Origin of the sequence: uncultured Pedobacter sp. (assembly GCF_913776295.1) — a bacterium.
GTDB lineage: Bacteria > Bacteroidota > Bacteroidia > Sphingobacteriales > Sphingobacteriaceae > Pedobacter.
Genome location: NZ_CAJYOJ010000052.1, coordinates 1 through 57,671, shown reverse-complemented (window position 1 = coordinate 57,671; position 57,671 = coordinate 1). Strand labels below are relative to the sequence as shown.

The 57,671-nt window shown below is 39.6% G+C and carries 32 protein-coding genes (1 of these 32 running past the window's edge); 6 read left to right on the top strand and 26 right to left on the bottom strand.

Going from position 1 to position 57,671, the window contains the following annotated elements; genetic code table 11:
• Positions 1-383 carry the beginning of a sialate O-acetylesterase gene (locus tag QZ738_RS10635; RefSeq protein ID WP_293787320.1) on the bottom strand. Its footprint begins 1,600 nt before the window's first position, so 383 of the gene's 1,983 nt are visible here — the first part of the coding sequence; its start codon is at positions 381-383; its stop codon lies off the left edge, out of view.
• Positions 384-601: 218 nt separating this feature from the next.
• Between QZ738_RS10635 and QZ738_RS10630 the strand changes: the two genes are divergently transcribed.
• Both QZ738_RS10630 and QZ738_RS10625 read left to right on the top strand, forming a co-directional pair.
• Positions 602-922 carry an RNA-binding protein gene (locus tag QZ738_RS10630; protein ID WP_293787318.1) on the top strand — a complete coding sequence of 107 codons (321 nt, stop codon included), beginning with the start codon at positions 602-604 and terminating at the stop codon, positions 920-922.
• 219 nt (positions 923-1,141) lie between these two features.
• Positions 1,142-2,392 (top strand): Na+/H+ antiporter, encoded by a 1,251-nt coding sequence (locus QZ738_RS10625; protein WP_293787316.1) that lies wholly within the window; start codon positions 1,142-1,144, stop codon positions 2,390-2,392.
• A gap of 210 nt (positions 2,393-2,602) precedes the next feature.
• Here QZ738_RS10625 and QZ738_RS10620 read toward each other — a convergent pair whose 3' ends face one another.
• Genes QZ738_RS10620 through QZ738_RS10610 form a run of 3 tightly spaced genes read right to left on the bottom strand, consistent with a single transcriptional unit; the run spans position 2,603 to position 6,534 of the window.
• The gene (locus QZ738_RS10620; RefSeq protein WP_293787314.1) at positions 2,603-4,279 is read right to left on the bottom strand and encodes a sodium/sugar symporter; all 1,677 of its coding nucleotides are present in this window, start codon (positions 4,277-4,279) and stop codon (positions 2,603-2,605) included.
• A 31-nt stretch (positions 4,280-4,310) separates the two neighbouring features.
• Positions 4,311-5,462: a galactokinase gene (locus QZ738_RS10615; RefSeq protein WP_293787313.1), complete on the bottom strand. Its 1,152-nt coding sequence runs from the start codon at positions 5,460-5,462 to the stop codon at positions 4,311-4,313.
• 10 nt (positions 5,463-5,472) lie between these two features.
• A complete protein-coding gene (locus QZ738_RS10610) occupies positions 5,473-6,534 on the bottom strand; it encodes a UDP-glucose--hexose-1-phosphate uridylyltransferase (RefSeq protein WP_293787312.1) in 1,062 nt (353 codons plus the stop codon).
• 159 nt (positions 6,535-6,693) lie between these two features.
• On the opposite strand from QZ738_RS10610, the gene QZ738_RS10605 reads away from it, so the two are divergent.
• Together QZ738_RS10605 and QZ738_RS10600 are read left to right on the top strand one after the other, a co-directional pair.
• Positions 6,694-7,392 carry an NUDIX domain-containing protein gene (locus QZ738_RS10605; RefSeq protein ID WP_293787311.1) on the top strand — a complete coding sequence of 233 codons (699 nt, stop codon included), beginning with the start codon at positions 6,694-6,696 and terminating at the stop codon, positions 7,390-7,392.
• Between the two features lie 91 nt (positions 7,393-7,483).
• Positions 7,484-9,295 carry a glycoside hydrolase family 15 protein gene (locus tag QZ738_RS10600; RefSeq protein ID WP_293787310.1) on the top strand — a complete coding sequence of 604 codons (1,812 nt, stop codon included), beginning with the start codon at positions 7,484-7,486 and terminating at the stop codon, positions 9,293-9,295.
• Between the two features lies 1 nt (position 9,296).
• On the opposite strand, the gene QZ738_RS10595 is transcribed toward QZ738_RS10600, so the two are convergent.
• Positions 9,297-10,067, bottom strand: a complete 771-nt coding sequence (locus QZ738_RS10595) for an SDR family NAD(P)-dependent oxidoreductase (protein ID WP_293787309.1) — start codon at positions 10,065-10,067, stop codon at positions 9,297-9,299.
• A gap of 179 nt (positions 10,068-10,246) precedes the next feature.
• Here QZ738_RS10595 and QZ738_RS10590 point away from each other — a divergent pair, with 179 nt between their 5' ends.
• Positions 10,247-10,777, top strand: coding sequence for an OmpA family protein (locus QZ738_RS10590; protein ID WP_293787307.1), 531 nt, complete (start codon positions 10,247-10,249; stop codon positions 10,775-10,777).
• A 277-nt stretch (positions 10,778-11,054) separates the two neighbouring features.
• Here the strand turns inward: QZ738_RS10590 and QZ738_RS10585 are convergent, their stop codons facing one another.
• The 20 genes from QZ738_RS10585 to QZ738_RS10490 form a co-directional block, all read right to left on the bottom strand.
• On the bottom strand, positions 11,055-11,912 hold the full coding sequence (locus QZ738_RS10585; RefSeq protein WP_293787305.1) for a glycoside hydrolase family 16 protein: 858 nt from the start codon (positions 11,910-11,912) through the stop codon (positions 11,055-11,057).
• A gap of 99 nt (positions 11,913-12,011) precedes the next feature.
• Positions 12,012-13,754: a RagB/SusD family nutrient uptake outer membrane protein gene (locus QZ738_RS10580; RefSeq protein ID WP_293787303.1), complete on the bottom strand. Its 1,743-nt coding sequence runs from the start codon at positions 13,752-13,754 to the stop codon at positions 12,012-12,014.
• Between the two features lie 9 nt (positions 13,755-13,763).
• Positions 13,764-16,844, bottom strand: a complete 3,081-nt coding sequence (locus QZ738_RS10575) for a TonB-dependent receptor (protein WP_293787301.1) — start codon at positions 16,842-16,844, stop codon at positions 13,764-13,766.
• Between the two features lie 32 nt (positions 16,845-16,876).
• Positions 16,877-18,583 carry a RagB/SusD family nutrient uptake outer membrane protein gene (locus QZ738_RS10570; RefSeq protein WP_293787299.1) on the bottom strand — a complete coding sequence of 569 codons (1,707 nt, stop codon included), beginning with the start codon at positions 18,581-18,583 and terminating at the stop codon, positions 16,877-16,879.
• An 11-nt stretch (positions 18,584-18,594) separates the two neighbouring features.
• Positions 18,595-21,474 (bottom strand): SusC/RagA family TonB-linked outer membrane protein, encoded by a 2,880-nt coding sequence (locus tag QZ738_RS10565; RefSeq protein ID WP_293787297.1) that lies wholly within the window; start codon positions 21,472-21,474, stop codon positions 18,595-18,597.
• A 586-nt stretch (positions 21,475-22,060) separates the two neighbouring features.
• A complete protein-coding gene (locus tag QZ738_RS10560; RefSeq protein ID WP_293787295.1) occupies positions 22,061-23,884 on the bottom strand; it encodes a beta-galactosidase in 1,824 nt (607 codons plus the stop codon).
• Between the two features lie 110 nt (positions 23,885-23,994).
• Positions 23,995-25,116 (bottom strand): glycoside hydrolase family 43 protein, encoded by a 1,122-nt coding sequence (locus QZ738_RS10555; RefSeq protein ID WP_293787293.1) that lies wholly within the window; start codon positions 25,114-25,116, stop codon positions 23,995-23,997.
• Positions 25,117-25,187: 71 nt separating this feature from the next.
• Complete coding sequence (locus tag QZ738_RS10550) at positions 25,188-26,435, bottom strand: DUF2264 domain-containing protein (RefSeq protein ID WP_293787291.1); 1,248 nt, start codon at positions 26,433-26,435, stop codon at positions 25,188-25,190.
• A gap of 19 nt (positions 26,436-26,454) precedes the next feature.
• Complete coding sequence (locus QZ738_RS10545; protein WP_293787289.1) at positions 26,455-27,585, bottom strand: glycoside hydrolase family 88 protein; 1,131 nt, start codon at positions 27,583-27,585, stop codon at positions 26,455-26,457.
• A complete protein-coding gene (locus QZ738_RS10540) occupies positions 27,585-29,753 on the bottom strand; it encodes a family 43 glycosylhydrolase (protein ID WP_293787287.1) in 2,169 nt (722 codons plus the stop codon). Before QZ738_RS10540 ends, QZ738_RS10545 begins: the two co-directional genes overlap by 1 nt.
• 10 nt (positions 29,754-29,763) lie before the next feature.
• Positions 29,764-31,065 (bottom strand): BNR repeat-containing protein, encoded by a 1,302-nt coding sequence (locus tag QZ738_RS10535; protein WP_293787285.1) that lies wholly within the window; start codon positions 31,063-31,065, stop codon positions 29,764-29,766.
• 165 nt (positions 31,066-31,230) lie between these two features.
• On the bottom strand, positions 31,231-35,226 hold the full coding sequence (locus tag QZ738_RS10530) for a hybrid sensor histidine kinase/response regulator transcription factor (RefSeq protein WP_293787283.1): 3,996 nt from the start codon (positions 35,224-35,226) through the stop codon (positions 31,231-31,233).
• Positions 35,227-35,480: 254 nt separating this feature from the next.
• Positions 35,481-35,762, bottom strand: a complete 282-nt coding sequence (locus QZ738_RS10525) for a SelT/SelW/SelH family protein (RefSeq protein WP_293787281.1) — start codon at positions 35,760-35,762, stop codon at positions 35,481-35,483.
• Positions 35,763-35,804: 42 nt separating this feature from the next.
• On the bottom strand, positions 35,805-38,216 hold the full coding sequence (locus QZ738_RS10520) for a patatin-like phospholipase family protein (protein WP_293787279.1): 2,412 nt from the start codon (positions 38,214-38,216) through the stop codon (positions 35,805-35,807).
• Between the two features lie 124 nt (positions 38,217-38,340).
• Entirely contained in the window at positions 38,341-41,457 is a 3,117-nt protein-coding gene (locus QZ738_RS10515; protein WP_293787277.1) for a hypothetical protein, read from the bottom strand.
• Between the two features lie 19 nt (positions 41,458-41,476).
• Positions 41,477-46,471, bottom strand: a complete 4,995-nt coding sequence (locus QZ738_RS10510) for a hypothetical protein (protein ID WP_293787275.1) — start codon at positions 46,469-46,471, stop codon at positions 41,477-41,479.
• 43 nt (positions 46,472-46,514) lie between these two features.
• Entirely contained in the window at positions 46,515-52,892 is a 6,378-nt protein-coding gene (locus QZ738_RS10505; RefSeq protein WP_293787273.1) for a hypothetical protein, read from the bottom strand.
• Between the two features lie 415 nt (positions 52,893-53,307).
• Positions 53,308-54,588 (bottom strand): hypothetical protein, encoded by a 1,281-nt coding sequence (locus QZ738_RS10500; protein ID WP_293787271.1) that lies wholly within the window; start codon positions 54,586-54,588, stop codon positions 53,308-53,310.
• Between the two features lie 5 nt (positions 54,589-54,593).
• Complete coding sequence (locus QZ738_RS10495; RefSeq protein WP_293787269.1) at positions 54,594-54,956, bottom strand: hypothetical protein; 363 nt, start codon at positions 54,954-54,956, stop codon at positions 54,594-54,596.
• 256 nt (positions 54,957-55,212) lie between these two features.
• On the bottom strand, positions 55,213-55,653 hold the full coding sequence (locus QZ738_RS10490) for a hypothetical protein (protein ID WP_293787267.1): 441 nt from the start codon (positions 55,651-55,653) through the stop codon (positions 55,213-55,215).
• Between the two features lie 302 nt (positions 55,654-55,955).
• Between QZ738_RS10490 and QZ738_RS10485 the strand changes: the two genes are divergently transcribed.
• Positions 55,956-56,285 (top strand): hypothetical protein, encoded by a 330-nt coding sequence (locus QZ738_RS10485; RefSeq protein ID WP_293787265.1) that lies wholly within the window; start codon positions 55,956-55,958, stop codon positions 56,283-56,285.
• A gap of 170 nt (positions 56,286-56,455) precedes the next feature.
• Here QZ738_RS10485 and QZ738_RS10480 read toward each other — a convergent pair whose 3' ends face one another.
• Entirely contained in the window at positions 56,456-56,779 is a 324-nt protein-coding gene (locus QZ738_RS10480; protein ID WP_293787263.1) for a hypothetical protein, read from the bottom strand.
• Positions 56,780-57,671: the final 892 nt, after the last annotated feature.

Below are 57,671 nucleotides of genomic sequence, written 5' to 3'. Positions count from 1 at the left end.
TTGCCCCACCCTGCCAGGGGCATTTCCATGTTCGACTGCCCTGAACAGATCCAAACATCGCCAATGAGTACATTATTTAGTACCAATGATTCTCCATCTGATATGGTAATGGTATAAGGACCTCCATAACCTGGCGTTGCCACTTTAAGTTTCCAGTTACCATTGGCATCGGCAATAGCACCGTAATTAATTTTATTCCAGGATACCATCACTTTCACCGCCTTGCCTGCATCTGCTTTGCCCCAAATTGCTGCATTTGTTTTCTGCTGTAGCACCATATTATTACTAAATACCGAAGGCAATAAAATTTTAGCCTGGGCAAATGGTGATATGAAAAGTAATAATGCGAAAAGAAGTATGGCGTTTAGCCTGAGGGTACTCATAATCCTGACGTGTTTTTAATGATTAGAAAAACGAATGTACGTTTTATACCAGTCAACATCAATATATTTTAACCCCTTCATTAAAAAATTATCATAAAACGGCGCAAAATTGATAAAATTTAGTTTGGGTAAGAATATCATTTTGCTTATTTTGCAAGACTAAAAGAACAAAGCAGCTTTTTATAGTCGCCCTCAATGTTCTCTCAAATAAAAAAATAATGGTTAAGATTTTCATAGGCGGCCTTCCTGACAATATCCAAGAAATGGATCTGGCAATATGGGTTAGCCTTCATGGCAGGGTTGAAACAATTAAAGTAGTTCGCGACAGGGCTACGGGGAAATGTAAAGGCTATGCATTTATGGAAATTTACAGCCTTCCAGATGCCAAAAACATCGTATCTACCTTAAATGGCGAAACTTTTAAGGGTAATGTGATTACCGTAAAAATATCTGATGAAGAAAGCGGTACAAAAACAGCAAAGCCGAAACCCAATTCCAGCCCAGCTTTCAAAAGTAAAAGACCCAGGTTGCAACGCTAGGTTTCGCACCAGAAGCGACCTGCCAGGTTAGCATAGCTTTCGATAACACCAAAGGGCTACCTATCCATTTTGGCAAAATAAGTTTATCCTTTATGGTATTGGGGTGATCTATCCTTTTACTTCATATCATTTATTTCCATCGAAAAATTTTTAAATCAGTTCTAAACCTATATTTGCAGGCAAGTGTTCCGACACTGATTAATCGCTACATTTGCAGATATGGAAAATTACGCCATCGTAATATTTATTTTAGTTGTGATGATTGGTCTTTCTGCTTTAGCGGACCGGATTGAAATCCCCTATCCTATTCTGTTGATTATCGCCGGAATTGTAGTAGGTTTTATACCTGCTTTGCCACCAGTTGATATTAACCCCGAAATTATATTCCTGATATTTTTACCGCCATTACTTTACGATGCCGCCTTCAATATCTCGTTCCGGGAATTTAAAACCAATATCAATACCATATTTACCCTTGCTATCAGCCTTGTTTTCATTACGGCTATTGGCATTGCTATCGTTGCACACTACATGATTCCGGAAATGGGCTGGCCAGTATCTTTTGTGCTAGGCGCAATTCTTTCCGCCACGGATGCTGTGGCTGCCATGAGTATTACCAAGGGATTGGGCTTATCGAACAAAACCAATACTATTCTGGAAGGAGAAAGTTTAGTCAATGATGCTTCCGCATTGGTGGCTTATCGTTTTGCGGTTGCCGCAGTTACCGGAACAGCCTTTGTATTCTGGAAAGCATCCCTGGAGTTTGCTTTTTTGATGGCTGGTGGATTCCTGATAGGCATGGTAATGTCGAAAATTTTGGCTTTTATCCTTAAACGAACCCACAGCAACCGCATGGTAACCATAAGCTTTATGCTATTGATGCCTTTTGTTACTTATTTAATAGCCGAACAAATACACGTTTCGGGGGTTATTGCTGTAGTTATATTAGGGTTAGGCATTTCGAGGTTTAGCAACAAGGTATTTCCGGAACAGCTTAAAAACCAGTCAAAAAATATCTGGGACATAATTATCTTCTTATTAAATGGGCTAATTTTTATATTGATTGGCCTGCAACTCCCTTATGTATATAAAAACATCAGCAGTGCAGATATTTTACCTTACATTGGCTATTCGCTGATCATTACTGTTGTGGCCTTGTTGTTGCGGATGGCACGGGTTTTTATACAAAAGGTTAATCTTCAAAAAGCTTTTCAAAAAGGGAAACACCGTATCACAGCAGACGCATTGCTTGATTTCAAAAATAGTCTGATTATCAGCTGGTCGGGTATGAGAGGCATCGTTTCGCTGGCTATTGCCATTGGACTACCGGCTACTTTATCAGATGGCCGCGCATTTCCGCAGCGGAATGCGGTTATATTTATATCAGTCGTGGTGGTTCTGTTTACCTTAATCGGGCAAGGGCTCACTTTACCATGGCTGGTTAAGAAACTGGCAAAGAAGGATAAATAACTGATTATTAACATCAATCATAAACAGCCATTGCTTTTAATTTTTTTACCGGGAGGATGCTGGAATAAATCTGATAGCTATCGGATCAGCATAAAGACTGCGGGAAAAAAAGCGTTCCTGAACCTGTTTCAGGATCTTTCAAAAAGCCCTTTTATACAAAAAGGGATAAAATCCAATGATTTTATCCCTTTCGTTTTTATAAGTTATGCTTTACCAATACACAGTGTAAAGCGCAACCAATAATCCAATAATGATTAAAGCGCCTACGGCAAAACTGGTAGAGGTTTTAAACATTTTTGCATCGATTTCCAATCCTTTGGCTTCAGCTTCAGCTTTATTGCTGAATATACTGATGATGTACATTCCAACAATGCAGAATACAAATACAAAGCCCATACGATCGAGGAATGGAATTTCATAAATTCCAGCAGCATTCTTAACCGAGAAGCCTATGCCCGACAACCATGAAAGATCTGTCCATTTAGGTAAAAATTTAAGTAAAATGGATAAGCCAAAACCTCCAATTGTGGCAAAAAGTGCTGCGCCTGAGGTGGATCTTTTCCAAAAGAAACCTAAAATAAACATGGCAAAAATACCCGGAGATACAAAACCGGTATACTCCTGGATGTATTGAAAACCTCCTTTTTTATCAATACCCAAAAATGGTGCAATTATTACTCCAAGCAACATGGCTACACCAATAGAAATTTTACCAGTCATTACCAGGTTTTTCTCTGATGCGTCAACATTTAATACTTTTTTATAAATATCTAAAGTAAAAATCGTAGCAATACTATTTGCTTTACCTGCTAAAGAGGCTACAACTGCAGCGGTTAAGGCGGCAAATGAAAGACCTTTTAATCCGGCAGGAAGTAAATTTAACAATACAGGATAGGCACGATCGGGATTTACGGATCCATCCTGCAACATTTCCGTTTGGAAGGCACCATCTTTATATAATACATAAGCGGCAATACCGGGCAATACCACAATAATAGGCATTAATAGTTTCAGGAAAGCGGCAAAAAGTATACCCCCACGGGCAGTTTCTAAATTGGCACCTAAGGCACGTTGGGTAATATACTGGTTGCAGCCCCAATAATTTAGGTTTACGATCCACATGCCACCAATTAATACGCTCAAACCTGGTAAATCGATGTAATTTTCATTATCAGGTTTAAGGATCATATGGAAATGCTCTGACGCTTTGGTCGTCATTAAGCTATAACCTTCAAGTACACCGCTTGTACCATAGTGTGTAGAAACCAGGTTCAAAGCCAGATAAGTAGTTGCCAGCCCCCCTAAAATCAGGAAGAATACCTGAATTACATCTGTATAGCCAATTACTTTCATTCCGCCAAGGGTGATGACGATGGCAAAAAATGCAATAGCATACATACAGAATCTCAAATCGAAACCGGAAATACTGCTTACGGCCAATGCACCTAAGTAAAGAATAGACGTTAAGTTAACCACCACATACAACAATAACCAGAAAACAGCCATAATCATCGCAACGGTACCGTTATAACGCTGATGTAAAAACTGGGGCATGGTGGCTATTTTATTTTTCAGATAAACCGGGATGAAAAATACGGCCACAACGACTAAGGTTAGTGCACCCATCCATTCATAGGTGGCAATGGCCAATCCCATTTTAAAACCTGAACCACTCATCCCGATAAACTGCTCTGCAGAAATGTTTGATGCGATTAATGAGGCACCAATAGCCCACCAGGTTAAAGAACCTTCAGCAAGAAAATAATCTTTAGAGCCTGTAGATTCTGATTTTTTTTTATTGTATATGTACAGCCCATAAGCAGCCACAATAACGAAGTAAATTGCAAAGACAATGTAATCCTTCGTGTCTAATAAATTGTTTTTCATTGATTTATTTTGGTTGGTATCCCTTTAGATTTTAATTAAATAAACTGGTTCCATTATCGGTTTGAACGGTATAGGAATCTAGCTTAAGGCCAAATTGCAATAAATATTTAGAAGACAGCTCTTCGATTAAATCCGCAATTTTTTCTTCTTTAACAACATTAATGGTACAACCACCAAAGCCGCCCCCCATCATTCTGGCACCAAGTACACCATCTAAAGGTTTAACCGCTTCAACTAAAAAGTCCAATTCTTTACAGCTTACTTGATAATCTTTGCTTAAACCTTCGTGCGTTTCGAACATCAGATTTCCTAAACCCTGCAAGTTGCCATTTTCAAGTTGTTCAGCCGCTGTAAGTAAACGACCGATTTCTTTCACTACAAAGCTGCATTTTGTAAATACTTCTTCATCTTTTGGCTTAACATGCGCTTCCAACATGTCAAGATTTACATCGCGTAGTGTATTGACGTTAGGGTAATGCTCTTTTATCCAGGCTACGCCTTGCTCACATTGAGCCCTTCTTTTATTATAGGCAGAATCGGCAAGGGCATGTTTTACATTGGTATTTAAAAGTAAAAGTTTATACCCGTCTAATTTTAACGGGATATAAATATGTTTCATCGATCGGCAATCGAGCATAATAGCCTGATCTTTTTTACCAAATACAGAAGCAAACTGATCCATAATTCCACAATTAACACCGGCAAATGTCTGTTCTGCCTTTTGTGCAATTAAAGCAATGTCCATTTTTGGAACCTCAAGCGAAAAAAGCTGATCTAGTGCAAAACCCGTTGCACACTCTACTGCCGCCGATGATGATAAGCCTGCGCCCAACGGCACATCGCCATCAATATAAAAATTAAAACCGCCTAACTGGTAACCTCGTTCTTTTAGCTGATCGGCTACACCTAAAATGTAGTTTGCCCAGCTATTTTCTGATTTCTGCAAGTTTTTTACAGAGGAGATATCAAACTGCTGATAACTTTCTGAAAATAAATGAATTTCATCATCTTCTCTTTTTGATATAGCGACATAAATAGCTTTATCAATAGCAGCAGGCATTACAAAACCACCATTATAATCGGTATGTTCGCCAATAATGTTAATCCTTCCCGGCGAACGAACCAAAATCGGTTCGGAATTGAAAAGTCTTTTAAATGTATTTTTTAAATGTTGTGCATTCATTATTTGATATTTAGTCTTCAGCCTTGCTGGTTTTATAGTGTACGGTAGACATTTCTTTCAATCGGGTTGCCGCAAATTCAGGCGTAATATCGCGTTGAGGATTGGCGAGCATTTCATAACCTACCATAAATTTTTTCACAGATGCCGAGCGAAGCAATGGTGGATAAAAATGCATATGCCAATGCCATTCCGGATAATCACCATCGTTTACAGGCGCCTGGTGCATACCTGCCGAATAAGGAAATGACGTTTCGAACAGATTATCGTATTTGGTAGTCAGGACTTTAATGGCCTCTGCCAGTGATTTCTTTTCGGCAGCAGTAAAAAGTTTAATGCTGTTTACATGCCGTTTGCTGATGATCATGGTTTCATAAGGCCAAACAGCCCAAAAAGGTACCAATACTGAAAAATGCTCATTTTCAAACACAATGCGCTCATTTTTCTTTTGCTCCAGCCTTAAATAATCGGCAAGTAAACTTCTTCTATGAATGGCATAGTAAGTTTTCTGACGCGCTGTTTCTTTGGCAATTTCTAAAGGGACATCGCCCTGCGACCAGATCTGACCATGTGGGTGCGGATTACTACATCCCATTATTTCACCTTTATTTTCAAAAATCTGAATATATTTTATCCAATCGTTCCCTGCCAAACTGTTAAACTCGTTCTGCCAAACATTAACCACAGCTGTTATTGCCTCTAAACTCATTTCGGGAAGTGTAAGATTATGTTTAGGGCTAAAGCTGATTACCCTACATAACCCACGCTGGTTGTTCGCCACCAACAAGTCACTTTCATTCATTTCACCAGCCGGCGTATCTTGCAGCAGCGCGGCGAAATCATTGTTGAAAACAAAACTTTCTGTATACGCAGGGTTGGTATCACCATCTGCTCTGCCATTTCCAGGGCATAAATAACATTTTGGATCATATTCGGAGCGGTTATCCGGGCTGATGTCTTCAACTTTACCCTGCCAGGGCCGTTTTGTACGGTGGGGGGATACTAAAACCCACTCACCGGTTAATATATTCAGCCGGGTATGCGGATTACTGTCTAGTTCGAATGTCTGGTTCATTTTTTATTGATCAACTGTTAGAAAAAAGAAGGGCGCACAGCCCTGCCATCTAATCGGCCAAATTATAAAATTATTATTAATTGTCAAAACGACAATTAATAATAATTTTTATTTTCGTGAAAATTTAAACATATTAAGCCCTTTAAACCTTGATAAGAAATGATTGAATATTCCAGGCAGCCGCATTATCTAGTTGCTGTTGATTGCATTGTGTTTGGATTTGATGGCGAACATCTAAAAATTCTATTGGTGAAGCGGGGTTTAGAACCCGAAATAAACAAATGGAGTTTAATGGGCGGTTTCGTAGGCCCGGATGAAAGTCCGGATGATGCAGCAAACAGGGTTCTCAAAAAAATGACGGGTTTAGAAGGGGTTTACCTGGAACAGATGCAGATTTATGGGGAACCTCATCGCGATCCGATTGAAAGAACGCTTTCTGTGGGTTATTTTGCCCTTATTGATATCCATAAATATGAGGCACAATTGAATGACGATTATGAGGCGGAATGGTTTTTGATTAACGAGAGGCCTAAACTTATTTTCGATCATAATCAAATGGTTATTGATGCCCGAAAAAAATTAAGGTATAAAGCGGCCCTCCACCCCATATTGTTTGAAATGCTGCCTAAAAAATTTACGATTCCGCAATTGCATATCCTTTTCGAAGAGGTAAACGATACTAAAATCGATACCAGAAATTTCAGCCGTAAAATTACCTCAACCGGATTATTGATTAAACTGGCCGAAAAAGATAGAACAGGCTCTAAAAAAGGGGCATTTTATTTCAAACTCGATAAAAAGAAGTATGCGGCCAATGCACAGGCTTTTTTAAACCTGGTGCCAAACTTAAAAGTGTAGCTTATTTTCGTATTTTACAACGCTTAGTGTTATTAAAGGCAAAACAAAAGCAAAGCATTATTCCTTTGCTTAAGTAAATTGTACCTTAAATATGGCAAAGCACAAAAAACGACCTTTCCAGCCGATAGAAAACTATGGCGTGATCGGCAACCTTAAAACTGTAGCGTTGGTTTCGCTAGAAGGCTCGATAGATTTTTTGTGCGTACCAAAATTTGATTCGCCCACCGTTTTTGCCTCGATGCTCGATTCGGAAAAGGGAGGTTATTTCTCGGTAGAACCACAGCTTGACAACTTCACCAGCAAGCAACTTTACCTACCGGGAACAGCAGTTCTCCTGACGAGGTTTTTCGCCGAACATGGCATCGCAGAGCTTAGCGATTACATGCCATTATCGAAAGAAACAGATTTCCCGAGTGCCATTGTGCGGCAGATCAAATCCATCAGGGGCAATATTACTTTTAAAGTTTTCTGCGTACCAGCTTTCGGCTACACGAAAAGTAAACATACGGTTGAGCATGAAAATGACGAACTGGTATTTTTCTCCAAAACAGAAAAACTAACCTTAAAACTAAAAGCAGATGTACCGTTACATATTGAAAAAGGTACTGGCTATGCTGAATTTACGCTCAAGGAGTCGGAAACAGCTCACATCATCATGGAAATTATTGAAAATGATGAGGTTGCAGCTGATTTAGCCCATTACAAAGAACATGGCTACCGCAAAACCGTCGATTACTGGCGGGAATGGATCAACCAGACTACTTATAGAGGCCGTTATGATGAAATTATCAGGAGATCGGCAATTACCTTAAAGTTGCTTACTTCAGCAGAATTTGGTTCGGTAGTGGCTGCGCCTACCTTTGGTTTGCCCGAAACGATCGGTGGAAACCGTAACTGGGATTACCGTTTTACCTGGATCAGGGATGCGGCTTTTACCATGTATGCATTTTTAAGGCTCGGCTTTTTTGATGAGGCTACTGCATTTATGGACTGGATATTTAATCTTTGTCAGAAAATAGATTTGCAACTGGTGTATCAGATTGATGGTAATACGAAAATAAAAGAAGTAGAAGCTGACCAGTTTGAAGGTTACCTATCGTCGAAACCTGTGCGCATTGGCAATGAAGCAGCCAGCCAGTTACAGATTGATATTTATGGAGAATTGATTGATACGATTTACATTTATAACAAATCGCACAAGCCAATTACCTACGAGTTCTGGACATTGATAGAAAAACAGGTTCAATGTGTAATCAAACAATGGAAAAAACCCGATCATGGCATCTGGGAAATCAGAAATGAGAAAAAGGAATTTCTGCACACACGTCTAATGTGTTGGGTAGCGATGGATAGGGCAATTAAAATTGCCGAAGACCGTTCATTCCCTTACCCTGAGCAGGAATGGCACGGTATCCGCAGCGAAATTTACAAGGATATTTACCATAATTTCTGGAATGAAAAGTTAGGAGCATGGGTTCAGTACAAAGGTGCCACACATGTAGATGCCAGTGCCTTGCTGATGCCGTTAACACACTTTATCTCGCCCCTGGAGCCCCGTTGGCTTTCGACGATGAAAGCAATTGATAACGAATTACTGCTGGACGTATTGGTTTACCGTTATAAAAACGGCACGACCAAAATAGACGGATTGGAAGGTGAAGAAGGTACCTTTAACATGTGTTCGTTCTGGTTTATTGAAGCACTAGCTAAAAGTGGAGAACTGGAACGTGCGGTTGAAAATTTTGAAAAGATGATCGGTTATTCCAACCATCTTTTACTCTTTAGCGAGGAACTGGGGCAAAAAGGTCAGCACCTGGGTAATTTTCCACAGGCTTTTACCCACCTGGCTTTAATCAGTGCAGCTGTAGAGCTTAATAAACAACTGAGCCGGCAAACCGGTTAGCCTATTGTTCTTCGTAATGATAGGTTAATCCTCCATCAACATAATAGGTTGATCCGGTTACGTAAGCGGCATCATCAGAGGCCAGAAACGCAACCACTGCAGACACATCTTCTACCTTACCCATCCGTTTTAAGGGAATATTTTGAATAACTTTTTCCAGTTGTTCTTTATTGTTCAATAAATCCTGATTGATCGGTGTTGAAATAGCTCCGGGTGCCACATTATTGATCCTGATATTAAAGGGTGCCAATTCTGAAGCGAGATTTCTGGTTAACATCTTTAAACCACCTTTACTGGCACAGTAAGCGGCAAAGTTTGGAAATGCAATTTCTTCGTGGACGGAACTCATATTGATAACCGTTCCGGCTACTTTGCTTGCTCTACAGTAATTTACAAACGACTGGATGCAAAAAAAAACACCTTTCAAGTTTGTGTTCATAACGAGGTCGTAATCCTCTTCCGTAACTTCCAAAAAGCTGGCCTTCTTTTCTACGCCCGCATTATTGATCAAAATATCTAAATGGCCGAATACTGCTATAGCATCAGTTACCAGTTTGGTGGCCGCATCAGCTTTACTTAAATCGGCCTCTAAAAAAGTTACTCTTCTGCCCAGATCCTTTATATCTGCAATAAGTTTTTCGCCCCTTTCATCAAACTTATGACCATTTAAGATAATATCACAGCCCTCTTCGGCCAACCTTAAGGCGCAGGCAGCACCAATTCCCTGGCTACTTCCGGTAATTAAAGCGATTTTGTTTTCGAAACGATGCATATTAAAATATTATAATAGATAAAGGAAATAGCGGAGAATATGTTTGCGTAAAATTGAAGTAAATTAAGATGGCAAATACACCAAATGTAAGTTCTTTAAAAAAACATCGTTATAAGCTATAATCATTTATTAGTATGTTTGGGCAACAAACACACAATAAACATAAATTAATTTTAAAAATGAACATGACCAAAAACCTTTTTCTTACCATGCTCTTAACTTTGTTTACACTAACCATGTATTCTTGTAAAACAAAAAAACTTGCTGCCAAACCGGTTCCGGTACCTGTTGAAAAACCGGCGCCACCAGTAGAAGAGAAAAAACCAGCACCTGCGCCGGAGAAAGAAGAAGCTCCAGCTCTGGTTGAAAAACCCAACTTTAACTTAGATAATATCCAATTTGAATTTAACTCCTTTGTACTTAAAACATCTTCATTCCCTATCCTGGATAAAGCAGTTACAGAAATGAAAAAATCGCCTGATACAAAATTTATTCTTAATGGCTATTCATCTGCTGAAGGAACTCCTGAACATAACATGCAGCTTTCTGTAGACCGTGCAAACGCCGTAAAGTCATACTTTATCAACGCCGGTTTAAACGGAAACAACTTTACCGTTGTTGGTCATGGGGATAAAAATCCTATTAGCAGCAATAACAGCGAAGAAGGAAGGATACTGAACAGAAGAACTGAAATCAAGGTTCAGAAATAGCGATTAAAATATACCAAAAAGGGCTATGGTTTAATTTCCATAGCCCTTTTTGCGTTGTTACTAACCGTATTGTGAAGCATAGCGTCTCTACGGATTCTTTAGCAAGATCAGATTAATAAGCGATATGGTTAAAGGAGTCGGAGACACCTTGCTATTCTTTAATACCTAGTCTTCAGGAACACTATTCCTGATAAACATGAAATGTTTTTTCTAATGAAAGCCCCTGAAACAAGTCCCGGGTGACGATATTCTGGATAGACAGGGGGTTACAGGTATATTACTTCTGATAGACCCTAACATAATCGACTTCCATCCTATTGGGAAATTTAGTATCATTTAGCGGTCCGCCATTCATCCCGCCCATGGCCAGATTGAGTAAAAGGTAATGTTGTTGTTTAAAAGGATGGAAATCTGAGCCGTCATCATTTTTAAGATCTTTTAACAAGGTTCTGTTCAAAAGCAGGCCGTCAACAGATAAACTAATGGCTTCGCTATCCCAGTCCATACGCCAGACATGAAATGATGCTGCCCATTTTTTACCACCCAGTTCAGTTATACTTTTGGTATTGCTAAACCATTTCGGCTTTTTATTGGCACCTAAACTAGCGATATTGGCCAATAATTTTCCTTCATAATACTCCATAATGTCGATCTCTCCATTGGCAGGCCAGTGGCCTTTTAAGCCCAATGTCCAAAACGCCGGCCAAAGTCCATCTGAGATGTCAATTTTGCCTCTCATTTCGAAACGGCCATATTGCCAGCTTTGCAAGCCTTTGGTAATGATACAGGCTGAAGTATAGGTTATATTTTTGGGCTTTTTGCGCCAGTCATTACTTCCTTCTACATAAAGCGGATTGGGCTTTTGTTCTTTCCGGCCTTCGATAATCAACTTGCCATCTTTACAAAAGGCATTTTCAGGCTGATACCATTGCAGCTCTTCATTACGTACAAAACCTTTTTCATAACCCCAATTCGCTGGATTGGGTGGCCCATCTTGATTAAATTCGTCATTCCAAACCAATTTATAGCCTTCTGATGAATAAACATCAATTAGATTTTTTGGATTCTGTAAGACACAGGATTGGTTTAAAAGTAATAAAACGACAAACCCATAAAAATACTTTTTATTTTGCATAAGGTCCTTTAGTTAAATAGTAATCAAAAAGATTCAATGTAAGAATATTGACTTAAAAAAACCGGGCCACCGATTAGGGTGGCCCGAACGAATTAAAAATTAGTATCCTGGGTTTTGCAAAAATGATGGAAGTTTCAAAATTTCGCTCTGTGGAATGGGCAACAGATAATTTGCGGCACGGAAATTATGTTTTCTAATGGAATTCGAGATTTGATAATTATATGAATTACCGTCAGTAGATGTAGATGTTGTACCCGTTTTAGGTGTGATGAGCATCACTTTGTTGAAGCCATTTTCAGTCACCTCAGCAATCTTCCATCTTCTTTCGTCGTAAAATCGTGTATCTTCAAATGCCATTTCTGTTCGTCTTTCCTTCATGATAACCTCTCTGAGTTCTGACTGGCTGATTCCGGTTTTAATACCGAATCTACCGTCAGTACCAGGCAGGATCCCTGCCCGCTCTCTGATTTTGAAGATGTAGGTAAGCGCATCACTAATCTGTCCCGATTCGTTAAGTGCTTCAGCATAATTTAACAATATTTCGGCATATCTCATTAACGGATAACCTCTGTCAGCTGTTGCACTTCCGCCCCACGTTACGTTCACATCGCACATTTTACGACCATAATATCCGGAAGTAGTTCCAATACCAGTACCATCACTAGGTGCATTTACATAGGTAAAAACAGGTGTTTGAGCTCCACTGTTATTTGCGTAAGATGAACCATTGTAAATCACCGTGTAACCGAACCTTGGGTCGCGGTTAACATACGGATTGGCTGCATTATAACCTGAAGCCGGATCCGTAATCGGCTTGCCGTTACGCATATCGAACTGATCGACCAGGTTTTGAGTTGGTGTTGAATAATATCCCCCATTTCGCGAAGGAGGAAGAAAATGTCCCTCAAAATCTTTGTTCGGAGCTTGTGTATAAGTAAATATCAATTCGCTGTTTGCCCTGTTAACAAAGGTTTTGTAAAAGCCATAACCTGGAGCGGTAGTATTATCGAACACGAGGCTATACTTATTCATATCAATTACCGCTTTAGCCGCTTGTGCAGCTATTACCCAACGGTTGGCATCGTAGGTAGGATAAGCAATGATACTGGCAATTGCACCCGTTTTAACTATTCCTCCCCCATTAAATAGCGGACTTGCGGCGCTGAGCAACACCCTTGATTTTAATGCAAGGCACATGCCTTTTGTAATTCTTCCGTAATCCTGGTCTAACTGGTCTAAAGGAAGGTCTGCTGCAGCGGCATCACATTCGCTTACAATATAATTGATGCAATCTTCATAATTATTGCGTGGAATATCAATGATATCATCTTTATCAAATAACTTGTCGCCGAGAAGCGCTATGCCACCAAAAGACTTTACCAGATAATGATAATACCAGGCCCGCAAAAACCTCGCTTCTGCGGCTACCCGTTTTTTAGTAGAGGAGGCCAGTGGCGTAGACGGTAATTTAGAAAGGAATAAATTTACCGCACGAATCTGTAAATAGGGTTGCACATAAAAATCGGTTGAACTGCCTTTTACCACATTTAATGGGTTAACATTTCCTGAGTACAGAATTACGGCATATTGCCCCGACCCGCTGTAGCGATATTCTGCATCATCAGTAGCCTCTTCAAGGTTTCCATGACCGTCCCAGCGCCCTTTATTAAACGAAAAAGCTGATCCCTGATAAATCCCATTTAAAAAGCCTAATGTTCTTACGCTATCACTAAATACCACCGATGCATCCTGCCCGGCATTTTGCTGATCAAGGTAACTGGTTGCTTTTTTGCAGGAGATCAGGCTTGTTAAAATTAAAACAATTACAATATATCTTTTCATAACTTAAACTTAAAATGTTACCGATAAACCCATATTATATAGCCTTTGTGGCGGATAATTGGTATTCGTGTTGTAACTTGATATTTCGGGGTCGTATTCGTACAACGAGCCAAGTTTGGTCCACGTAATTAAGTTTGTACCATTTACATATATTCTTGCCCCTTTTAAATGCACTTTATTTACCCAACTTTGTGGAATTCCATAACTAAGTTCAATCGATTTTAGCCTTAAATAATCACCTCTAACATTCCAAAAGTCAGATGGTGCAGTAGGAATGGAAATTGAATTTGGAGAAGTTGATAATATAGGGTATCTGGCATTCTGACCAAGTTCCGGAGTCCAGCTTTGCTGATGGATCGCCTGGAAGTTTGATCCAAAAGCCTGGATAGACTCCCTCACACCTGCCACATTAAAATTCAATGCGCCTTGAAATAACACATTTAAACTTAAGGTTTTATAGTTTGCACTTAAATTAAAGCCCACAATGGTATTTGGGGTATTGGAATATCCGAAATAAGATTGATCAGCATCCGTAATTAAACCGTCTCCATTTAAGTCGGCATATTTAAGATCGCCTGGTTTTGCACCGGTAAGTGGCTTCGCACTGTTTGCAACATCAGTTGCGTCCTGATAAAAACCTAAAAATTTAAATTGTTTAGGTGTATTGATTGGATTGCCTGTATATTGCTGGTACGGGAAAAGCGGTAAGGCTTCGTCCTGGAAAACAATTTTATTTTTAGCCACAGAAATATTACCGCCAACGCGATAAGTAAAATCTTTACCAATTTTATCGTTGTAAGCAAGTTCCAGCTCAAATCCCCTATTATTTGTTTTTCCGAGGTTAACCGGCGGCAACGATTGTCCGAACACATAGGAAACAGTTCCTCTATTGGTTAAAATATCGTATCGATCATCGTTAAATACATCAAGCGTAGAGGTTACACGTCCTTTAAACATGGTTAAATCCATACCGACATTTAGCTTCTTTACCTTTTCCCAGGTAACATCGGCATTCGCCAAACGGCCTTCAAATATGGCATTATAGGCATTATGAGAAGTTCCGAATGATACGGTACCACTATTGTTATAAGTTTGCAGATAAGCATAGGCATAATTACCAATATCATCTGTGCCAACTAAACCGTATGAAGCCCTTAGTTTTAAACGATCAATAAACTTGATATTTTCTTTAAAGAAGTTTTCTTCCGAAATGTTATAACCAATCGATCCGGCTGGGAAGAAACCATACTTTTTACCTGAGGCAAAAACCTCTGTTTTATTATAACCTGCATTGAATTCAGCCAGGTATTTTCCTTTATAATCATATCCTACACGACCTGAAAAGCCACTGGTTGGAACGGGTATAAAATTTAATATGCGGTTTGAATTGTTAGCATCTCTGTATCCAAAGTAACTTCTTCTGTTATACAATGCCAAACCAGATAGGTGGTGCGAACCGAAAGTACGATCGTAATTTAATGAAGCCTGTGGGTTAATTGTTCTTGTGGTAGAACCAGGACTATAGTTTAATGAATAAAAACCTACCCTAAATACGTTTGGATCTTTAGGGGTATAACTTCCATCGGCCGGGTTGTAAATAAAAGCAGGATAAGTTCCTCTTGACAAGCCCCTGGAGTATGCGTAAGTACTGCCATAAGCAATAGCGCCCCTTAAAGAAAGTCCTTTCGTAATAAAATCAAGCTTTTGCGTAGCTGCTGCATTAATATTCATGTTATTTTCGAAATCCCTGCTGTATCCTCCAAGCGTTAATGCCTGTACAATATTCGGTGATGAATAACGGCCAGGTTGCGCATAACTGTAACCATAACTGCCATCAGGATTGTAAATAGGATAAGCAAAAGGCGCCAGGGTTAGGTAACTGTTATAAAAATAAAATATATTCTGGATACCATTTATATTTGGAATTACCGGATTATTTCTTTCTCCAATATTTCCAAATAAATCAAATTTAACATTTAAGGTTTTTGTGGCCTTAATATCAATATTTGAACGGTAGTTGTACCTTTTGTAGTAAAAGTTATTGTTTACATCTTCGCCGGAACCAAAATCATTTAAAAGACCATTCTGATTAATCATCCCTACCGAGGCAAAATATTTCACGATATCGTTACCACCGCTAATATCAAAATTGTTGCGCCATTGGTAACTAAACTTACGGAATAATACCTCTTTCCAGTCTACATTCGGGTGTCCGTAAGGGTCATCGCCGGTTCTCCAATGTTCCAGATCGGCGTTGGTATATAAAACAGGTAGACCATCGTTTACCCTGGCTTGATTTACCAGCTTAGCCGATTCATATGCATCAAGAAATTTGGGCAGCCTCGTGGGTTGCGAGAGTGCATACTCACTACGGAAAGTAATACTTGGAGGCCCCACAACCCCACGTCTGGTGGTAACCAAAACTACACCATTAGCACCTTTGATACCGTATACTGCTGTTGTAGATGCATCTTTCAAAATACTTAAGCTTTCAATCTCATTCGCATCCAAACGTGCAAATTGCGCATAAGTAAACTCAATATCATCTACAATAATCAGGGGTTGATTAGATCCGGTATAAGAACCTGTTCCACGGATAAAAAACGTTGCCCCATCTGAACCGGGCTGACCACTGGTTTGCTGCGAACTGAAACCAGGTAATCTACCGGCCAAAGTATTCTGTAAACTTGCAGAAGGGTTTCTTCTGATATCCTGTCCGGATACCGAACTAATTGCACCAGTTAAGGTCGCTTTCTTAGTGGTACCATAACCTACAACCACCACTTCTTCCAAACCTTTAACATCAGCCTCTAATGTTACATTGATGTTGGCCGATTGGCCAACGGTAACCTCTTTTGCCAGATAACCAATGGCATTAATCACTAAAATCCGGCTCTTACCCCTTAGGGTCATCTTAAATTTACCGTCAATACCGGTAGACGCCCCATTGCCCGGAACACCTTTTTCGATGATAGTTGCTCCCGGGATGCCTCCCTCTTTATCACTAACCTGGCCTTGTATATTTACATTTTGCGCAAAAAGTATTTTCGACAAAATGGTGAAGGCTAACAGGCATATATATTTTTTCATAAATATTCTCATTTCTAACTTATTATTAATCATTACCAACCTTCATTCTGTATCAGGCTTCTATTCCTGATTATCTCTGAATAAGGAACAGGCATCAGGTAAAACCGCTGATTAAATGTGGTATTGCTCACTGTTGATGGGGCAAAGGTTAAGGTACCAGCTGATGACCTGGTAATTGTAGTACCATGAAGTGAGCCATTTAAAACCTGACCAGCAATTTTCCATCTTCTGATGTCCCAGAAACGCTGTTCTTCAAAAGCCATCTCAATTCTTCTTTCATTTTGGATAAAAGTCCGCATATCGGCCTGAGACATTCCATCTTTGACACCATAGGCATTTGCACCTGTACCAGCAGCAATTCCGGCCCGTAAGCGAAGGGATCTTAATGGTGCATAGGCATCAGAGGTTCTACCTACCTCATTTAAACATTCAGCATAGCTGAGTAATACTTCTCCATATCGAAAAATAACAAAGTTATGGTCTTGCGTAGCATAAGCTGTTGCATTAGAGAAATCGGCCATATATTTTTTTAGATAGTAGCCTGTTCTGGTTTGTACAGCCACGCCTCCGGGTTTATCCTTGCCACCTTCAAATGTTTCCACATTGCGGCTCAACCACCTTACACCATTATAGAAAACAGTATTGTCTAATCTTTTATCTCTACCGGAATAAGGATTAGTTGCTGAATAACCCGAAGCAGGATCAGTAATACTTAACCCGTTAGACATCGGAAATGCATCAACCAATTCTTGCGTTGGACTGGTTAAACCATTACTTAAAGGTGTAGTATATCCCATAGGAGCGTTATTGGTTTCTACATCGAAAGTTTTGGCCCTTTGTTTTGCCAGTATAACCTCTGTATTTTTTCTACCGATAAAAGCTGCATTAAACGTTGTGGTAAGCTGGTATGCATTTAAATTAATGAGGTCTTGCACAGCGTTCAATGCCAATGTCCATCTTCCGGCATCGAACGTTGGGTAACCTGCCAATGCTTTCTTTACCGGATCGCTGGCTGTTCCGCCTCCGTTAAAAAGTGGACTCGCCGCATACAACAATGCTCTTGCTTTTAATGCATAAGCTGCACCCCTCGTAATTCTGCCCAAATCTGAATCTACAACCGGTTCTACACGCAATAAACCTTTAATGGCATCACATTCGCTCACCACGTAATTAATACATTGCTCAAAGCTATTACGTGGAATCTGTAGATTATCGTCTGGTGTTAACACCTTATCGCCAATTAATGGTACACCGCCATACCGTTTAATCATCTCAAAATAATTCATTGCCCTGATAAAACGTGCTTCAGCTTTCCAATACTGAATGGTTTTTGGTGCATTCGCATCAACCGGAACTACATCCACATTGGCCAGGAAATCGTTGGCAGCACGAATTGCGCGGTATGCGCTACTCCAGTTATCATCAGGGTTATTGGTAGAATTTAACCTGCCGTTTTTATAATATTCCACTACCCTATTCTGTACAGATGGAATCGCATCATCGCTACCGGCATCAAGAAAATCGCCAACGGTGTTATCTCCATCGGCCCTTACCCTATTGAAACCGTCTGGGAGCGATGTGTATAAATCAGAAAGTACCTGTCTGGCAAAATCACCATTTTTATCAAGTGGATCGTAAACATTATCTCTTTTAATTCCCTGTAAAGGGGTTTCTTCATATTTTTTGCATGATGCCATCCCTATTAAGATCACCACCACAGCTATTATTTTAGTATTCATCTATTTAAAGATTAAAATTTAACACTCAAGCCTCCATTAATAACCCTTTGAATGGGGTATACACCACCGTTAGTTTCCGGATCTACCCGATCAAATGAAGCACTTGTAAACAGGTTTGTTCCATTTACAAATAATCTGATGCCTGAAACTTTTACCTTATTGGCAAATCGGGATGAAATGGTGTAGCCCAACTCCACATTTTTTATTCTCAGGTAACTACCATTATGCATCCAGAAAGATGAAATAATATTATTGTTAAAGTTATTTCCTACAGTAACCCGTGGATAAGTTGCTGTTGCAGCCGTTGCCGGGGTCCAGCGATCCAGGTTATGCTCATATGCCTGCCCAAAGCCACCATTCTGAAATTCCCATTCACTATTACCGGTTAGCAATAAGTTTCTATTGGCGACACCTTGTAGCAATACACTTAAATCGAAACCAGAATAAGAGCATCCAACATTTACACCATAATAAATTAATGGCTTATCTGTACCAATTTTTGCCTGGTCGAACTGGTCAATTACACCGTCGTTATTTAAATCCTTATATTTGATATCACCTGGTACCGGGCTATAACCTGCAATTTTGGCTGCTGCATTAATTTCCGCCTGAGATTGGAAAAGTCCATCAGCAATATAGCCAAATGGCTGGCCTACGGGCTGGCCGGTACGGCTTTGGTAACTATATTCTCTAAATACCTCATTTTGGTTAATTACTTCTGATTTTAGCGTACTCGCGTTACCGGAGATGAAATAGCTAAATTTACCTAAAGATTGCTGCCAGTTTAACTGAAGTTCGAAACCGCTATATCGGTTGATACCCACATTTAAGTTTCGGAGGGTAGTACCAACTATGGCTGATAAATTAGGTGAGGTAAGCAGATCTGAATATTTATTATTGAAGTACTCAGCCTGTAAAAATAAATGGTTGTTAAATAAAACACTTTTTAGCCCTAAATTTAACTTGTCTCCTTTCTCCCAGGTTACATTCGGATTTGCCAGGACATCCTGACGCAATGCTGTACTGCTTGAAGCACTGGTACCAAAGAAATACGAACTTGGACTGTTTACATAAAACTGTTGGAAAACAAAGTAACCGGCAGCATCATTCCCCGTACGCCCATAGCTGGCAAATAACTTAAGGTCATTCAACCAGGATAACTTTGGCATAAACTTTTCTTTGGTAAGCGTCCAGCTCAAACCTGCCGCAGGGAAAAATCCCATTGGTGATCCTTTTGGATACCGGTTTGTACGGTTAAGGCCAAATGCTATTTCTGCTGTATAACGCTCATCAAAATTATATGCAACCCTGCCAGAGCCACCATAGTAATTTAAACCAAGGTCGCTACCGCTATTTACATTATCGCTCGTTGCCCTAATTTGAGCATCAATTTGATGCAGGCCAAAATTTCTTTTGTAACCTACAGCCCCTTCCAGATAAGATTGTCTGTTTTGATAATCTATTGAGGTGTTGTTGGTTTGTGTACCATTTGTGCCAAAAACCTGATAGGAAGCCGTTGAACCTGTACCAGTTTGTTTAGAAACTGCAAAAGATTTGCTTCGATCTGTATTTTCGGATATACCGGAATAAAATGAAACAAGAGCCTGTGCCCATAGGCCAGGTATTACATCATCTAAATTTCTTTTTAAAGTTAAATCTGTAATGATATCTCTCCGGTAATTTAAGCGGTATCCTGAGCTAACCGTTTGCGCATAAATATTATTCTGAAACTGTGTATTTCCCCCGTAGCTGCCGTCGCTGTTGAATACCGGATAAGCATTGTTTGGGGTATTGAGTATAGCACTAAATATATTGGCAGCGGTACTCCCCGGTTGAGTATAATTTCCAATACGGCCAAAAAGGTGCAGGCCTAAAGTCATTTTTGGAGTAAGGTTGATATCAACATTTGAACGCACAGTATAATTGCTGAAGCTGGCGTTGGTAGAATACTCATTCAGATCATTCTCCTTAAACTGCCCTTTTTGGTTCTGATATTCTAAACCAACATAATATCTTGCTGTATTTCCTCCTCCACGGAAATTTAAATCATACCGGCTGAATGCTGACCTGTCTTTTAACACCTGGTTCTGCCAATCCACATCAGGATGACCAATAGGATCTGATCCGGTCCTGAAAGCATCTAAATCGGCTTGTGTGTAAACCGGTAAATCACCACTATTTACCCTTGCCTCATTGTATAGGGTTGCGTAATTGAACGCATTTAAGGTTTTTGGCATTTTTAACGGACTCTGGTAACCAGTTTGAGCGGTTAAAGCAATTTGTTGTGCACCTACAAAACCTCTTTTTGTAGTTATGGCAATTGCACCACCTGATGATCTTAGTCCCAACATAGCAGTAGAAACTGCATCTTTAAGTACAGTAACCGACTCTATCTCCTCCAGATCGATCATTGTAAGGTCTCTCGGTATTCCATCAACCAGAACAATTGGATTTTGGCCCCTTAAAGACACCGTTACTTCTTCGAGTCCCGGACGTCCGCTGGTTTGATTGGTATATAAACCTGCTAATCTTCCAGTTAAGGCGTTTTTAACACTTGTTATTGTCGATTTAACCAGATCGTTATTATATACAGCCTGGGTGGATGAGGTAGTGAGACCTGGTGATACTTTAATGTCATTGGTTAACACCACCTTTTTTTGCTGCATCACCATAATATTGTTACCATCAATACGGATAATCTGGTTCAAATTTCCGGTTGCTGTGTACTCTTTCAGTAATTTACCATTGTAATGTACACGGATGATATCATTCCTCTTTGAATTTAGTTTTACTGTCCCTGCACTGTCTGTTTTAGCGCTATATTTAATACTTACGTTTGAGATATCTGCACCTGCTAACGGGAAATCATTTCCGTCCAGAATGGTAAACATAACACTCTTCAGTTGAACGGTATCTTGCCTGTTTATCAGATTTCCCGGGTTTGCGTAACTTTGATTAGCTAAAGTTAGAAAGGCCCACGATATGAATATGAACCTTAGATTTTTAAGTGTTTTTTCTCCACTCATATTTTAATAATTAGTTAGTTGTACTGCAGCATACACACCTTAAAATATGGTGTGTATTGGCAATGTAATGTTGGTTTATAAATTTAAGGATACGGCAAAGACCATGGATACATACCTTGCATTTGGCTATGGAGTGTATAATCCTAAATTATTTTAAGCTTGGGCGCTTAATCAAGAATATAATCGAATCAGATCAATAGTAAGTGTTTTTTCATATGAATTAATGGTTAGTTGGTTACTACAAGATAGCTTTGGAACAGATTAAAATATGCTTAAAGCCAATAGTCTGGTTTGCTATAAAAGTTACTCATGGAATTAAGTATAAGTTTCGCAAAGTAACCACTTATTGCAATAACTGAGTGAGGGGTAATATGGTAATAAATAGGGGCTAAATTGTTATTTTACTTAATTTAACAATTTAACCCCTACAATTTTAAATGTTAATGTACATTTAATTTTTAAGCATATTTAAAATCGGCTGATCAATTGCTTTTAAAATATTTTGATCAGGTTTGATCAGTTCTAAAACCGAAATCTCGTTTTTACCTTTTTTCAACCATTCTTGTGGGATATAAAGCGTCTGTTGCGGACCAATTGCCCAATACTTTCCTAGGTTGTGTCCATTAACCCAAACCACACCTTTGCCCCAATCAGTCATATCTAAATAAGTATCCGCCACAGTTGAAATTTGAAAAGATCCTTTTTGTAAGGTTGGCCCATATCCACTTGCTTTTGCCTGACCTGTTGCAGCGATGCGATCATTGCTAAAAGGAAAGCCATACATAGACCAGTTTTTAATTTCGCTACCATCGAAACTAACCTGTTCAGTAATTCCTTTTTTGTTTTCCAACAAATACTTTCCGAAATTGATACGTCCCATATTCTCCACGAAAATATCGAGCTGCACCTCTCCTGCCGGAAGGTCTAAGGCTAAGGTATTCTGGTTTAGCCTACGGTCTAAAATACCCACTCTTTTCTGGTTAACAAAAACAAGTGCATAATCTCGCAATTGTTTAAGCTGCAGTTCACCTTTTCTTCCACCTTTGATGGTAGTACGGTACAATACGTAACCATAATCCTGACTAAGGTCTTCGAAAGTTAAGGGTTTGCTATTTTTCACTGCTTTAGGCAAGGCGTTAAATAAGGCTACTTTAGTTTGCAATTTAAAAGGTGCAATAGCCATGCTCGGTTTTGCAGTTGGAACCGGAGGCAAACTTTGTCCTGCGGGAAGATGTTTTTCGATCACGCTCCTAAATGCTTTAAATTTTTCGGTTACGTTTCCTGCTTCGTTTAAAGGTGCATCATAATCATAACTACTAATCTGTGGCTCATAAGGTGAAGTATCCTTATAATTGGCTCCATTCATAAAATCGCGGGTGGTTCCGCCATGGAACATATACATATTAATTGAAATTCCTGATGCTAAAACCGAATCTAATTTTTGCGTATATTGTTCAGCTGGAACAGTGTGATGAGGGGTTCCCCACCAGTCGAACCATGCAGGATACCATTCAGCAATAAAATACGGGCCTTTGCCACCATGATTTTCATTTACCAACTGTCTGATTTTTGCTGGATTATCAATTCCGTTTAGTGCAGGAAGTAATCCATCCAAATGCCCGTCTTTTACATCTGCCGCCGGATCGCAGGTATAAAGCAAGCCATCAAAGCCCGCATCTATAAACATTTTCCGATTGATATCTAGATACTTTTTATCGGCAGCATAAGAACCATATTCGTTCTCTACCTGCACCATAATAATGTTACCACCATGGTTGATCTGCAACGGGGCCAACTGTTTGCCCACTTCAATTATATACTTTTTATATTCATCCAGATATTGCTGTTCGGTACTTCTTACCACAAGGCCCTTTTCAGTTTGCAACCAGTAAGGATAGCCACCAAATTCCCACTCTGCACAAACGTAAGGACTTGGCCTTAAAATAACCCACAGTCCTTCTTGCTGGGCAATTTTCACAAACTCTGCAATGTTGTTATTGCCTGAAAAATCAAACTTGCCCTTTTGTGGTTCATGCAAATTCCAGAATACATAGGTACCAATGGTGTTTAAGCCCATTGCTTTGGCCATTTTCATACGTGCCCGCCAGGCTTCTTTTGGTACACGTGGATAGTGCATCTCGCCGGAAATAATCTGAAAAGGTTTTCCATCCAATAAAAAGTCTTTTTCTCCTAGCTTAAACGTATGTTTAGCTTCCTGGGCAAAAGCCGATAAGGAGAAACATAACGTCATCAGCCATAGTAATTTTGCTTTCATTTTTTCTTAAGTTTGTTTTGAGATGACTCGATTTTTAGGCAAAAAAGTAGTGTTTTGCGTACTTCTGCGCAATCCAATCATCAAGGTTATATTGAAAATTTGTTTTTTCCCTAGTTTTTAAATACGCTCAGATCCCATTCATCTGCCCACTTTATTGAGATTTTATCATCTTCAAATTTGATCGGCAACCACAAATAACGTCCATCAATTGCATTTTTGGGTGTCCATTTATCTGCCATAAAAATAAATTCCCCTTTTTTTCCGGGCGCCGGTAAAACATGGGTACTCTGTCCGCCAAAGGTTATGTTGGCACCTTCGCCCTGGCAAGGGTTTCCCATATAAGTCCATGGCCCCCAGATATTGCTTGCCTTAAACCATCTTGCTGCATTTGGTGCCCATCCTGTGCAGCCTGAACCGATCATATAATATGTTCCGTTTTTTTTGAATAACGCTGGTGCTTCAGTTTGATGGCCAACATAAATCCTGATGAATTTTCCGGTATGTCCTAAATAATCGGGTGTTAATTCTGCTAAGTGTAATGTCAGATTCTCTTCAGAAGAAAATACATGATAAGCCTTTCCATCATCGTCTACGAAAACAGTCATATCCCTGGCCATCTGCCCGCCAGGAAAATCCCTGCAGAAAAAGCCATCACTTTCATTGGCCGGTTTCTGGCAGTTTACCATATCTTTTACATCTGTGCCTGCTGCATAAAACGGCATTTTGCCAGGGTTTGGCCTGTAACTTTTGATAAAAGTATATGGCCCGGTTGGGCGATCGGCTACGGCTACTCCCGATCTGGCTGCAGCATAACCTTTGCCCAAAAGTTCTAAGTGAAACCACATGACAAACTTTTTAGTTTTCTTATTGTACACCACTTTTGGTCTTTCGAGAATACAGCCTTTGGCTATATCGCTTGTTAAATCGTTAGAAACAGGCAATGCAATACCTTCATCTTTCCAGTTATATAAATCTTTTGATGAATAGCAGTGTACGCCCACCTGCGCTGTGTTTCCTATTTCTCCTTCAACTTTATGTTCCCCAAACCAATAATAAACGCCTTTATACTCTACAATACCACCTCCGTGGGCATTGATGTGAATACCCTTATTATCTTTCCAAATTTTACCCGGGGTAAAAGAAGTGTAGGTTTGCTGTGCAGAAACATAATTGCTTAAGCTCAGACTAAAGGCGATAAATCCTAAAACGAAACTGATTCTTTTGTTCATCATTTTAATCAACTATTTTTTAATGTTACCAAGAGGGTTATTCCCTGTTTTCTATTTGTGTGTTAAAGTGTTATCTATTTTAAACTGACGCTATGGTCGTTCTCGAAATTTTCTCCGCTCCAGATCTTTTGTGCGCTCCATTTCTCTGCCGGGTTAGCCCAAAAAGGATCAGATGCTGGCAAACCTAAAGGCAAAAAGATATTTGACGCGATATATGGACTACCCTGGTTGTTATAAAAATCGCCAAGATTGGGTTGATCACCATATAAACCTATGGTTAACCAACCATTTTTATAGGTTGAAGGACTCTCTAAAGTTTTCCTGATTACAGCCGTTAAAGCGCAACGTACCTGCGCGGGACTTAACTGTTTGGGCAATGCTTTTCGCCAGGCCATGTCTGCCAGGTGGTGAAATGCCGCTCCCCTGTAAATAATGGAACGACCGGTAGCCGGATAAGTACCATCAGTGTTGATCAATCTTTCCTGAATAATAGCATAACGTTCATTGCGCTTTTTAACCTTCTCGAACATATCTTTGTAACTGCTCGTTTTAGCACCGATGATATTGGCCAAAGTGGCCAGATAGGGATGGATTACATAGCTATTGTAATAGTCGAAGGCAAATGATGTTCCATCGGTATACATACCATCGCCGGTGTACCACTGTTCCATTTGCTGCAGCGCGTAATCAACACGCATAGGATCCCAATTGTAGCCAAATCTGGCTAAAAAGGCTTCATTCATTGCTGAAAACAGCAGCCAGTTAGAAAAAACAGGCTTGAATCTTCTGGTAGTTACAATAGATTGCATCATCAGTTCCTGGTTTTTCCGGTCCAAATTTTCCCAGAGCCATGGCGCACGTACCAAGGCAAGTGCTATATAAGATGCATCTACCAGTTGTTGCCCGCCAATATCGAAGGTCATGAAATCTTTGGCATTAGAATCCAATGCATTTTTCAGTCCTTTAATGGCCCATTCCCGGTATTGTTTTCTTAAAGCCACCTCTTCTGGATTACCTCCCTCTAACTGCAACCATGGTGCGATACCACTCAAAACCCGACCTAAAACTTCAACATATTGTACTTTAACGCGATGTTCTTTATTATCAATATGGACAGATGTAACCTTAGGCATGGCAATTCGCAAACTATCATTAGCCAGATTATATAAAACAGGTTTCACCATCTTATCCATTTGCTGTAACCAAAATTGCCTGTCGGTTAAAGCTGTACTTTTGGTATTTCTGCTTTTCTTTTGTGCAAAAGACGCCCCACAAGTGCAGATGATCAGCAAAGCTGCGATCAATATATATTTAAATCTCATTTTCTTTTATAAACATTTATTATTTGTTTGATAAGTAGCGGTACATTTCGCTTCCGGCCAGCAAAAATGCTCCTACACCAAAATTTGCAGTAGAATTTACATCAACCACCTGCCCCGGAATAGCCTTCTCACCAATTGGCTGAACATAACCCAGTTTGCCATTGGGCTGTAATGCAGTTTTGGTTAAATATTTCCATGCTTGATGCACAGCTGGTAAATATTTTTTTTCTTTTAAATAACCATTATTTATTCCCCATAATAAACCATAAGTAAAAAATGCTGTGCCACTGGTTTCAGGCCCTGGTGCGTGTTGCGGATCCAGGATGCTCCTGGTCCAATAACCTTCTGCCTGCTGGCTTTTAACAATTGCCCTGGCCATCTTAAGGTATTTGGTTAAATATTCGTCCCGGTGTGGATCTGTTTGTGGCAAATCTTTAAGCACTTTTGCCAAACCTGCAAACACCCAACCATCGCCCCTTGCCCAAAAATCTTTTTTACCATTGATCGTTTTATGTTTTGGATAAACATATTTGGCATCGCGATAATAAAGCTTTTCCTTTTTATCATACATAATGCTGTTGGCATACATAAAATATTCATACAGTTTATCCAAGTATTTTTGATCACCAGTTACTTTATAAAGTTTGGTCATTACTGGCATTACCATGTACAAACCATCCGCCCACCACCAATAATCATTGTTGGGTGTAGCCATTTCGTATTCCATTACCTCTTTAGCCCTTGCTATTTTATATTCCTCGGGTTTTAAATGGTATAAATCAACATAAGTCTGAAAGCAGATCTGCCAATCGCCGAATAAAACATATTCATCTGTTTCACCGTATTTATACTTCCAATTGGATTTATCCGTTGATTTAGCGCCCATCCATTGATTATGCCGGGCCCAGTCTTCTGAATATTTACGGTATGTCTCATTTTTGGTAACATTATAGGCCTCCATATTCCCTGTATGATAAGCTGCATGATCCCAAAAGGCACGTACTTCGGCTTTATTGTTTTGTTGCCAATAAGTATTTGCACGGTTAATCATTTCCAGCACATCCTCCTTTGACGGCTGATATTGGGCACTTACGGTGCCACTGATTAAGGCTAAGAGCAAAAATAATGCGCGGTATAATTTCAAATCCATTAACGTATTGGTTTAATGCCACTTACAGTTGGTTTCACCGGTATAATGGTTCCATCCGTATTAAACTCCATTTTATCGATACAAACCTCCCGGTTAAAACCCGCAGCGTCTCCCATTAAAATCCCTTTCGGACGGGTAAAGCGGTGGTAAACCATATACCATTCGTCTTTGCCGTTTACTTTGATTACACTATTATGTCCTGTACCATAAATGCTTTGGGCAACATCTTTAGCTAAAATCAAATTGTTTTCGGGAATGGTTATTTTTCCTGTAGGCGAATCCGAAAAGCCATATCTTACCCTGTAGTTTTCGCTTCTGGTATCATCTTCAGACCATAAAAAGTAATATTTCCCGTTTCGATAAAATACTTCTGTACCTTCCCTAAAAGTATTATCTGGTGTTATAATTTTGATGGCACTGGTATCAACCGAAATCATATCATCATTTAAAGGTGCAACTGCCATGTAGCCATTTCCCCAATACAAATAACTTTTGTTGGTTTTAGGATCATTAAACACATCCGGATCAATCTCCTGCCCACCTCTCGCACCCTTTGGCCTGCTTGCAATCAGCGCTTTTCCACTATCCTTGAACGGACCGGCCGGATGATCAGAAACTGCGACGCCAATCTTCTGTGCGGCGGAAAAGTAATAGAAATACTTGTATGCTCCATTTATTTTCTTCTCCGTAATGGTAGGTGCCCAGGCGTTCCTTTTTGCCCATGAAACCTCTTTTTCAAGATCTAATATTTTGCCTTCATCTTTCCAGTTCACCAGATCTGTTGAGGAGAAACACTTAAAATAAGTACCGCTCCAATTGTTGAAACCATCACTGGTTGGATAGAGATAATACTTAGCAGTTTTATTGGAATACAAAATTTCAGGATCAGCATAATAGCCTTTTAATACAGGATTGTTTGCCACGGCAATGGTTACTACATAGGTTTTAGTCTGCTGACCTGGAATAGTTACCTTGATGGCTACCGGACCGTTTGAAAAATTTATTTTGCCTTTCGGCATTACACCGATTTGGTTAAAGGTATCAAACTGAGGGTCAAAAGCCTTTAAATCGGTACCATCATTTACAGGCAGATAAAGTTTTCGGTTTACACTATCAAGAACGATGTTATTTTGATTTATGGCCCTATTTTTTGCGGTTTGCAGAACAGACTCAACGGTATACCACTGTTTGAGCAGCCGGTTCAACTCCTGTTGAGTAATCGGCAAAATAGTTCCATGCCTGGGATGAAAATCCATTGTGATGTCCTGGTCTACTACAGTAAAATTGGTCAAATCTTTACTTTTGGTAAACTGATAATGGCCTTTCATATAAACATCGTACATCAGGATGTACTCATCACTATTGTTCAGCTTAAAAACGCCTGCTCCTTCTACCGCTTCTTTAGTTTGCTGCAGGTATTTATCCTGTAATACATAGCCTCCTGTTAGTTTATCAGAAACCGCTTTTTTAATGCCATTGCCGTTACCTTCTGTTTTAAAAAACAGGTTATATTTTCCTTTATCGTAAATAATATCTCCGTCGATACAAGAGCCATTGGTTGGACTAAAAAACAGTTGCTTTGGAGCTGTTTCCAGGTCGGTGAAATCGGCATTGGCATAAGCAAAATAAATTTTATCAGGGTCATTACCATGCTTCATCGACCAATAGATCATGTATTTTTTGGCCGTTTTATCATAAATCGTTTGCGGGGCCCAAACGCGTTTTAAATCTTCGTTACCAGGAAAACGTTTTTGAATATTAACAATTGCAGATGTCCAGTGGATCAGGTCGTTTGATTTCAGCAATACCATTGCCCTGTTGGCATCCCAGCCCTTGGCCGAAACCATATCAGTAGCAACCATATAAAAGGTTTTCCCGTCTTCACCGCGTAATATATGTGGATCGCGAACGCCACCTGTGCTGCTGATTTTTTCAGAAGAGATCACCGGATTATTGTTGTTTAATGCCTTATAGTGATAACCATCAGCACTCACAGCAAAACGAATAGCCTCTTCTGCTTTCGAATTTCCGGTGAAATAGGTAAATAGATAAGCCACATTTTCTTTTGATCCGGTTTTATCAACGGACTTTTTAGATTGTGCAATGATTTTGCCTGATAAAAATATCAGTAATAAAAGAATACAATATTTCGGCAGTGAATATTTCATTTCTTAATCGTTATTTATTTTTAGGTTTCCAATCTAATACCTGCACAGGGGTTGGCATACGATCTGCTTTTCCTTCGCCATCTATTTGGGTAACATTTTGCAGAAATAAGCTCAATATCTTATTAGTTTTCCAAAGTTCGGTGTCATAAGTAGGTTCCCAATCGCCCATGCTCGTTTGGGTAAGATCCTTAATAGTCCAGTTTTCCGATCCCAGATTACTGTTTAAAGCGATAGATGCCTTGTTTTGGCGCTCAGCATCTCTAAATAATAAACCTGCGGCATAGTGTTTCCCATTTGGCCAAACGATAATCTGCGGTCTCGAAATCGGAATCCGCTTGGTACCGGTGCCACTTAGGCTAAACGTTGTTTTTCTGAAATTCAGGTTGCTTACTTTCCAGCTGGTGTCTGTTTTATAAACAAGGTGATATTGGGGGCCGGTTTGGTTCGTTCCGCGCCAGTAACCTGCAATAAATACCTTTCCTTCTGCATCGGCAAACATCGATGTTTGATTAATCAACTCACTTTTTTGCGGAATTTTCACGGTATACTCTGCATTTTTTGCCGTAATAGGAAGCATATATTTTTCGCCGGTAGATTTTAACCAGGTGATGCCGCCGTCGGTTGATTTTGCATAACATAGATCATGATTACTGGCCACATCAGGACTTTCGCGCCATACCCAGGATAAATGGATGGTTCCAGCCAGATCTACCGCAACCTGCCAATAGGCATTTCGCTGCCCTTCCCCATCTATCATCCCATCCTGTACACGTGTCCATTTTTTGGTCTTCAGGCTATAATGATTGATCATTAGATTTCCGTTTCCCGAACCCCCGTCACGGTAAAGAAACAACAGATCGCCATTGGCTAATTTGTAAAACTCAGGATAACTGACTTTGTTTTCCTTCACAGCTAACATGTTTTCCCTGTTCCCAACAGTTAACGAACCTGCTGAAGTGGATTTGGCGTAGTTTAAGTTATTGTTATGCTGCCCCCAGGCCAGGTGTAGGAAACCATCACCATCAACCATAATGCTAATGGATTTATGAGCATCGGTGGCGTCGCCTTTGTAAGGTGTAGTAACTGCTATCCAATGAGTGGAGCCAATTTTGCGTTTAGCCAACACTACATTCTGTTCATTGTCGTAATAAGCAGCATACTGGCTATCTTTAAAGCTGATTAAAGCATTTTTACGAAAAATAACGGTATTTACCGAATTGTTCGCCCAGCCGTTACTGGCAACAGTACTCAACTGTGTTTCTTGCGCAGCCCCCATCAAACCCATGCTGATGAAGGCGTAGATTAGGAACATACTTTTAATTCGGTATTGACACATTATTGGTTACAATGCTCGGTTTCTTAACATTTGATAAAGCCGAAGTACCGAAATTTTTAAGCTTTACATAGGGGGCTAAATCACACTTTGCAGGGGGCGTTTTAGGCTAAATAGAGTTTATGGCAGAAAAAAGCGTAACATTTATGTTGTTCCATTAATATTATAATATTTATGAAAACTTTTCCGATGTTTCTTAATAAACTCAGAAGGCGTTAATTTAAACAGCTTTTGAAACTGCTCTCTAAAATATTTGCTGTCATTTATGCCAACTCTAAACGCAGCTTCATTGATATTTAAATTGGTATTAATTAACAATTCGGCTGCCTTTCTTAATCTGATAAACCTGATAAAGCCATTTATCGACTGCCCTGAAGTGGCTTTGATCTTTTTATAAAGATTGGAATGGCTCATTCCGAGATCAGATGCCAGGGTTTTCACATTAAAGCTATCTTCCATTAAATTTTCTTCAATAATCATAATACACTTTTGAAGAAAGCCTTTATCTTCCTGTGATACTTTATGAGCATCACTCTTTAATGTGATTTCATTGTAGAAATACGACTGGAGATTGGTCCTGTTTTTAATGATGCTTTTGATTTTAGCTGTAAAAAGTTCTTTATCGAACGGTTTACCGATAAAATCGTAGGCCCCCACTTCAATTCCTTTAAGTTTTATTTCAGGGCTAGGATCACCGGTGAGCAGAATTACGGGAATATGGCTTAAGGCGGAGTCTTCTTTTATCGCCTTACAGAGTTCTATACCATTAAGGCCATCCATATTTACATCAGATATCACAATATCCGGCAGGTACTCTTTACAAATTTTTAATCCCTCGGTACCATTTTCAGCCTTATAAACTTTGAAATTTTCCTGAAAAATCTGCTTAATGTAATCTATAATTTCGGGATTATCGTCAACAACCAGAATAGAATGAAGATCAGAAATCAGTAATTCCAGATTACCTACATTCTCGCCATCATTGATTTCTGATTCTTCCTCTTGTGCAATCAGTTCGTTCACATAAGTTAATTCGTTTTGCAAAATACCATTATGCTGTAAATTGGGTTCACCAAACGGAATATCGATCAAAAAGATAGTACCCAAACCCTGGTTCGATCGGAACGAAATTTTACCTTTGTGCAGTTCTACAAAGTTTTTGGCTAAGTAAAGGCCGATACCAAAACCCATTTTCAATGATTCGTTCGACATAACCTTATAAAATTTGTCGAACAACTTTTCTCCCACGTGCTTCGGTATACCCGGACCACTATCGCTTACTTCTACGTGTACCCGCATCCCCACGGTTTTAACACTAAACTTCACAAAACCACCCTTTGGGGTAAATTTAAGTGCATTAGAGAGTAGGTTAAAAAAAACGATTTCGAGTTTGTCTTTATCTCCATAAATATCCAGTTCCTCTTCTTCGCATTCAAAACTATATTCGATATGGTTCTGCTTAGCCAGATAGTTAAAGCACAGGAAAATCTCTTTCGTAAACTTGTACAGGTTGATCTTTACAATTTTTAAAGTATCATTTTCACTTTCCGTCTTTCTAAAAAGCAACAACTGGTCTACCAGGCTCAACAAACGCCTCGAATTGCGGTAAACTACACTTAAATCATTCCTTTCCTGCCCGGGTTCTTTTTGTTTGATGATATCTTTAATCGGGTTAACAATTAAGGTTAAAGGTGTTCTTAGCTCATGTGAGATATTGGTAAAGAAATTCAGCTTTTTCTCATTCAAATCTTTTTCGCGCTCCATTTTAAAATTGGTAAGCTCTACTTCATGTTTTAATCTTCTCTGCCGATTGCGGTAGGTTTGAAAAAGATAAAACAGGAAAGATCCGATAATGAAGTAAATCGTATAGGCCCACCAGGTACGGTACCAGGGTGGTAAAATTTTGATTATCAGTATTTTCTCATTATTGGTCCAAGCACCGTCTGTATCGGTGCTCTTAATATGTAGTTTATATTCTCCCTCGTTTAATCTGGAATAATAAGCGGTACTCAGTTTGTTTACATAATTCCAGTCTCTATCCCACCCCTCCAGATAATAGGCATACGAAATCTGGTCCTGAAAAGAGAATTCGATGGCTGCATAGTCTACAGAAATCACAGCAGCACTAAATGGAATTTCTATACTGGCTAAATTAACGATGGAAATATCATTGTAAGCCGAATCCTGATCGAGGGAGATGTTATTGATCCTAAAATCTGTCAGCACTATTTTAGGTATCCTTCTTTTTTTCTTTATGCTATCCGGAGAAAACAGGTTGAAGCCACCAATCCCGCCAAATAATAAATCTCCGTTGGTGAGCTTTAATGCTGCATTATAATTAAACTGATTACTCTGTAAACCATCAGTAGCATAATAATTCTTAAAATTATTATGCTTAACATCATACTTGGATAGACCATTGTAGGTACTGCACCATAAATTGCCTTGATTATCCTGAAGGATATTGAGTACCGAATTACCAGGCAATCCATCACGCTGGATATATCGCTTTATCTTTTTGGTTTCGGGGTCGAAAAGCAACAATCCTCCTCCTTCTGTACCAATCCATAGCTGATGGTTAAAGCCCTCTTGAATGGCCCTGATGGCATATTTGATCTTTGTGTAACGGTGTTTTTTATCAATAGGATCGATTTCGATCAGATCTGTATAATTTCCAGCCCAAAACCTACCTTTCGAATCCTGGAACAAGGTATGGATATCCTTTAATTTATGGTCGAAAAGTTCGAATTTATCAATGCTTTTATTATAACGATACAGTGCACCACCTTTTGTGGTGCCTGCCCAAATATGTTGTTGTTTATCTTGATAGAGCTTCCAAATGTTAATATCATCAACACCTGTATACGTATTATAACAATTATAGTGAACAAATTTGCCAGTTGTTTTATTAAACCGGTCTATTCCTCCGCTAAAACTGGCTACCCAAACATTGTGGTCTGTATCGTTTAAAATACTGGTCACAAAGTTGCTGGTTAAAGAATTCGGATCACTGGTTTTCGTATAGTTGAGAAATTTATTCTGCCTTCGGTTCCAAACGCTTAAACCACCTCCATCAGTACCGATCCATATGTTTTTGTGCTCATCTTCACTAAAGGAGAGCACAAAGTTGTTGATTAACGAATTTCTGTTTAACGGATCATTTTTGATGGTTGTAAACTGCTCATTTTCAGGATCGATTACATTAATTCCTCCTCGTAGAGTTGCAATCCACTTTCTTGATTCGCCATCTTCGTATACCTGGGCAACGGAATTACTGCTCAGTAAGCCTTTTTCTTTTCCTGCTGACAGGTAATCCATTTGATGATTTTTTGTATCGTAAATGGTAATCCCTCCGCCATCAGTCGAAATCCAAAGTTTTTGTTTCACATCTAACAACAAACTCATGATGTTTTCATCACCTAAATGCTGATTAAACTTAGTCAGATTTCCTTTAGCTTTATCTAACTGAAAGAGGCCACGTTCTGTACCAACCCACAGCATCTGGTCAGTGCCTTTTGTTATACAAGTTACCGAACGTACGGCATTGGTTACTAATCGGAGTATATTTTTATCATGATCGTACCTACACAGACCAACGTCTTTTATAAAAAGCCAAAGGGTTTGATCTTTATCGGTATACAGGGCTTTAACCGTAAAATCGTAGTTTCTACCAAACGGGATCCGTTGTGCTATACCATTATTCTTTTTGAGCATGAAAAGGCCTTTTTCCTCAGTAGCGATATACACCACTGAAGCCTCACTTATGGCGATGGAATTAATTCCATAACTTACTTCATTTTTCTTACCCTTATCCAGATAAACCAGGGGATGGAATTTAGAATCGGCATAATCATAATAGGAGACTCCCTTTTGGGTACCCACCCAAACCCGGTTTTTCCCATCTCCGTTAAGTACGGTAATATGGTTATTGACCAATGAATGTTCATCCCCCCATCCATTTCTAAAAACTTTAAATTGATAGCCATCATACCGGTTTAATCCGTCATAAGTACCCATCCACATAAAACCGTAATGATCTAGGTACAAAGAATTTACCACATTGTTAGACAGACCATTTTCTACCCCCAGATAAGTAATGGGAACAGTTGATGGCTGTGCAAAACAAATACCTGCATACATCCATAAAATAAGTAGGAAGCAGGCGTTTTTTTTTGGTAAAAGGAACATAGAGAAAAAAGTACTGAGGTATTATTTGGTATGGAACGAATATACATATTTTCTTCACACTCCATAAGCAGCCATACCCTAGAATTAAATAGCCAAAATCGAAAGGTTTATACTACATCAAAACAGTATTTTTCAGGCATATCTGGTATTTTTATTTTGATGATCAATTCATCATAGGCAATTTTCGAAAGCAAAAATCCTATAAATTACTTTACATCAGAGTGACCAAGATGTTTCGAGGGATTGACTTCATCACGTATAAGCTGTTTTAGCTCTTTAATTTCAGGAAAACGTTGCATTAATTTTCGATCAAAAATCAGCTTTGCGCCAACATGAACCGTAAACACGCCACCTGTTTCACTTGGAATTAAAGTAACTCCTTTAACTTCATCTACGAAAGTGGTCAAAATTTCCTGGGCCATGTAGGCTGAACGTAACATCCAGCCACATTTAGGACAATAAGTTATATCAACAAGCGGTTTTTCCATTTTTTTTTACAAGGGTACAAAAATAGAACAACAACTATTCAACTACTTTACTTTGTAAAAATTTAAATTGTTCTTTAAAAGTTTAGACATTATACCCGTCTCTGAAGTATTATTCAATTTGTCTTCTATATCGCGTGTAATATTGTTCATACTCTGTGCGGATAAAACCCAATTCATGGGAACGTTTTTTTCTTCAGCGGTTAAGGGTTCATCGATAGCAAAACCTATACTGCCTTCGTTTAAAAACTGCTTGATGCGGAACCTGCTAATCTTACTATTTCCAGATCTGGTATGGGTTAATGCATTCAATATTTCTACAAACTCATTACCAAATCTGATATTGGGAGTAGTTTTATCTTCTTCGCTAAACAGCAAGGTGATCACTATTGGTGTAATCTGATTAAAGTAGGTTGATTTACTTTTTAATAGTTGAAGCACCTCCAACATGGATGCACTGCCTGTATTCTCCACATAACCTCCATCAAGATAATGCAAACGTGGATTTCCATTTAACCCGCCCACCTTTGCTGCCGGAGAAAACAAAGGAAAACGGGTACTAAAATTTATGGCTGTGCTGTAATTTAAATCATTAACCTTTTCTGCTAATAAATCACGTTGATTTTTAAAAGCCAGGCTATCAGGCATTAGGTTGCTCACCCAACACTGTAACCCGGTTTCAACCTCTGCAGTGTTAATGACGAACAATGGCTGGTTCGGTTTTATTTTTCCGGATGCAAAACTTCGGGAAAATATATTATCTTTATTTTTATCGATCAGAGATTGATAGGCTTGCTCCCAGGATTTTTCGAGGGCAATAGAACGGTCAAATAAGCTGATGTGTACGGGTAAAAATAAATTCAGAAAATCGCCAAAAAGCATCTTCCCTATTATAGGCGATAATGTATCATGCTGAAAAAATTTTTTAGCTAATTCTGCTGATACGCCAGAGGGAATCTGAACCTTGTTTTCGAAAGTTAAAGCATTATACAAACCTAAACCAACAGCACCACCTGATACACCCGACATTGCAAAAATTGACTTTTTAAAATCAACATTTTTTTCCTTTTCCAATTTTGCACTTAAACTAGACAAGAATAAGCTGGTATATGCCCCGGTGCGTAGCGCACCGCCTTCGGCACAAATAAAAACAACAGGATATTTTTGCTGATGATCTCCTTTTTGCTTATCGATATTCGCTTTGTAGCTCATGAACCACCTGTTGAAATGATCGACAACGGATTCGCGTTTATTAGTTTTATGATCTGCCATTCGCACAGGATGATCTTGATTATAGAATGAGCAAACTATCAAAACCATGAACAACAGGAAGCGGACGGAAATTTTCCATTTTCTGAGCAGGGATTTATCTAAATAAAGAAGCCCGGTATAAATACCGGTATAACATGCAAAAGCAAAACAGATTAAAGCCGGGGCACCTATCCACGAAAACACCGGCCACCAGCCAGGAATTAGCGATATCGAAAGGAATAACAGAAATGAAACACCGGCAAACAATTTAATCTGACGATGTAAGCCTTCATAAAATGATGCAGGAATCTGATAAGTCCATTTATAGAGTTCACCTCTTCCTTTAAATAATTTCTCTCTGTCAATGAGGTTAAATTCTGCAGGCACCATGCGTGTTTCGATCAGTACGTCTGGATTTTGAGGAAACCCTTCGGCAAAACCTTCAGTTGATTTTGTGAAATAATCTGTAAAACGCTGCAACGCTTCTTTATAACCTTTCTGAAAACTTGATGATTTTGGTAACGTATAAATAAAATCCTGATAGATGCCATATAGTTTACGCAGGTACTGCTGTTCACGATCTGGCAAAGACCGTTCTCCCAACTTTGTTTTTAGATACACTCCGGCGCTTGCTTTACCCGATTTGCGAAAGTACAAATTGGATAAAAAGGACATTAACCAGTAAATCAAAATAAAGCAGATACCAAAACATAAAAACCTTGGTAGTTTCTCCATATAAGTGGCGCTGAGCATACACCAAAACATGCTTACCAAAACAATAAATGATGGCCACAACAAAAAAGCGGCTGCAAGTAATTTCTGAACAGTTTTCCGCCAGGCTACCCGATCATCACTCAGGTTTTTGCCTGAATTATCGGAGATATAAATCGCATAGCGTACACTAAGCTCTGATACCATACTCCACGCAGCAATCCCCAATAACAAAAAAAAGATTGGCCAAAAATTGAAAGTAGATAAGTTTTCTACCACCAGCAAAAGTGTATCTCTCCCTTGTGGCAATAACAGAAATATAAACCCAATTAAAAATGCCGGTAAAATAACAAAACCAATGCTGGAGGCCACTGAAACAAAATCGTGAACCAATATCCTTACCGCTAAACGTTTAAAGCTGAAACGGATTTCGAATATTCCTTTTTCAAAGGCAGGAACGAAACTGCCGGCAAGGTCTTTAAGGAATTTTTTCATGAACGATATTAAGTTTGATAAAAGAGCAGCCAGAGACCATTAAGATAATCTCCGGCGTGAATAAACAATCATTTCATCATACAATATAAGAAGAACATCTGCCTTATGTATTTACCTTTGTTAATTAAATTGCGACAGTGCTTAAAGCCCCGGAATCAGAAACGGTAATTCTCCAGCGGGTGCCGTTTGGAGCGGCCAGAATAATCCCTTTTGTCGGATCTGTGATTTCAATCCCATCGGCCGTAATAACACCCCGTACATCTAATGTAGTTCTGGCGGAACCAGCAGCATTATCGATTTTGGCTTCTGAAATCAGAAGTCTTTGGCTAAAAGCAGAATTTCCATTCCCATTACCATAGCCGCCCAATTGTAATATTTCTTTACCCGATAAAGCTTCTGTAATATGAAAATAATTATTGAAGTTAAGACTCCCGCTTGTTCCAAAATAAAGGCCTGTTATGCTATCAGAATCAGCGTCTATTACTTCAAAAGATTCATAGCTCATCTTCGAATAATGATGCTGAATACCAGGATTACGTGTGATTATACTGCCTAGTAAATCTATATTGGCATTTTGTGGTGTCAATGGATTTACCGAGATAGCATCACCAGCCACTAAAATCCGATGGAACTCTTCCACATCAGGATTGGTATTTAGCGGACTTTCTGGATCGTAAATAAACAACCCATGCCCAAGCCCTGGTTGCCTCCTTATTTGAACTTCAACGCCGTCTTCTGGAGAAAACTTTAAACCGGCAATTCCCGATTGTGTAGTATAACCAAAGGTTGAAATTCTGCCTATTTTCACCGTACCACCCAAATGCGGACTTGCAATAAAAGATTCATCTGATGGATCAATATCACTCAGAATTCTGAATCGTCTTGCCGTTACCATTTCAGTATCAATATCATCTCCTCCAAAAACCACATTTTTGTTATCTGAGCGTCTAGTAATGTTTCCGCTATTTTGATCAAACCGGAACCCCTCACCTGATCCTTTTCCAAAAACAACATGAGAATCATCCAACCTGATATATCCCTCAGCACCGCCAGGCAATTTCCACTCATTACCCGACAAGGTAGATTCCGATCCGTTATTCCCTTCAGATAAGATCTGTCCTGTTTTTAAACTACCAGAAACAATACTGCCTTTAATATCAATATTTGCATTCTGGGATGATGAAGGGTTAACTTCAATGGCATCGCCGTCTACCAATATACGTCGCCAATCAGAATTACCCAGGCCGGTATTATTAGGATTCCCCGGATTATATATCACCAAACCATGACCTAAAGCGTTAGGCTGATAGCGAAGTTGTACCTGCGGGCCATCCTTGGCATCAAAAGACAAACCCGTGTAGCCATTAGCATCGCTGATGGTAGATAGTACCGAAGGGCCGTCTTTAAAGGTTGCCTGAGCTGCAGTAAAAGTCTGACCAACCTTTAAGTCACCCGTAATATTAATACTTGCATTTTGCGCTTCAACAGGTGATGCCTGAATATAATCTCCGTTGGATGGATTGCTACCGTTACCGTTCAGATCCTTAAGCCTCACCACATCAAATTCATCAGTTGGTGTTTTATACACTTTCAGGATTTGCGCAAACTTGGCTGTGCCAAAAGATAAGGTAGTGGGTTCGGGATCATTACCCCTGTTTGGAATTCCGAGCGGAGTCATTACAATATCATCATTATCATTGGAAAATATTCTGATAAAAGTTCCCTGATAGGTTTTAACATACATCGCAAAGCCATATACTCCGCCGTCTCCGCCACCATTTTCAGCATCAGTTACTGATACTACTTTAGCTCTTATATACCAACCATGGGGATAATGCCATAATGCTTCTAGCTGAATATCTGCTCCGCCATAGTTCCCGCCATCAATATCGGGCAATAACTTGAACCAGGTAGATGGCGTACCCAAAAAACCACTTCCAGCCCCTTCGCCCCTACCTTCACTATTGAATAAAACATATTTCCGGGCCAGGCCAGTATAAGAAGTTAATACGATATCCAAACTGTTATCAAAATAACCTTCTGAATAAAAGTAACCCAATATCCTATAATCGTTAAGTTTCCCTTCATTGATAATGGGCACCTGAAATGTACGCTCTTCTATATAGCCATTTTGTGTATCGCGTATACTCCTTGGCTCAACTTCATATAAAACACGTAGTCTTTTCGAATTCGTTTGATGTTCAAACTGCCCAATTCCGGTTATAGTTAAATTACCGGCTTTGGTTTGGCTTTTTACTGTAATATCTAAAAACAAATCGGTGTCAATTTTATCGTAGCCAATTTTTTTCCATTTCAAAGGGTAAACTGTAAAATCAGTTGAATTTTGTGGAATAGAAACTGTATAGATTTGATCTCCGAGTTTAACCACAATTTTAAAAGCCAGATAATAAAACATTTTTTGCGGTTTGCAATGAAACAACAATATTCCGTTTTCATCAAACACCTTAACATCAAGCGTAACACCTTGATCAGCTGGCATATCACCCACAAAATGATAATCTGACGGGTTACCCGACTGATAGGAAGCAATATACTTAGTAGAACTTTTACCAACCCCAGCTGAAAAATCGGCAGGTAACGCAGGTGAATCAATTTGAAGTACTCTGGTTTGCCAAGGCCCAAAAGTGTACCAACTAAAATCAGTTGTATGATCGGGAGTCCAATTATTTCCGCTATCAAAGTACCATCCTTGTTGCCAATAGGTGGAAGCAGGTGCTGATTCATCTAACAAACCACTGCTCACCAGAACGCTTTCTTCCGGTTTCAAGGGATTATTAAGATTATTATTGATATTAGATTGGTACAATACCCTGGCTCCATTTTCTTCTACCCATACCAGATCATCTTTCTGATACGTTTTCTGCACATCATAAGCCGCAACAGGATTAACTAACGATTTCTCTAAAAAATGAGCATTGGTAACACCATGATTAAACCAAAATTCCTTCAGGTTGCCATTATCTAATACAAAAATAGTCATACCTAAAAACCGCATCTCTACTGGTAAGTTAGCCAGGGCTTCTGCAACTGATTGATAAGGTCTCCAAATCTTATTTTCCCAAATTCCGGAATAATCATTTTCCCCAGACCGGTCTCTCATCAACTTGATCAACTCCCTGAGTTTTACCCCCTGCGTTTTATTTAGGGTAGGGTTGTAAGCATCTGGTGCTTTAATGATTTCATCTATATAAGCATCGGTAATTGGCGGAATTTGTGGCATAAATTTGTTTCTTTATTGGTTAAATAGTCAATTCTTTATCGGTAAGGTTCAATAAACCTGATGTATTCTGCACCTGCACTTTAAAACGATGATATAGCTTATCGCCATCATCATCAACAGCTAATAACGGGGCCGGCAGCAGATATTCCATTTGAGCTGATGAATTTAGTGCATCAACCGTGTATACTTTCTCCCAGTTTCCACGGTTGTTTTGTTTATATACATGGTAATTGGCCTTATTTGCCGTAGCGGTCCAGGTTATTTTGTTTCCGGCCTTGTGATAGGTCAATTCAGGTGCATCTGGATTGATATAATCAGGCAATGCAATGGGTATTACATCTGTACCTAACGACAATACCTCTTCTTGCTGTCCTTTTTCATTGATAATGGTGCGGATACCGGCCAGGCGATAATAAATAGTGTTGCCAAGTGGTGCAGCTGTTAAATCACTAAAATCGTCAGTAATTTCATAACCTTTACGATCCTCAGCTACGATCTCACGGTCTACATGGTGTTCCATACCTTGAAGTGTAACCGTATTATCTTGATCTTTTGAACGGTAAATCCTGATTTTAGAGATCCGGTCTTCAGGTGAGAATGGCGCAATATTGAAAACTACAGCTGCACCGCTTTCCGCAGAAAAAGAGTCGAGATTAATGGTAAACCTGGTTAGCAGTGGGGCTGCTGAAGGTAGTGTTTGTAAAATGGTTACCGGTCCGGCAAAAGGGCTCAACAGGCCTGGTTCTAACTGATTGGTCACCTCTACCCCGGCAAAGAAATATGACTTTCGCGATGCTCCGCTTAAAAAATAATCAGTAAAGCGGATGTAGGTTGTATTAGGTTGCGATGGTTTATTGTACTGCCTGATCATGGGGAAAGGATTAAAGTTGGCATCTGTAGCATCAAGCAAATTGCCATCCAGATCGCGGATCACAGGCAATGCATTTTCAGTTTGCAGGCCTTGTTTAATAAATGCCAGAATTGGTGTCTGTTCAGTTAAAGGCAATAAAGTTTCCTGTATGGCGGCAGCATATTTTAATTTCCTAATCTCTACACTATCAGTTGTTTCAACAAGCCCTGGCTTATCGGGTTTTGGGAAACCATAAGGATTTGGTGTTGCAGAAAATACCTTAAATGAATCCATATGAGCTGGATCAAAAGTTAGATTAACCAATTCTAAATACCTTTGATTATAAAATAAGTCTTCATCAAGATCTGACAGCGCTTTCAAAATCTGAGTTACGGTACTGGGTTGGTACAAAGCTTCCAATACATCCTCATTGGTTGTACGGTAAAACATAAATCCAAACGGAGTACGTTTTATACCGTTTAAAGTCGGCGCAATCTTAACATCAAAAGTAAATGAAGCTTTTCCGGTTGCATCTGGCCGTACTTTTAGGCCAAAAGTAACCGGGGCTTCAAATTGTACGGGTTCTTCAATTTTACGGGCAAGCAGTATGGCTGGCACTGAAACTTCTGAAGCACTGTTATTACCTTCAGGTCTGCTATCTATTGTCTGCAATCCCAGCAGTGTACGCCTGTCATTATCATTTCCTGCCGGAAGTATATGAGTGCCATTAAAAGTATGCGCAGGCGCAGGCTCCGGGAAAAAGTAAACCCGATAACCCGGATGTAAATTTACCGGGATGGTTAAAGCCGTAGGTCCCGAAACCTGGATCGGATCGTCTGCGTAACCGGGGTCGTAAACATATAGTTGTATGGGATGCGTTTCTTCTATCCTGATTACCTCCAAAAGTTTTGGTTCAGGCTTACCACTTGCAGCAGGTATCCTGATCAATCCTTTATACCATTCTACATGCGCCTGCCTTAACTGATCTGGCGAATTTTTATCAGGATTTCTGACATCAAAAGGCATGTTAATTTGAGGATGGTTATTTAAAATACCATTGCTGTCAAATTTGATCTTATAATAACCCAATAAACCATCAGGGTATTCAGGTCCGAATAATGGTATAACAGTTGCCTGGTTATGAATGCCACCCACCCAAAAAATCGTTTCATTACCTTCAGAATCAGCAATGCGTTCTACATGAGGGCTATCTGCGTCCGCAAAACTTTTTAACTGAACGGTCTCTGCCATTGGCTCCCAGTTTGCAGGATTACTTAAGTTTTCGGTAACCGAAAACCTGCTTCCAATTTCCGGGAAAGTTGCAAACTTTTGGGTCGAATAAGTTCCTGGTTCATTTTCATCATCTACTACTTTACTCTCATTAATATTTTCAACAATAATCTCTGTCCCGGTACTTCCGTTTACAATATTTTCTACACGGTATTTACCGTCAGGCGTGGCCAATAGGCTATTGGTAAACTTAAAAAAATTGCCAGGTGCAAAAGATGGTGTTACCACGGTACCATCAATCTGTTTATAACTACCAATAATTAACCTGATCAGCTTTTCATCAGGTTCGTGAATAATATCTTTTATCTGACCTGTTAACGTTAAGGGTAGTTCGGGATTAAAATAAGCTTTAACATGATCTGCCTTGATGAGCGTATTAAGCTGTGCTGCCGACTGATCAATCAACCTGGTGGCATCCAGTATATCAAGCCAGTTAAAAGTTACCCGTGTAAAACCAGTATCCAGACCGGCAAAAGTTTGTTTACGTCCGGCCAGCCAATTTTGCTCGGCAGTAGTAGTAAATAATAAAGGATCTTCTTTTTGGATATACTGCACTGCTACATCACTTGGTGGCAATAGTGTATTTACTGCTGCAAATTCTGTTACGTCAGTACTGACCTCATCGCTTAATACCGAAGCCCTAAAGAACCAGTTAATACCATAAATGGCATAAAAATGCTTACCCGTTTGTTTTTCAAAATGGATAAATAAACTCAGCACATCATCCCTTAAGGGCTCAGGTTCCTGTACACCATGAGTATTGGTATTATCGTAGGCATAATACTGATGTTCATCCTGAAAACTACCGGTGGTAATTTCCGGTTTTACATAACCGGACTGGTTTGCTGAACGGTATTCCAATCCATAAAAAACCGGCTTGGGCTTTTCAAAAATATTTTGGTTCTCGATGGCATTCAGATCCTTAAAGAAATCGTGTCCAACCCGTTCGTCGGCGAAAGGCATTCTACCAATATTGACTACACGTGTGTTATCAAACTTTGCATAACCACCGCCATTAAGCATATCATTCATGCTTTCATCATCACCTAAAAACTGGTAAGCCACAGGCCTCATTTTAGGCTTTTCCGGTAGCAGGTAATCAGTTTTAGTAACGGGTAAACTGGTATAGGCATAAATAGAATCAGCAGAAGAATTTAAACTACTTTTATTCGTATAACGGACCTGATAAATAAAACCGTCATTATCGACCTGTGTATCGATATATCCAAGTCCCAACATCCTGGCGAAATGGTAATCAAGTGCCTGCAGATTGATAATATCCAGGTAGCTTATGGAAAAACCCTCATTTGGTTGATCAGGATTTACGTTGGTGATTATTTGCTCTGCCCTTGGATCGGTATCGCTTAACTGAAGATAAGTGCTTAGCGCAGCTTTAACCGAAGGATTATTGTTTCTGGGAATTAACCATTTATCCCGATAATTGGCCACTTTTACGGTAGTACCATCATTAAAATGTGGCCAAAGGTGATCTATAGGATAGGTTTCATTTTCCAGGCGATCGAAAACAACAGTATCATCTAAAGAAATGCCAAGACCATTTCCTACTTCCACCCAGTCTTTTTCTTCACGGGTAGTTAAAAAATCGTGGTAGGTTGAGAAATAAAAATTCTTAATGACAGCATTTGCTGATTTTTTGATCGATATTTTAGCAATATTATCTGCTTTTATGAATTCCAAACCATCGCCAGGGCTATCCAGAACCATTGTTTTACGTACATCAGTAGCGTTATCCGCATCATCAACCAGCTGTGAAAGCAATTTCACCTTAAGCAATGCCTTTTCAGTGCTAATATTACTCAAATGAAAACCCACTGAATAGCTGGTTTTATCTTCTATTTCTATCGTGATGATGTCATTGTAGGAAGATAAAAACCGATAATAATCCAATAAAGGATCAATTGTTCTGGCCAGTTGCCTGTAAGCATTGGCACTATCAAATTTAAGTTTCACACGGTTGGTGATTTTTTTCCCGTTTACAGTATTATTAATGGTGTAAATCCATTGCCTGGTTTTAAAGTTGACTACCGGACGGTTGAATTCTAAATCGATAGATATAGTTGGCGCATTTATATATTTCGTACGGAATACCCTGACATAATCGTCCTTTCGGTTAAAGCCTGACAGCTGACCATTTTTGGCATTATAATAATTTCCCTTGGGTAAATGGTTATTGCCTATTTCGCCGGTAAGACTCCATCTTAAGTGAATGCCTTCAGGAATTCCATTGCTTCCATCAGCGCCAGCTGCCTGGAGGTAAATGCCACCCGTATTGTTCAGGTAAGTATCACCGGGACCACAAGGGTTCAAACCCAATTGAGCCAATATTTTTTTTATCGCGTTAAATGCGTCCAATAACGCTTCTAAAGCTTCGTTTAATGCATAAAGGTCTTCTTCACTAAAAGTATCCTCGCTGTAATGATTAATTTCTTCGAGCATATTCGAGATGCTCTTAAAGATGGAACTGTAACCCATTCCGCTGGTATCAAGGTAACCCACATAAAAATCATCAAACAGGAAATCGTCACCGTCAAAATCCCCATAAAAGTAGTCTGCATTACCCGGTTGATTAATCAGTAAGGTGCCAACATTAAAATCTCTATCGGAAAAATTCTTTTCGCTAAAATCGCCCCCAATGTAAATCGTACCGTTAGGGCCAATGGCTATTTTTAATACCTTGATCGTGATGAGGTATAACTTTTTTAAAACATCTTTTTCAAGCAGGCGCAGCAAACGCAGTAATTCTGCCTGATTATTTAAGCTCCCGCTTGTTTCCAAGGCATATATCGCCGAAAGACAATTTACTATACGGGTATAATCGGATGAATAAGCATTGAAATTATTCTCAGACGCCATTTTGAAAGTATTTTATGAGTTATTACTGATTTTTTACAGATTGTTATAGTGTTATCGGTATTATCGGCCCTTGATAACTATCAAAATCTGTTTCATAATCATTACCATTAAAGATTTTATATTTAAAGTGCAATTGTAGGTCGCCGATCGGTATATCCAGTGCGGTATTGCTGATAAATACTGCCGATGTATCCTTTGCATGAACATAAGTAAATGACATCGGTGCAAGCGTAGCCTGTCCTGCCGGGGTTAATGATAAGCCTATGGTGTTATTTAACAAAGCCTGAGGTAATTTAGGATTGTTAAATGGCTCAGGATTGCGTACCATTATTCCTAATAATCGTTTGGTTGCACTAACAGGATCAATATTAACAATTAGTTGAATCACGGTATGATCAATTGGTTCGAGGTTTTGAATGCCTAAACCACCATACACCAAACGATCGTATCTTGCGGCATACTTCATTACTTCAGGAGCATCATTTTCAGGATCATTGTCCATTAGATTTTTGATTTTCCCATCAATTTCCGCCCGTGTAAAACTTACGTTTACTGGATAAACCGCATATTTTTCAGCCCCTGCGGTACCATCAAGCACATAACTTCCGGCCTGTTCTGCAAAAGTGTTGAAACGGGATGTTTTAAAGTTAAACCGATGAATTTCTGCCCTTTGCTCTACCTCGCCCTGCGGTTGGTAAACTGCAGTAAATAATGCGGTGTACAAACGATTGGGAACAAGATTGGGAAAGTGGTATATACCTTGCTTTTTACGCTTTTTAATGCTTACAGGATTTACGTTGCACGAATCTTCGAGCGCAGCTTTATTCATGAAATACAGGATTTGCTGGTCTGGAGGTAATTTCATGAAGTTGTTATTGGTAATTTCTTCATCAGGCAATTGTTCCCAGATTAATTCGGGACTTAAAATTGCGCCATAAGGATCCAACAGCTGCAGCTGCAGCGTACTCTTAACCGTTGGCAGCCCCAGATAACCATCCCAGTTAGCAAACATGGCATTGAGATAAGGTTTAACAAACAACAGGCTTACTTTCGGATCATCGCAAAAAACAGGTTTGCTTAAATCGTAACGGCTCTGTGCATCAGGGAATGAGCGTTCGTAATCAATGTAGTGCTTTAAATCAGCCAGTTTAAATGCGGCTGTCTGATCCTGCTTTTCCAATGCTTTATAAATGGCATTTTTCTTTTGGAAATGGCCGATCGGCCCAACCGTTTTAAAGCCATAAATGTGGTTTTTCTCTATGGAAGCCCCTGCATTCCCTTCAACTACATCACGGGTTTTAACCACAATGGCATAAGTAGTATCCGGGCGCCAAACCGGCTGAATAGTTTTATTTAAATTATTGCTCAATAATTCTGCTTCATCAATAAAACCGGTACGGGTAATGTTATTTTCTTCCAGGCGGCGTTGCAATACTTCTGTTAAATATGTTAGCTGGTTTAAATTGGTTATTTTAACTGCCGGAGCAACAAAATCCAGTTCAGAAGGGATGGCATTACTGGCCTTCAGCATTTTATCAATAAAAACATCAATCGTTCCGGTGCTACGGTTTACCGAAATCAGGATTTGTTTATACTGTTTTTCAGTCAGTTTACCGGTATTACAGTTTAAGGTATATTTTTCTGAGGCAACTATTCCAGAATGACTGAAATCCTGGTAAGCCGTAAACCATATTTTGAAGGTTGGCACAGCCTGTTCAGAACCATAGACCTTTTCAGCGTCGCCAGGATTATCGTGATAGAGGTGTAAGGCATAACCTTTCATTTTTCCTGTTGCAGGATCTTGCGTAATCCTTGAAAAAAGGGTGCTCACGCCAGCTTCAAAAGGATTAAAAACAGCAGTAACTTCGATAGCAAAATTCCCTTCTTCTACTTTTAATCCCGGTTCAAAAGGAATGAATAGCGCATCTCCATTGGTAAGATAATCATATGTTTGGTGTAACTGCCACTCATTGTTGGCAGTTTTTCCGTAAAAACCATTTGTCATACCGGGGTGACCAGCCACTAAGGCATTAGAGTTGCCTGTAGCCGGTACACGGTTATCCATTGGCCATTGGCCTATCGCACCAATTGGATTATTATCCGATTTTGTTAATACTTCTGCCGCAGTAAATGCCTTAGTGTAAATAGTGGCATAAAGCAATGATTTATCTGCATCAAACTCATGCCCATTTGGGAAAGCAGTGCCCGAAATATAACCTGACGGTAAGTTAAAATAACCCCCTAATATAATATCACCTTCAAAATTTAAGGGGTACTCTTTTTCGAAATGAATCTGCACTTCGTGAATGGGCTGTGCTAAATTATTGTAGGCTAAAGTGGTATTGCTTTCGGTTCCACCTAATTGCTTTGTGAGTACAGGGATATTATATCTGACCGTTTTGGGCACCATTAAATTACCCAGATCATAACCCCATAGCTGTAAAAACTTTGTGCCATAGCCGATACGGTATTGATGCCTGATATAATCAATGCGCATTACATTGGCATTAAATCCAAAATCGAGCGAAAGCGTAGTGACCGCTTCAGGAAAAATCACGCTCAGGGAGCCACCATTTTGTGCTACCTGCAGTATGGTGTTCGCAAAGCCTGCATCATGCTTTACGCGCCCTTCAATGGCTGTAAACTTAAATGCAAGGTTTTTAATGTAAAAGGTTTCGCCAGGCTGGTACACTTTATCCAAAGGCTGACCGATCCAGTTCACGACATGTTGCTTCGCCACATTTTCATAACAGAAAAGGTCTTTCCGCCGAAAGTTTAAAGCATCGAGATCGGCTGCCGATTGACTCATACCATTTTTAAAGCTGAAGATATTCTGCGATAATACCCTGATTTTGTTGTAACGGTTAGGTTCGTTAAACTGCCAGTATGCATTGTTCAGTTTGCTAAGATCAATCGCTCCGGCACCGGTATTATCGGCACGGATAACGGTAACGGCTTCGTAAATATGGTAAGGCTGCCAGCTTCCGTTTTCATTCCAGGCATAAATGTCCAGTCCCAACAACTGCAGTTCGTGGCTCACCTGACTGCTGATCCCTTTTTGTGGGGGCAGCATTTCTACATATCCATCTGGCAATTGATTAGCGGCACCACCAATAAGCGCAGCCATTGGTTTTACGGGCTTTAGCAGATCAATATCAATAAAACTATCCAATGGTATGGTAACATGCGTTAACGCATTTTCATCATTAAAATTATATTGCCAGCCTACGGCGCCTGGTGCAGGAATATTTACTGAATTACCAGTGATTTCATAATTGACATAATTGATGGGGAAAGTTTCGCCAGAGAGCATATTGGTGGCCGCAGCGGGCATGTAGCCCGTAGCAGGATCGGGCAGGTTTAATACCGGTATTGGCGCAAGCAATGGACCTTTGTTGTGATTAAAGTTCCAGCTTATTGCTATTTTGATACGGCCCAGCTTTCTTACCGGCCATGGCAAGCCTAAATCCAGCTCCAGTGAACCATAAATGGTAAACGGGTTTGGTGCCTCAAAACCTAATGTAACGGTAATCGAAATATTAAACTTAAATCTTAGGATCCTGATATAGGCATAACCACCCATCCTGATGTAACCACCAATCTGGATCGGTTTGAAGCTGATGGATCCCCCCAGATCAACAAAAGCACCAAAACCAAATTCTACAATAGCGAAATTTGCTTTAAAATCAAATCTGGCCCCTGCCCCTGCTTTAATACCTCGTGAGGAAATCATGAGGTAAGCATATCCCTGAAAAAGCGTAAGTATCCTGGCCCTGATCCTTTCACTTTCAGGCTGATCTTTACCTACATTCAGGTACCAGCCCGAAGCATTGTTAAAAAAGAAAGCCAGCTCAAGTTTACCGGTAAGGTTAAATATCGCACCATCAAAAGCGCCACCTTCGGGTAAGCGGTAATTTACACCTAAGCTGGATACAAAGGATTGATCATCTATGGCAATTAAAGCGCTAAAGGGTGGATCTACATCTTTAGTTAATCCAATACGCGAACGCAAAACGCCTGCCTGGCCCTGTAACAGGAACAGGTTTGGCAAACCTAAGTATAAAAAGAGTTTGGTCGAAAAAGTAAAACCTTTATCAAATGAAGTGGCAATAGAAACCCCTGCCCCAACTGAATAGCCTGGTTTATCCGCAAATTTATCCAACTCTATCCCTTCCCTGTGGGTAATATTGCTTTTAGCTTTATAATATTCCCACCAACTGGCCGTATCGGGTAAAGGTGGTGTGGCGGCCGATTTTGAGGCCACATAATGCCGGCCAATAATTCCCCTGAAACCATAAATCCCCAGGCCGGTTGCACCCAGCGGGATAGGGCCTGGCAGTTCCATCCCAATATCGACAATAAAAGATGGTACACTCGGTTTTAAACGCATAGCAGCCGAACCGTTTAAACGGAGTTTAGGCATAGCAAAACTTACTGAACCGGTATATTCGGATCCGGCATTAGAACCCACAATAGCAGGATCGGGATTGCTCATGCTCAAATAGCCGTTTAATATAAAAGCAGCTTTTTCTTTGCTTACATTGCCCGGGATAGTCAGGTCGATACCGATGCCATCTATGCTCGTAAAACTATCAAATGGTCTGTCTGTATCGTTATTATCAACGGTAAAGTAATATTTTATGCCGTTACCAGTGGCATTTACCCCGGCATTACCGGTATTGATCATCCCATCAAAACCAAAGAACCGGTATTTCCGTTCTACCCCATTTAACTGTCTGGTGTAAGCACCAAAGGCAATCTGGCTCACCTCCAGGTTAACCGGACCCACTTTAAGCTTAAAGGCTTTTTGAATAACAAAACTCCCGCCATCAAATTCAATATCACCATTATCCCAGATTCTTAATTTCTGGATCTCGATATCTTTGGGTAGTACCTGCCCCAGGCCTGGTATATCGGCTACAAAATCCAAAGTTCCGGCAATCTGGATATAAAAACCGCGGGCTTCCCTACCGAGGTTAAAACTTCTGATGTTTAAAACAAATACGTTTGGCAGGGTAATCGGCATCAGGCCCTGTTGTGGTTGGGCGGTAAGTTCAAAATTACCGTTGTCCTGAATGTGTACACGGATATCAATGATGGCCTGCTGCCCGGTAGTATCCTTAAAACCAGGAATAGTAAGTTTACCTGCAATATCGGATGTTACAATAGTGCCTTTTTTAAAAGTGAGCGAAAACAGATTCAGCTCTGCTTCAAACAAACCAAAATCCTGGTATAGGGCTCCGTTAGATTCGAGCGAGATTTTACCTGAAACTCCACCAGTGCCGATCAGCATATCCTCTCCAATTAAGGCTACACTGTTTTTTGTGGTATTTTTTTTGCCAAAACGGCTTAAACCAATAGTGGCCCTTTCTATATATAAGCCGGTAAAATCTGGCCCGTACCCTGCTGCATCTGCTTCGGAAATGTTTCTTTTTTTGCTGAGATCAAGCTTGGCTTTTTTGATCCCGATAAACAGGTTTGTATTGCCTATCTGGGCATATTCGGGTACCAGATTACCCGCAAATTCGACATCTGCACCTATACCAGATTCAGTGTCGGCATAAAAGGTAGCTTCGCCGAAAGTGAACATTGACGTTGGTTCGCCCGGAATTAAAGTGCCATTTGCATCTACTGGTTTTAATATCTTCCGCGGAAATGCTATTCCGGCGGATAATTTTAATGTAGCCTTAAGTTTTGGGGTAATCAGCTGTTTGATATAATCTTCTATACCATTAGGTACCAGTCGGTTGTAAAACTGCTGCAACCGCTCACGGGCTTCTTCGCCTTGGGTATCTGCAATGTAAATCCCAAACATCACTGCCGAAACACTTTTAGGAATACTTGCTTCGTTATTAATTAAGGTAACAACCTTGTCAACGGTAGGCTCTTCATCTGGCTGGAAGCTTAAATTAGTTCCATAAACTACATTTACCGAATCCAGTAATTGCTCAAATTTGGTTTCAGTTTCTTTATCCTCCACAAAATAATTCAGGATGTGTGCAATGACCTCATCTTCAGTAATTCGAAAAATCTGAAGGCCCAGCTCATAAAAAGCTTCAGGGGTAAAGGCAAAATTCTGTACTTTAAAGGCACGTAAGAAAGCCAGCATTTCCCATTGATATTGCAGTGAAACTGGAAAAGACGATATACTGCTGTCACCGTCCAGATCAGGGTTAAGTACCAACCGCATACCAAAAGGCAAATCTATGCCGATATTACTGGTTACAATATCGAGACTGTAAAAAGCCGAATCGCCACGCTGACTTTTTGAATATTGAAGATTTTTATAATGGATTTTATCCAGTAACTGATCCAGCCCATTTTCTGCAAAGTGCAAAAATTCCGGAAGGTCATCTACCGTAATCACTTCGGAAAGGGCTGGATAATATCTATTGATTACGGCTTTTTTAGCGGTTGGCATGCAATTAAATTTTTGTGCGTGTTACTTTTTAATACATGCTATTGTAGTCTTCATCTATCTTACCGGTAGCTGAAGATAGTTGTGTTACAAAAACAATAGTTAAAAATACTCTGAATGCCCTCTAAAAGAAAGTGCCTAAAGCATCGTTTAAGTATTTGCAACCAACCGTTAAGTATTGGGATATTTTGAGCCATTATTTGGGTTAGTATTTAGTCCCTAGTCTGAAGTCCAGAGTCGATTAAACAATTCCACATTCGCCAATGATTAATTCGGGCAATAACCAATTCACTAATAGCCAATGAACAAATAACAGTTTGCAATTGGCAGTTTGCAGTACCAATGAACAAATAACAGTTTTCAGTTTGCAATTGGCAGTTTGCAGTACCAATGAACAAATTACTTTGAACCAATTTCCTTATCTACTGGTTCCAAAACCAAAGAGCAAGGTTAAAGCTGCCACCAGGTTTCCGTTTTTGGTTATAGTACCATCAAAGTTCCGGCCGAAGGAGAAGATAATTTTTTGATTCTCAGCCAGTGCATAATCAGCATTGGCTACCACCCGCCACGAAGGTTTTGCCGTACCCGATGAGAGTATGCTTCGGTAAAGTGCCTCCGCACCTCCGCCAAATTTGCCTTTGGTATAAATAAAACGCAAACCGGTATCAAAGGTAGACAGGTTGGCCACTTCATTTTTCATATTATCCATTGCAAATACTTCATCCGGATTATACAGATACCGTGCAAGCCCTAAAACAGAACTGCCATTGGTCCAGTTATAACCAAATGTACTCCAAACGCCGGAGTTAAAGATTTTCGAATTATCAAATCTTTTGTCCCTGAACTCGGTACTTAAGCCACCGGCAATATCAACTGATAAACCCTCACGGTGGGCGGTAAAGCTTTTTGCTTCTGCCTGCAAATCGGCTTCTAATTTAGATTGTTTGGCCAGTTCGGTCTGTATGTCCTTTTTGAAACCGGTATTTAACACACTCTTTTCTTTCTCGTTTTTGGCGTACTCGCTGGTGGTATCTTCCATCATGGTAAGCGCATGTGCTTGCTTTTCTTCTACGGTAAGATATGGCAATCGCGAAATCGAATCGAGCAGGTAGATGTTCCTGATGCCCAGGTATTCATAACGTGCCGATTTCCTTTTCTCTTCCAAACCAATTTTATAGATCATCAGCAATGCACGCTGTTTTTCATATATGGAATTTAATTTCTGTTTGCTTTCGCTATTGTACTGTGGCCTGATGATGGAAAATTTTAAACCCAACGCGCCATAGGTACTGGTGGGTTTAAAGTTGTTGAAAGCCGAATCGGGATTGCGCAATGCCAGTGATACCACAAAACTTTGCCTGAAATAATCTTTGAACCGGGTCGATTGTAATCCGTTTTTCCCGGTAGTGCTAAAATCTGCACCTCTATTGCGGAACAGATAAAACGGGGCAATATCGATTGCATAATTGGACGGGAGTTTAGTATAAGATGAAGTAGCCGACTGTACCGAAAGCATAAAATCGCTTACATCAGTTGGCTTTTCGATATCGGTAACGGCAAAGCCCAATAATGCCGAGGCCGGCGAGCTTGGTGCCTTAAGCAGATCGAGTTTTACTTCTTTAATTTCTTTTTGATCGGCTGTTTGGCCAAAAGCGGTTACCGCTAATATTGTGAGGGCAATTAATATCAGATACTTCATAACACTTAAAATTGATAAAAGGTAATTTCCGCCGTGTAAACAGCTGAAGTACCAGGTTGCACCTTTTCCTGCATTTTATAACCTTTGGTAACAAAGCCACCTTCTAATAATACATATAAATCGGTGTCGTTATGGTTTGGGGAAGTATCGGTAACGATGGTAATAATATTCAATACTTTCTGGTGAAGATTATTGTTTTGCCCGATTACCTGCTGGTGAAGATCACCTGAATGATCTTTTAAAATCAGCGTTTCGCCAAGGGTGATTAAACTGGTGCCGGTTTGTTCTATACCGCCGATAATAAGGCTTAATTTAACATCGTCTGAACTTCTGTTCAGAATGTAGGTTTTAACGAGGTCTGTACTCATGGTGAGGGGTTTATTTAGATTTAACAATCAGGCATTTAGCCTACTGCAAATTAATTAACCTAAGTTACGTTATTGTTAACGCAAATGAAATACTTAGTAATGGGGATTTATAGGATTTAGCTTTAAGTCCAGAGTCATTAGTCTAAAGTCAATAATGCGGGTTTAAGAAATAAGCTGGTTGGGCACCCCTCCTAAATTAGTAAGGGGTGTTTTCTGTCATAGCTGTATAAAGTAAAGAGCCGATTAAATTAAACGTTTATGCTATGGCTGCTAAACAGATTGTTTCATTAGTTTCATTAACCTCAACAGCATTACACCAGGCATCGCAAGCTGCAAACCAATCAAAAATCATTTTATAGGCAGCGGTAATTTCGGTAGAAAAGTTGAGGCTCACACCCTCATAACCCTCTTCCTGAAAAATATAGGTACTTAAGCCGTCATGTAATAGTTCAGCCAGGTATTCGATATCGAAATCACCAACGGCCATTAATTGCTCAGTTTGGTTTTGGGCATATTGCTGAAAGGCGCTTTCATTGGCCAAAGGTTTTGCTTTGGTGATTAGCTTGATGATATTGTTTACATCGTAAAGCGTGTTGGCAATAGTAATGGGTTTGTGTTTACCTGAACGTGGATCGGGGCCTATATAGGCACTAAGCATTTCGGTAAGGATTTGATTAACATCCGATAGACTGACCATATTGAAAATAGGTTTCAATCAGTTTCCGGAATTCTGTTACAGCTGCTACCTGACTTGGGAGCTGTGTGTTTGGGTTTTTACAATTGTTGTTCTGCATAACATTGATAAAAAGTTCCTGAGTGCTGCAGAACAACAATTAACTCTTTTCAGAGATATTGAAAGATGCGGGTCTAAACCGCTCACTCAGGAATATTGTGAAATTTTTAATTTATTTTATGTTTCTCTGATTAAGTTGAAAGATATTGTTAATTACTGTTCTGCACGACTAAGATAAGCACAATTAAACAATTCCGGAAATCTTTTTGCTAAAACAAGGCGTAATTGACGGCAGTTTCATACTTGCAGTTAACAGTTCTATCAGCGCAGTTAACAACATTATAATTGCAGTTGCTAGGTTCATGCTTGCAGATGACAGTATTGTTAGCGCAGCTAATAATTTTGAACTTGCAGTTCGTAGTTCTGAACTTGCAGTTAACAACATTATCCTTGCAGTTGATAGATTTATATTTGCAGTTAACAGTTCTATAAATGCAGTTAGCAACTTTATACTTGCAGTTGGTAGGTATTTGTTTGCAGTTGATGGTTTTACCAACGCAGTTAAAAACTTTATTAGAGAGGTAGGTTACTTTTAGTTTGCAGTTAACAGTTTTTAGTTTGCAGTTAATAACATTATAAATGCAGTCGATAGTTCCATGCTTGCAGTTGATAGTTTAGACGTTGCAGTCGTTAGTTCAGAGGTTGCCCAATTCTGGCGCAAGTCTTAGCGTCCCGGCCCTAGGCAGCGGCCCGACTTGTGCCTTGGTTAAACCAATAGATCAATACCAATCAATCCTTTCCCTCCTTCGTGATCTATAGCACTACAGTATAAATAGTCTGAAGCATTTGCCACCAACCCAGCCTCAACTGGATTATTACGCAGATAATTAATCCGTTCTTCGAACATATTCGAATATGGATCTAATTCGATGGGATGATCCTGCCGCCAAAACTGAAAGTTTTTATTATTGCTGTTTTTTTGGCAGGCTTTAGCAAACAAGTAAAGCATCCATTCTTTTCTGTTTTCAATCGCGCAGTCTTTTATTACTTTTAAGATACTAACTGCTGAATACTTCTTTAAATCGCGCATAATTGGCCAATAAATGTCCCTCTCTGCTACTCACAATTAAATGTACATGGTTGCTCATAATTACCCAGGCATGCAGTTTAAGGCCTTTTTTCTTTTCTACAATAAGTTAAACTTTTCAGTAGCAAGCCTTTGTAAACAGTACGTGTAAAAACATCAATCCAGCCTACAAATGCAAAGAAACAAAGTATATTGCTGTTGAATCGTGAAACTTATATTTTATGCTCATGATTAAATATAAAAGGATTATAAATGATAATAAAGCATTATTTAAAGCACAAATCATACAGCACACTGTCTTGCCCGCTAAGACTTGCGCTAGTGAGGGTTTTCACATGTGACACACCTGTGCTAGTAAAAGTTTTTACGCTTTATTTTTTATAAAAATACAGTATGAATTAACCATTTTAGCTGGGTAGCTGGCCAAATAATGGTTTTATTTATAGAGGTGATTGTAATTTACAATATAAGAAAATGACCGAAAATAAAATTGTACTTTCTTAAATATTTCGATACGCTTGAATATCGACTAAACTGGCTTTACTATTCGTAAAGGATTTCCTTTTGCTATAATTTTATTTAAGAGACCGCTGAAATTACGGTCTCTTAAATAGAAGTTAGTACGAATTGCTGAGTACATTGCACACGCGGCACACGTGCGCCCAATGTCGTTAAGTTAAGGAAAAACATTGCAAAGAAAGGATTTAACCAGTATCTTTATGTCAGCCCTTATAAAGGAAGGCGAACTTTTTCCAGTTTATAGAAGGACTTTTTTTACACACTATTAATCACATTGAAAATGAAGATTTTAGAGTCTCCTCTAAAACTGTTTCTAGTGATTTTACAAGGAAGCGTAAGTTTTCCTTTAAGGACCTGGTTGTCAATATCCTGGGCT

Bases quoted from the DNA above. Each gene is read 5' to 3' on its own strand.
- QZ738_RS10630 (WP_293787318.1), top strand. From the start codon at position 602: ATGGTTAAGATTTTCATAGGCGGCCTTCCTGACAATATCCAAGAAATG.
- QZ738_RS10625 (WP_293787316.1), top strand. From the start codon at position 1,142: ATGGAAAATTACGCCATCGTAATATTTATTTTAGTTGTGATGATTGGT.
- QZ738_RS10620 (WP_293787314.1), bottom strand. From the start codon at position 4,279: ATGAAAAACAATTTATTAGACACGAAGGATTACATTGTCTTTGCAATT.
- QZ738_RS10615 (WP_293787313.1), bottom strand. From the start codon at position 5,462: ATGAATGCACAACATTTAAAAAATACATTTAAAAGACTTTTCAATTCC.
- QZ738_RS10610 (WP_293787312.1), bottom strand. From the start codon at position 6,534: ATGAACCAGACATTCGAACTAGACAGTAATCCGCATACCCGGCTGAAT.
- QZ738_RS10605 (WP_293787311.1), top strand. From the start codon at position 6,694: ATGATTGAATATTCCAGGCAGCCGCATTATCTAGTTGCTGTTGATTGC.
- QZ738_RS10600 (WP_293787310.1), top strand. From the start codon at position 7,484: ATGGCAAAGCACAAAAAACGACCTTTCCAGCCGATAGAAAACTATGGC.
- QZ738_RS10595 (WP_293787309.1), bottom strand. From the start codon at position 10,067: ATGCATCGTTTCGAAAACAAAATCGCTTTAATTACCGGAAGTAGCCAG.
- QZ738_RS10590 (WP_293787307.1), top strand. From the start codon at position 10,247: ATGAACATGACCAAAAACCTTTTTCTTACCATGCTCTTAACTTTGTTT.
- QZ738_RS10585 (WP_293787305.1), bottom strand. From the start codon at position 11,912: ATGCAAAATAAAAAGTATTTTTATGGGTTTGTCGTTTTATTACTTTTA.
- QZ738_RS10580 (WP_293787303.1), bottom strand. From the start codon at position 13,754: ATGAAAAGATATATTGTAATTGTTTTAATTTTAACAAGCCTGATCTCC.
- QZ738_RS10575 (WP_293787301.1), bottom strand. From the start codon at position 16,844: ATGAAAAAATATATATGCCTGTTAGCCTTCACCATTTTGTCGAAAATA.
- QZ738_RS10570 (WP_293787299.1), bottom strand. From the start codon at position 18,583: ATGAATACTAAAATAATAGCTGTGGTGGTGATCTTAATAGGGATGGCA.
- QZ738_RS10565 (WP_293787297.1), bottom strand. From the start codon at position 21,474: ATGTTTACCATTCTGGACGGAAATGATTTCCCGTTAGCAGGTGCAGAT.
- QZ738_RS10560 (WP_293787295.1), bottom strand. From the start codon at position 23,884: ATGAAAGCAAAATTACTATGGCTGATGACGTTATGTTTCTCCTTATCG.
- QZ738_RS10555 (WP_293787293.1), bottom strand. From the start codon at position 25,116: ATGATGAACAAAAGAATCAGTTTCGTTTTAGGATTTATCGCCTTTAGT.
- QZ738_RS10550 (WP_293787291.1), bottom strand. From the start codon at position 26,435: ATGAGATTTAAATATATATTGATCGCAGCTTTGCTGATCATCTGCACT.
- QZ738_RS10545 (WP_293787289.1), bottom strand. From the start codon at position 27,585: ATGGATTTGAAATTATACCGCGCATTATTTTTGCTCTTAGCCTTAATC.
- QZ738_RS10540 (WP_293787287.1), bottom strand. From the start codon at position 29,753: ATGAAATATTCACTGCCGAAATATTGTATTCTTTTATTACTGATATTT.
- QZ738_RS10535 (WP_293787285.1), bottom strand. From the start codon at position 31,065: ATGTTCCTAATCTACGCCTTCATCAGCATGGGTTTGATGGGGGCTGCG.
- QZ738_RS10530 (WP_293787283.1), bottom strand. From the start codon at position 35,226: ATGTATGCAGGTATTTGTTTTGCACAGCCATCAACTGTTCCCATTACT.
- QZ738_RS10525 (WP_293787281.1), bottom strand. From the start codon at position 35,762: ATGGAAAAACCGCTTGTTGATATAACTTATTGTCCTAAATGTGGCTGG.
- QZ738_RS10520 (WP_293787279.1), bottom strand. From the start codon at position 38,216: ATGAAAAAATTCCTTAAAGACCTTGCCGGCAGTTTCGTTCCTGCCTTT.
- QZ738_RS10515 (WP_293787277.1), bottom strand. From the start codon at position 41,457: ATGCCACAAATTCCGCCAATTACCGATGCTTATATAGATGAAATCATT.
- QZ738_RS10510 (WP_293787275.1), bottom strand. From the start codon at position 46,471: ATGGCGTCTGAGAATAATTTCAATGCTTATTCATCCGATTATACCCGT.
- QZ738_RS10505 (WP_293787273.1), bottom strand. From the start codon at position 52,892: ATGCCAACCGCTAAAAAAGCCGTAATCAATAGATATTATCCAGCCCTT.
- QZ738_RS10500 (WP_293787271.1), bottom strand. From the start codon at position 54,588: ATGAAGTATCTGATATTAATTGCCCTCACAATATTAGCGGTAACCGCT.
- QZ738_RS10495 (WP_293787269.1), bottom strand. From the start codon at position 54,956: ATGAGTACAGACCTCGTTAAAACCTACATTCTGAACAGAAGTTCAGAC.
- QZ738_RS10490 (WP_293787267.1), bottom strand. From the start codon at position 55,653: ATGGTCAGTCTATCGGATGTTAATCAAATCCTTACCGAAATGCTTAGT.
- QZ738_RS10480 (WP_293787263.1), bottom strand. From the start codon at position 56,779: ATGCGCGATTTAAAGAAGTATTCAGCAGTTAGTATCTTAAAAGTAATA.